The organism is Mesorhizobium calcicola (genome assembly GCF_042682105.1).
GTDB lineage: Bacteria > Pseudomonadota > Alphaproteobacteria > Rhizobiales > Rhizobiaceae > Mesorhizobium > Mesorhizobium calcicola.
This window is the reverse complement of record NZ_JBHUGY010000022.1, coordinates 53,991-108,892: the sequence shown is the minus strand read 5'-3', so window position 1 is coordinate 108,892 and position 54,902 is coordinate 53,991. Positions and strand designations below refer to the sequence as shown.

At 60.5% G+C, this 54,902-nt stretch carries 54 protein-coding genes and 7 pseudogenes (2 of these 61 cut by a window edge); 34 read left to right on the top strand and 27 right to left on the bottom strand.

Annotation, left to right across the window (positions count from 1 at the left end; genetic code table 11):
• From ACFSQT_RS14975 to ACFSQT_RS14960, 4 genes are all read left to right on the top strand, one after another.
• A protein-coding gene (locus tag ACFSQT_RS14975) for an ABC transporter substrate-binding protein (protein WP_379019813.1) crosses the window boundary here: on the top strand, positions 1–788 show its 3' portion. Its footprint begins 289 nt before the window's first position; 788 of the gene's 1,077 nt are visible here — the last part of the coding sequence; the start codon falls outside the window, past its left edge; the stop codon is at positions 786–788.
• A gap of 59 nt (positions 789–847) precedes the next feature.
• Positions 848–1,663 (top strand): ATP-binding cassette domain-containing protein, encoded by an 816-nt coding sequence (locus ACFSQT_RS14970; RefSeq protein ID WP_379019811.1) that lies wholly within the window; start codon positions 848–850, stop codon positions 1,661–1,663.
• Positions 1,664–1,696: 33 nt separating this feature from the next.
• Complete coding sequence (locus ACFSQT_RS14965) at positions 1,697–2,896, top strand: sugar ABC transporter permease (protein ID WP_379019809.1); 1,200 nt, start codon at positions 1,697–1,699, stop codon at positions 2,894–2,896.
• A 109-nt stretch (positions 2,897–3,005) separates the two neighbouring features.
• Positions 3,006–3,905 carry a MurR/RpiR family transcriptional regulator gene (locus tag ACFSQT_RS14960; RefSeq protein ID WP_379019807.1) on the top strand — a complete coding sequence of 300 codons (900 nt, stop codon included), beginning with the start codon at positions 3,006–3,008 and terminating at the stop codon, positions 3,903–3,905.
• Positions 3,906–4,802: 897 nt separating this feature from the next.
• Here ACFSQT_RS14960 and ACFSQT_RS14955 read toward each other — a convergent pair.
• The 6 genes and pseudogenes from ACFSQT_RS14955 to ACFSQT_RS14930 form a co-directional block, all read right to left on the bottom strand.
• The gene (locus tag ACFSQT_RS14955; RefSeq protein WP_379019805.1) at positions 4,803–6,038 is read right to left on the bottom strand and encodes an MFS transporter; all 1,236 of its coding nucleotides are present in this window, start codon (positions 6,036–6,038) and stop codon (positions 4,803–4,805) included.
• 177 nt (positions 6,039–6,215) lie between these two features.
• Complete coding sequence (locus ACFSQT_RS14950) at positions 6,216–7,043, bottom strand: LppY/LpqO family protein (RefSeq protein ID WP_379019803.1); 828 nt, start codon at positions 7,041–7,043, stop codon at positions 6,216–6,218.
• A complete protein-coding gene (locus tag ACFSQT_RS14945; protein ID WP_379019801.1) occupies positions 7,010–7,480 on the bottom strand; it encodes a chromate resistance protein ChrB domain-containing protein in 471 nt (156 codons plus the stop codon). The genes ACFSQT_RS14950 and ACFSQT_RS14945 overlap by 34 nt, the downstream gene beginning before the upstream one ends.
• 3 nt (positions 7,481–7,483) lie before the next feature.
• On the bottom strand, positions 7,484–7,957 hold the full coding sequence (locus tag ACFSQT_RS14940) for a rhodanese-like domain-containing protein (RefSeq protein ID WP_379019868.1): 474 nt from the start codon (positions 7,955–7,957) through the stop codon (positions 7,484–7,486).
• Positions 7,943–8,080, bottom strand: a pseudogene (locus tag ACFSQT_RS14935) (Fe-Mn family superoxide dismutase); the annotation flags it as partial. The gene ACFSQT_RS14940 and the pseudogene ACFSQT_RS14935, both read right to left, overlap by 15 nt.
• Positions 8,071–8,448, bottom strand: a complete 378-nt coding sequence (locus ACFSQT_RS14930) for a hypothetical protein (protein ID WP_379019799.1) — start codon at positions 8,446–8,448, stop codon at positions 8,071–8,073. The gene ACFSQT_RS14930 and the pseudogene ACFSQT_RS14935, both read right to left, overlap by 10 nt.
• Positions 8,449–8,557: 109 nt before the next feature.
• On the opposite strand from ACFSQT_RS14930, the gene ACFSQT_RS14925 reads away from it, so the two are divergent.
• Together ACFSQT_RS14925 and chrA are read left to right on the top strand one after the other, a co-directional pair.
• Positions 8,558–9,547 (top strand): chromate resistance protein ChrB domain-containing protein, encoded by a 990-nt coding sequence (locus tag ACFSQT_RS14925; RefSeq protein WP_379019797.1) that lies wholly within the window; start codon positions 8,558–8,560, stop codon positions 9,545–9,547.
• Positions 9,548–9,564: 17 nt separating this feature from the next.
• Positions 9,565–10,980 carry a chromate efflux transporter gene (chrA, locus tag ACFSQT_RS14920; RefSeq protein WP_379019795.1) on the top strand — a complete coding sequence of 472 codons (1,416 nt, stop codon included), beginning with the start codon at positions 9,565–9,567 and terminating at the stop codon, positions 10,978–10,980.
• 168 nt (positions 10,981–11,148) lie between these two features.
• Here chrA and ACFSQT_RS14915 read toward each other — a convergent pair whose 3' ends face one another.
• From ACFSQT_RS14915 to ACFSQT_RS14880, 8 genes are all read right to left on the bottom strand, one after another.
• Positions 11,149–11,841: an amino acid ABC transporter permease gene (locus tag ACFSQT_RS14915; RefSeq protein ID WP_379019792.1), complete on the bottom strand. Its 693-nt coding sequence runs from the start codon at positions 11,839–11,841 to the stop codon at positions 11,149–11,151.
• 17 nt (positions 11,842–11,858) lie between these two features.
• Positions 11,859–12,575, bottom strand: coding sequence for an amino acid ABC transporter permease (locus ACFSQT_RS14910; protein WP_379019790.1), 717 nt, complete (start codon positions 12,573–12,575; stop codon positions 11,859–11,861).
• Positions 12,576–12,642: 67 nt separating this feature from the next.
• Entirely contained in the window at positions 12,643–13,470 is an 828-nt protein-coding gene (locus tag ACFSQT_RS14905) for a transporter substrate-binding domain-containing protein (RefSeq protein WP_379019788.1), read from the bottom strand.
• Positions 13,471–13,494: 24 nt separating this feature from the next.
• On the bottom strand, positions 13,495–14,235 hold the full coding sequence (locus ACFSQT_RS14900) for an amino acid ABC transporter ATP-binding protein (protein WP_379019786.1): 741 nt from the start codon (positions 14,233–14,235) through the stop codon (positions 13,495–13,497).
• Positions 14,236–14,292: 57 nt separating this feature from the next.
• A complete protein-coding gene (locus ACFSQT_RS14895) occupies positions 14,293–14,856 on the bottom strand; it encodes a peroxidase-related enzyme (protein ID WP_379019784.1) in 564 nt (187 codons plus the stop codon).
• On the bottom strand, positions 14,853–15,335 hold the full coding sequence (locus tag ACFSQT_RS14890; RefSeq protein ID WP_379019782.1) for a CMD domain-containing protein: 483 nt from the start codon (positions 15,333–15,335) through the stop codon (positions 14,853–14,855). Before ACFSQT_RS14890 ends, ACFSQT_RS14895 begins: the two co-directional genes overlap by 4 nt.
• Positions 15,332–16,801: an NAD(P)-binding domain-containing protein gene (locus tag ACFSQT_RS14885; RefSeq protein WP_379019780.1), complete on the bottom strand. Its 1,470-nt coding sequence runs from the start codon at positions 16,799–16,801 to the stop codon at positions 15,332–15,334. Before ACFSQT_RS14885 ends, ACFSQT_RS14890 begins: the two co-directional genes overlap by 4 nt.
• Positions 16,798–17,700 (bottom strand): LysR family transcriptional regulator, encoded by a 903-nt coding sequence (locus ACFSQT_RS14880; RefSeq protein WP_379019778.1) that lies wholly within the window; start codon positions 17,698–17,700, stop codon positions 16,798–16,800. The genes ACFSQT_RS14885 and ACFSQT_RS14880 overlap by 4 nt, the downstream gene beginning before the upstream one ends.
• Here ACFSQT_RS14880 and ACFSQT_RS14875 point away from each other — a divergent pair.
• The 6 genes and pseudogenes from ACFSQT_RS14875 to ACFSQT_RS14850 all read left to right on the top strand — a co-directional run bounded on the left by ACFSQT_RS14875 (position 17,623) and on the right by ACFSQT_RS14850 (position 23,024).
• Complete coding sequence (locus tag ACFSQT_RS14875) at positions 17,623–17,904, top strand: hypothetical protein (RefSeq protein WP_379019876.1); 282 nt, start codon at positions 17,623–17,625, stop codon at positions 17,902–17,904. The two genes, ACFSQT_RS14880 and ACFSQT_RS14875, sit on opposite strands and share 78 nt — an antisense overlap.
• A 64-nt stretch (positions 17,905–17,968) precedes the next feature.
• Positions 17,969–19,039: an NAD/NADP octopine/nopaline dehydrogenase family protein gene (locus ACFSQT_RS14870; RefSeq protein ID WP_379019776.1), complete on the top strand. Its 1,071-nt coding sequence runs from the start codon at positions 17,969–17,971 to the stop codon at positions 19,037–19,039.
• Between the two features lie 548 nt (positions 19,040–19,587).
• Complete coding sequence (locus ACFSQT_RS14865) at positions 19,588–19,869, top strand: metal-sensing transcriptional repressor (protein WP_379019774.1); 282 nt, start codon at positions 19,588–19,590, stop codon at positions 19,867–19,869.
• A 10-nt stretch (positions 19,870–19,879) separates the two neighbouring features.
• A complete protein-coding gene (locus tag ACFSQT_RS14860; RefSeq protein WP_379019772.1) occupies positions 19,880–21,214 on the top strand; it encodes a cation diffusion facilitator family transporter in 1,335 nt (444 codons plus the stop codon).
• 41 nt (positions 21,215–21,255) lie between these two features.
• On the top strand, positions 21,256–22,578 hold the full coding sequence (locus ACFSQT_RS14855) for an MFS transporter (protein WP_379019770.1): 1,323 nt from the start codon (positions 21,256–21,258) through the stop codon (positions 22,576–22,578).
• Between the two features lie 9 nt (positions 22,579–22,587).
• Positions 22,588–23,024 (top strand): annotated as a pseudogene (locus ACFSQT_RS14850) (YqaA family protein).
• Positions 23,025–23,065: 41 nt separating this feature from the next.
• On the opposite strand, the gene ACFSQT_RS14845 reads toward ACFSQT_RS14850, so the two are convergent.
• Complete coding sequence (locus ACFSQT_RS14845; protein WP_379019768.1) at positions 23,066–23,653, bottom strand: TetR/AcrR family transcriptional regulator; 588 nt, start codon at positions 23,651–23,653, stop codon at positions 23,066–23,068.
• Positions 23,654–23,798: 145 nt separating this feature from the next.
• Between ACFSQT_RS14845 and ACFSQT_RS14840 the strand changes: the two genes are divergently transcribed.
• From ACFSQT_RS14840 to ACFSQT_RS14820, 5 genes and pseudogenes are all read left to right on the top strand, one after another.
• The gene (locus tag ACFSQT_RS14840) at positions 23,799–24,662 is read left to right on the top strand and encodes a class I SAM-dependent methyltransferase (protein ID WP_379019766.1); all 864 of its coding nucleotides are present in this window, start codon (positions 23,799–23,801) and stop codon (positions 24,660–24,662) included.
• Positions 24,663–24,765: 103 nt separating this feature from the next.
• Entirely contained in the window at positions 24,766–25,293 is a 528-nt protein-coding gene (locus ACFSQT_RS14835) for a hypothetical protein (protein WP_379019764.1), read from the top strand.
• A gap of 77 nt (positions 25,294–25,370) precedes the next feature.
• Positions 25,371–26,015, top strand: a complete 645-nt coding sequence (locus ACFSQT_RS14830) for a DUF1007 family protein (protein ID WP_379019762.1) — start codon at positions 25,371–25,373, stop codon at positions 26,013–26,015.
• Positions 26,015–26,743: a nickel/cobalt transporter gene (locus tag ACFSQT_RS14825; RefSeq protein WP_379019760.1), complete on the top strand. Its 729-nt coding sequence runs from the start codon at positions 26,015–26,017 to the stop codon at positions 26,741–26,743. Before ACFSQT_RS14830 ends, ACFSQT_RS14825 begins: the two co-directional genes overlap by 1 nt.
• A 771-nt stretch (positions 26,744–27,514) precedes the next feature.
• Positions 27,515–28,868, top strand: a pseudogene (locus ACFSQT_RS14820) (tyrosine-type recombinase/integrase).
• Positions 28,869–29,195: 327 nt separating this feature from the next.
• On the opposite strand, the gene ACFSQT_RS14815 reads toward ACFSQT_RS14820, so the two are convergent.
• The 4 genes from ACFSQT_RS14815 to ACFSQT_RS14800 form a co-directional block, all read right to left on the bottom strand.
• Positions 29,196–30,139, bottom strand: a protein-coding gene (locus ACFSQT_RS14815; RefSeq protein WP_379018015.1) for an IS630 family transposase whose coding sequence is annotated in 2 segments (ribosomal slippage) — positions 29,196–29,803 and positions 29,803–30,139 — 945 coding nt in all. Because the reading frame shifts where the segments join, the coding sequence is not laid out codon by codon here.
• Positions 30,140–30,381: 242 nt separating this feature from the next.
• Positions 30,382–31,116 (bottom strand): alpha/beta fold hydrolase, encoded by a 735-nt coding sequence (locus ACFSQT_RS14810; protein ID WP_379019866.1) that lies wholly within the window; start codon positions 31,114–31,116, stop codon positions 30,382–30,384.
• A gap of 5 nt (positions 31,117–31,121) precedes the next feature.
• On the bottom strand, positions 31,122–32,399 hold the full coding sequence (fabF, locus tag ACFSQT_RS14805) for a beta-ketoacyl-ACP synthase II (RefSeq protein ID WP_379019758.1): 1,278 nt from the start codon (positions 32,397–32,399) through the stop codon (positions 31,122–31,124).
• Positions 32,400–32,445: 46 nt separating this feature from the next.
• Entirely contained in the window at positions 32,446–33,024 is a 579-nt protein-coding gene (locus ACFSQT_RS14800; protein WP_379019756.1) for a TetR/AcrR family transcriptional regulator, read from the bottom strand.
• An 84-nt stretch (positions 33,025–33,108) separates the two neighbouring features.
• Between ACFSQT_RS14800 and ACFSQT_RS14795 the strand changes: the two genes are divergently transcribed.
• From ACFSQT_RS14795 to ACFSQT_RS14785, 3 genes are all read left to right on the top strand, one after another.
• Complete coding sequence (locus ACFSQT_RS14795; RefSeq protein ID WP_379019754.1) at positions 33,109–34,215, top strand: efflux RND transporter periplasmic adaptor subunit; 1,107 nt, start codon at positions 33,109–33,111, stop codon at positions 34,213–34,215.
• A complete protein-coding gene (locus ACFSQT_RS14790) occupies positions 34,215–37,325 on the top strand; it encodes an efflux RND transporter permease subunit (RefSeq protein WP_379019752.1) in 3,111 nt (1,036 codons plus the stop codon). The genes ACFSQT_RS14795 and ACFSQT_RS14790 overlap by 1 nt, the downstream gene beginning before the upstream one ends.
• A 145-nt stretch (positions 37,326–37,470) precedes the next feature.
• Positions 37,471–38,142 carry a TetR/AcrR family transcriptional regulator gene (locus ACFSQT_RS14785; protein WP_379019750.1) on the top strand — a complete coding sequence of 224 codons (672 nt, stop codon included), beginning with the start codon at positions 37,471–37,473 and terminating at the stop codon, positions 38,140–38,142.
• Between the two features lie 145 nt (positions 38,143–38,287).
• Here ACFSQT_RS14785 and ACFSQT_RS14780 read toward each other — a convergent pair whose 3' ends face one another.
• Both ACFSQT_RS14780 and ACFSQT_RS14775 read right to left on the bottom strand, forming a co-directional pair.
• Positions 38,288–38,443, bottom strand: coding sequence for a hypothetical protein (locus ACFSQT_RS14780; RefSeq protein WP_379019748.1), 156 nt, complete (start codon positions 38,441–38,443; stop codon positions 38,288–38,290).
• 71 nt (positions 38,444–38,514) lie between these two features.
• A pseudogene (locus ACFSQT_RS14775) lies at positions 38,515–39,026 on the bottom strand (transposase); the annotation flags it as partial.
• On the opposite strand from ACFSQT_RS14775, the gene ACFSQT_RS14770 reads away from it, so the two are divergent.
• Entirely contained in the window at positions 39,016–39,159 is a 144-nt protein-coding gene (locus tag ACFSQT_RS14770; RefSeq protein ID WP_379019874.1) for a hypothetical protein, read from the top strand. The pseudogene ACFSQT_RS14775 and the gene ACFSQT_RS14770 overlap by 11 nt on opposite strands.
• 206 nt (positions 39,160–39,365) lie before the next feature.
• Here ACFSQT_RS14770 and ACFSQT_RS14765 read toward each other — a convergent pair whose 3' ends face one another.
• On the bottom strand, positions 39,366–40,394 hold the full coding sequence (locus tag ACFSQT_RS14765) for a LacI family DNA-binding transcriptional regulator (protein WP_379019864.1): 1,029 nt from the start codon (positions 40,392–40,394) through the stop codon (positions 39,366–39,368).
• A 330-nt stretch (positions 40,395–40,724) separates the two neighbouring features.
• On the opposite strand from ACFSQT_RS14765, the gene ACFSQT_RS14760 reads away from it, so the two are divergent.
• The 8 genes and pseudogenes from ACFSQT_RS14760 (at position 40,725) to ACFSQT_RS14725 (ending at position 47,979) form a co-directional block, all read left to right on the top strand.
• Positions 40,725–41,690: a substrate-binding domain-containing protein gene (locus ACFSQT_RS14760; RefSeq protein WP_379019746.1), complete on the top strand. Its 966-nt coding sequence runs from the start codon at positions 40,725–40,727 to the stop codon at positions 41,688–41,690.
• A 69-nt stretch (positions 41,691–41,759) separates the two neighbouring features.
• Positions 41,760–42,815 carry an ABC transporter permease gene (locus ACFSQT_RS14755; RefSeq protein WP_379019744.1) on the top strand — a complete coding sequence of 352 codons (1,056 nt, stop codon included), beginning with the start codon at positions 41,760–41,762 and terminating at the stop codon, positions 42,813–42,815.
• Between the two features lie 8 nt (positions 42,816–42,823).
• Positions 42,824–43,627: an ATP-binding cassette domain-containing protein gene (locus ACFSQT_RS14750; protein WP_379019742.1), complete on the top strand. Its 804-nt coding sequence runs from the start codon at positions 42,824–42,826 to the stop codon at positions 43,625–43,627.
• Between the two features lie 192 nt (positions 43,628–43,819).
• Positions 43,820–44,824 (top strand): Gfo/Idh/MocA family oxidoreductase, encoded by a 1,005-nt coding sequence (locus tag ACFSQT_RS14745; RefSeq protein WP_379019862.1) that lies wholly within the window; start codon positions 43,820–43,822, stop codon positions 44,822–44,824.
• Entirely contained in the window at positions 44,821–45,780 is a 960-nt protein-coding gene (locus tag ACFSQT_RS14740; RefSeq protein WP_379019740.1) for a sugar phosphate isomerase/epimerase family protein, read from the top strand. Before ACFSQT_RS14745 ends, ACFSQT_RS14740 begins: the two co-directional genes overlap by 4 nt.
• Before the next feature lie 34 nt (positions 45,781–45,814).
• Positions 45,815–46,615, top strand: coding sequence for a TIM barrel protein (locus tag ACFSQT_RS14735; protein ID WP_379019738.1), 801 nt, complete (start codon positions 45,815–45,817; stop codon positions 46,613–46,615).
• A 38-nt stretch (positions 46,616–46,653) separates the two neighbouring features.
• Positions 46,654–47,675 (top strand): annotated as a pseudogene (locus tag ACFSQT_RS14730) (Gfo/Idh/MocA family oxidoreductase).
• Positions 47,676–47,697: 22 nt separating this feature from the next.
• A complete protein-coding gene (locus ACFSQT_RS14725; protein ID WP_379019736.1) occupies positions 47,698–47,979 on the top strand; it encodes a MurR/RpiR family transcriptional regulator in 282 nt (93 codons plus the stop codon).
• Between the two features lie 350 nt (positions 47,980–48,329).
• Here the strand turns inward: ACFSQT_RS14725 and ACFSQT_RS14720 are convergent, their stop codons facing one another.
• Positions 48,330–48,740 (bottom strand): winged helix-turn-helix transcriptional regulator, encoded by a 411-nt coding sequence (locus ACFSQT_RS14720; protein WP_379019734.1) that lies wholly within the window; start codon positions 48,738–48,740, stop codon positions 48,330–48,332.
• A 104-nt stretch (positions 48,741–48,844) separates the two neighbouring features.
• On the opposite strand from ACFSQT_RS14720, the gene ACFSQT_RS14715 reads away from it, so the two are divergent.
• Both ACFSQT_RS14715 and ACFSQT_RS14710 read left to right on the top strand, forming a co-directional pair.
• Positions 48,845–49,963: an NADH:flavin oxidoreductase gene (locus tag ACFSQT_RS14715; RefSeq protein ID WP_379019732.1), complete on the top strand. Its 1,119-nt coding sequence runs from the start codon at positions 48,845–48,847 to the stop codon at positions 49,961–49,963.
• A 44-nt stretch (positions 49,964–50,007) separates the two neighbouring features.
• Positions 50,008–50,331: pseudogene (locus ACFSQT_RS14710) on the top strand (aldehyde dehydrogenase family protein); the annotation flags it as partial.
• A gap of 127 nt (positions 50,332–50,458) precedes the next feature.
• Here the strand turns inward: ACFSQT_RS14710 and ACFSQT_RS14705 are convergent.
• Entirely contained in the window at positions 50,459–51,364 is a 906-nt protein-coding gene (locus ACFSQT_RS14705; protein WP_379019730.1) for an AraC family transcriptional regulator, read from the bottom strand.
• 169 nt (positions 51,365–51,533) lie between these two features.
• Between ACFSQT_RS14705 and ACFSQT_RS14700 the strand changes: the two genes are divergently transcribed.
• Together ACFSQT_RS14700 and ACFSQT_RS14695 are read left to right on the top strand one after the other, a co-directional pair.
• Positions 51,534–52,292 (top strand): SDR family NAD(P)-dependent oxidoreductase, encoded by a 759-nt coding sequence (locus ACFSQT_RS14700; protein ID WP_379019728.1) that lies wholly within the window; start codon positions 51,534–51,536, stop codon positions 52,290–52,292.
• Positions 52,293–52,338: 46 nt separating this feature from the next.
• The gene (locus ACFSQT_RS14695; RefSeq protein WP_379019726.1) at positions 52,339–53,049 is read left to right on the top strand and encodes a glutathione S-transferase family protein; all 711 of its coding nucleotides are present in this window, start codon (positions 52,339–52,341) and stop codon (positions 53,047–53,049) included.
• A 478-nt stretch (positions 53,050–53,527) separates the two neighbouring features.
• Here the strand turns inward: ACFSQT_RS14695 and ACFSQT_RS14690 are convergent, their stop codons facing one another.
• Both ACFSQT_RS14690 and ACFSQT_RS14685 read right to left on the bottom strand, forming a co-directional pair.
• On the bottom strand, positions 53,528–53,917 hold the full coding sequence (locus tag ACFSQT_RS14690) for an MAPEG family protein (protein ID WP_379019724.1): 390 nt from the start codon (positions 53,915–53,917) through the stop codon (positions 53,528–53,530).
• Positions 53,918–54,018: 101 nt separating this feature from the next.
• Positions 54,019–54,198 (bottom strand): annotated as a pseudogene (locus tag ACFSQT_RS14685) (IS630 family transposase); the annotation flags it as partial.
• On the opposite strand from ACFSQT_RS14685, the gene ACFSQT_RS14680 reads away from it, so the two are divergent.
• Positions 54,137–54,445 (top strand): hypothetical protein, encoded by a 309-nt coding sequence (locus tag ACFSQT_RS14680; protein ID WP_379019872.1) that lies wholly within the window; start codon positions 54,137–54,139, stop codon positions 54,443–54,445. The pseudogene ACFSQT_RS14685 and the gene ACFSQT_RS14680 overlap by 62 nt on opposite strands.
• A 135-nt stretch (positions 54,446–54,580) precedes the next feature.
• Here the strand turns inward: ACFSQT_RS14680 and ACFSQT_RS14675 are convergent, their stop codons facing one another.
• Positions 54,581–54,902, bottom strand: partial view of an IS701 family transposase gene (locus tag ACFSQT_RS14675; protein WP_379019609.1) — the final stretch only. The gene runs 893 nt beyond the window's last position; 322 of the gene's 1,215 nt are visible here — the last part of the coding sequence; its start codon lies off the right edge, out of view — the gene reads right to left on this strand; it ends in the stop codon at positions 54,581–54,583.

Below are 54,902 nucleotides of genomic sequence, written 5' to 3'. Positions count from 1 at the left end.
CCAATCTTGCCGCCGGCGAACTGGCGGCCGCCGCCAAGGCGAATGTGCCGGTCGTGCTCTACGATCACGATGCCGTCGGCGGGAAGGCCGAGGCTCACGTGGTGTTTGACTCGCTTGCGGTTGGCCGGGAGCAGGGCAAGCGCGCCGCCGAGCTGATCAAGGCTATGTCGAAAACCCCGGTAAAGGTCGCCCGGGTGAAGGGCAACCAGGGCGAATATGGCACCAAGCAGTATGAAGCCGGCCAGGATGAATTCCTTAAGCCGCTGATCGATTCCGGCAAGGTAACGGTCGTCTGTGAGCAGTACACGCAGAACTGGGATCCGACGATCGCTCAAAGCTTCGCCGAAGACTGCCTGACCAAGAATGGCGGCGACGTCGACGCTTTCATCGGCATGAACGACGGCACGACCGGCGGCTCGGTTGCGGCCCTCATTTCCCAGGGCTTCAAGCCAGGCGACAAGCTGGTGACTGGTGGACAGGACGCAACCGTCGAAGCCCTGCGCTACGTCGCGCAGGGCTGGCAGGACAACTCCGTGCTCAAGGATCTCAAGGTTCAGGCGAATTATGCGGCCGATGTGGTCGCATCGATCGTGGCTGGCAAAGGTGTTCCGCAGAACCTGATCAACGGCAAGGTCAACAACACCTTCATGGACGTGCCCGCCGTATTCCTTCCGGTCTCGAACATCACCAAGAACAACCTCGGCGATGTGGTGAAGGCCGGTGTCTGGACTTGGCCGGAAATCTGCAAGGGCATTGAAACGACTGATATCTGCAAGAAGAACCTGTAGAGCCACCAAAGGGGGGCCACCGAGGATGGCCCCCCACCAAGCCTGGGGAGGAGAACGAGATGACCGCACCAGCAGATGAGCCTTCCATGCGGAAGGCGCCGGCCACGAACTCGTCCGTGCCGCTCATTTCCCTCCGCAACATCCAGAAGTCCTTTGGGTCAGTCCACGCACTACGCGGCGCGTCCGTGGACGTTCACGCCGGCGAGATTGTTGCCCTTGTCGGTGACAATGGAGCCGGCAAGTCGACGCTGGTCAAAGTCATGGCAGGCGTTCATGCCGCTGACTCCGGCGAATACGAGATCGAGGGCAGGCCGGCGCTCGTTCGTACCCCGTCGGATGCCACCAAGCATGGCATCGCCACCGTCTACCAGGATCTCGCTCTGTGCAACAATCTGGATGCCGTGCAGAACCTGTTCTTGGGGCGCGAACTTACCGGCTCGCGCCTCTTCGGCAATCGCATAAGGCGGGCGGAGTGCGAAGTGCGGGCTCGCGAGGTCATGTCCCGTATGCGTCTGAGCAATCTGTCCCTAACCCGCCCTGTCGGTGCGATGTCAGGAGGGCAGCGCCAGAACATCGCGATCGCCCGGTCGGTGCTTTGGAAGCCCAAAGTGGTGATCCTGGATGAGCCCACCGCGGCTCTGAGCCACTCCGCCGCCCAGCAGGTCGCTGACCTCATTCGCAGCCTGGCCGACGATGGCCTTGGCGTGGTCGTTGTCAGCCATGACATCCACCACTTCGTGGTGAACTCGACAGACAGAATCGAGGTTATGCGCCTTGGCGCCAACGCCGCCAGTTTCCGATCAAAAGACGTGACCGGAGAGATGGTTGTGAACGCGATGGTGGGTGGCAACGAAGGTGTAAACCTGGCGGGCTGATAGCGGCCGAAAATTCGCTTAGGGAGGAAAGTTATGGTCTCGATCTCGGCAAGCGCGGCTCCGAAACGCCGCACGTTTGGAGAGTTGCTTGGGAGCGACCTTCGGGCGCTCCCGGTGATTATTGGGCTTGTGGTGCTTTGGGTCTTCTTCGCTCTTCAAAGCGACGTGTTCCTCACGCCTCGGAATCTTTCGAACTTGCTATTGCAGTCGACCGTCGTCGGCATCATGGCGCTTGGCCTGATGTTTGTACTGCTCGTACGCGAGATTGACCTCTCGATTGCGGCTATCCATGGCGTTACGGCAGTGGTGAGCGCCAAACTGATTGTCGAATATGGAGTCTCTCCGTTGCTTGCCCTGCCGCTGTCCGTCATCCTTGGAGCAGCGGTCGGTTCGGTCTCAGCGCGTTGGGTAAACTGGATCGGTGTTCCGTCCTTCGTGGTGACGCTCGGTCTAGGCCTCGCCTTGAACGGCATCCAACTTCTTTTATTGCCTGCCACAGCACGTTTCGGACTCATGGGGACCGGCGTCGAGTTGATTGCTCAAACGACCATCGACGGAGTTTACGCTTGGCTCGCCTGGGCAATCGGCATCGTTTTCCTGGCGCTTCTTATCCTTTCCAGCGTCCGGCGCAGACGGCGCGTTGGTTTAGAAGTCTCTATCATGCATTCGGTAGTCCTTCCGTTGGTCGTATCGGCGCTGATAGGCGCAATGGCGGTTGTGGTGCTCAATGCCAACCAGGGAATACCGCTGCCGGTGCTCATATTTGCCGTCCTGCTTGGGCTGGGCGGTTATGTTCTCAACGAAACCCAGTTTGGTCTCTACCTCTACGCGATCGGTAACAATGCCGAAGCGGCAAGGCGCGCGGGCATCAAGGTGCCGCGCATCCGGACCGCAGCGTTTGCCATTGCGGGAGGCGTCGCGGCAATTGCGGGCATCATTGCGTCATCACGAACGCTTGGTGTGGGTGTGTTTTCGGGTGGTGGCGTGGGTGGCGGCACACTCCTGCTGGAATCTATAGCAGCGGCGGTTATCGGGGGCGTCAGTCTGTTCGGTGGGCGCGGCGCTATTCATGCGGCTTTGCTAGGCGCCTTGGTCATCGGAACCGTGCAAAACGGTCTCAATCTAATGGGGGTCAAGAACGAAGTCAGGCTCATCGTCACCGGGTTGCTCCTCGTCCTAGCCGTCTCGATTGACAAGATCATCGAGAAGCTGACCGGTCAGCAGGCCTATTGAACTGATGGGAAATGGTTCGTACTGAAAGGTGCGGACCATTTCGCCAACCCCATTGGCAATTCCGATGAGTTCAGGGCACACTGCAACGAATTTTGCAGGAATCGTGGTCATGAATGTTGCTGAACCGCCGAAGAACTACGAAGAGCTCATTCGTCTCGTGCACGACCGTTTCGAGGGCATGAGCAAGTCGTATCAGGCAATCTCAGTCTACCTGACCCAGAACCCGAACGACGTCGCGGTTCTTTCGGTCAGTGCGATTGCCGAACGCTGTGGCATTCATGCGTCTAGTTTTGTTCGGTTCGCGCAGTCGCTCGGTTATGAGGGTTTCAAAGAGCTTCAGGGTCTATTTCAAAAGCGCCTTTCAACCGCCGCGCCCGGGTTCGAGGCAAGGATGCGCGCCCTAGAAGCTGAGCTTGGCACCCGTGAGGATCGAAGCGAACTTGGATTCCTGCGAGATCTTGTCGTGCGGGACATCGCATCGCTCCAAGATCTGCTCGCGGATGTCTCGGCTGACCAGATCGTCGAAGCCGTCGATTTGTTGCAGAAATGCGAGACGGTCTACCTTATAGGGCAGTTGCGCTCGGCCCCGGTGGTCGACCTGCTGCGCTACGTTCTAACAATGCTTGGCAAGCGTTGCGTCCTCTTGGATCCCAGCGGCGGCCTCGCAACCTACATGGCGCGCACGATTACTCAGCGCGACCTGTTGTTTGCGGTATCCTTCCGGTTCTACGCAACGGAAGTCGTCAATGTGGTTGAACAGGTAGCTGCGGCCAAGGTGCCAATCATCGCCATCTCCGACAGCACCTTGTCACCACTCGCGAAGTCAGCCACGGTACTCTTCGCTGTCCCGGAGCACGAATACACCTTCTCACGCTCGCTGGCAGCCCCGATGTGCCTCGCGCAAGCTCTCACGGTGGCATTGGCGAGCCGGCTCCAGCAGAGCCCGGATAGTCCTCGAATACCAACAGTTACCAGTCCTCACGGCCGGCAGCAGCAGCCTGCTTCCTGAAGTTGGCTTCGAAGTGATGAGCTAGCTGGCCGCGAGGCCAGTCCAACAATTGGTCGCATTTCGGAAAGGTGCAAGGCCCAAAGTCAGTTTGCACAAAAATGGTCGCGCACATTGGACGCTTCAGTCCGTTTTGTAACCCGGACGACCCTAAAACGGACAGTCCGTTTACGGCCCCAAACCAGCCGCGCTCATACCCTTATGGTCGCTCACCGAACCCCTTGTAGGAACGAGAAATGCCGTTGCATTGAAAAATTAGTCGTCCTACTGATCCTCAGGTTCGCCAGACCATGCGAGACGATACGAAGGATATGGGTTGGCTAACCATCCGGTAAACCATTGATTTTCTTTGAGAATCTCACACCCTCCGGGCCCACCAAATTATTACATATCAATAGTTTGCGCTTAATTCTTTGAAATTGAATTGAGCGCTATCGGATAAGCCACCGAGTTTGAAGGAAATGGTTTTGGGCCCGATTGTCAATTTTCTCCTTCTCTTTGACAACACCCGTCACACGTAGCTCAGGATCGCCGGTCTCGGAAGACCTTGCAACGATGCGTGCGGCAATCGGCGGCAACGACGTGCAATTAGGCGGGTTCTGACCCGTGGCGGACAGCCCTCGCGCGATAAGGAATGGCAGCATTGCGCCTAATGTCCGACATTTGAATAGCCCTGTCAGTCTACCAAAAGCGGACCTTAGTGGCGCCGAGCCCATAGGCGACCCGGCACAGGTACGGACATCTACCCCGATCGCAAGAAAGGGCATGCGCAAACCATCTGGCCCGATCTCAAAACCAACTCGGCCGCGCACGCCCGAAGCCAATGCGGCGTGATCGCGCTTGAGGGCAGCCTACCGAAGCGAACCCGCACATGTTCCGGCTTGCTCGCGGAACACTGTCTTACTGCTCCTCCGGCGGCTTGATGTGCCGAAGGCTCCAAAGCAGGGCAAAATCATAGATGATCTTCAGGACGCCGCAGATGATCCAAGGCCATGCTTCGTATCCTGCTTCGAACAGCGCACCGGCGATGGCTGGACTCGCGGCGGCCGCGAGACTTCTCGGAACTGAGGTCACGCTTGCAGCCGCGGGTCGTTCCGGTGGCGTGACGACAGCCATTACGTAGGAGGATCGCGTCGGCACATCCATTTGGGAGAGCGCGGCACGGATCAGCAGCAGCGCGAGCGCCAGCTGGAGATTTGGCACGATCGCCGCCAGGATCAGGCAAACGCTCGAAGGAGCATGCGTGAACACCATGGTGTTGACGAGGCCGAACCGCTCCGACAGCCGCGCTGCCGCCGGCAGTGAGAACGCGGAGAGCACCCCGGAACAGAAGAAGAAAAATCCCGCGGCCGATAGCGACAGGCCGAACTTGTTGAACAGCCAGAGAGCGACAAGCGACTGCACGGCAAATCCTCCGGCGAAAGCGTCGATGCTGAACAAGGCCGCCATCTTATAGACGATACCGCGAGACGGCCCGAGCGCAGCTATTGGCTTGCCTTCCACCTTCTTCGTTTCGACCGGAATGCGCAGATAAAGCACACCGCCGGCAACGCCGAGGAGCGCGTAAAATACGAACATCGCTCTGAGGGCCGTGAGGGGCGTCACGCCGAAATCGTTCAGGAGATCAGGACTTGCCGAAGCGAGTGCACCTGCCGCAGCCGCCAGCGCCCCGATGAGGCCGTAGCGCCCAAACATCCTTGTACGGTTTTTGTCCGACACGGAACTTGCAAGAACCGCGTGTTCGAGCGGCACGAAGATGCTGACGCTGCCTGCGGACGGGTTGATCGTTCCAACAAAGGCGACGAGCAGAACGACAGCCGTCGTGCTGGAAGATGCGAATGCGAAGCCGGTTGCGGTCATCAAGGCCGAAGCCCCGATCAACAACCGACGTAGATTGGTTCGGACACCAAGAAACCCGATCCCAAGGGTGATCAAGGCCGATCCAAGGAGCGCAAGCGTCGCGACCACACCGATCTCGAATGCGCCAAGCCCCAGCAGCGTCAGATAGACCGGCAGTAGCACGGCCACGAACCCGTCTCCGAAGTCGCGGAGCGCGCGCGCCGCATAAACGTAGACGGTCGGCGACCGCTCCCCGATTTTGCTCTGCTCGCTGGTTTCGTGAAGACCTGTGACCACTAATCATACCCCGCTAACCAGGCGATCCCTTCAGGGACAAGGAGCACCTGTCGTTGCTGTCCGCTGAGCAACGGCTCCACCAGCCGGGGACCCCGGCTGGTGCACAACGCTTGGTCAAATGACCATATGCAAGGTCGTCGCAGGATGACCCAAAGCGACTGTCGGCGCAAAAGACCTTCAACCCTTTCTAACGTCAACTTGGTCCAATGCGGCCCTAAGGCCTCGAGCAAGTTTCTCAGCGTCATTGTTGGCCCAGAAATGCATGAAGAACACTCGGGGCTCTTCATTCAGCATGTGGTTATGCAAGGCCGTGACCTCGATGCCGTTGTCCCGCATGGCCTTGATCACGGGATTGACCTCCTTTGCGGCCAGAAGAAAGTCGCCGGTTATCGCTGCCTTGCCATCGCCGGTCGGCTGGAAGTTGATGGCGATTGCGGAGCCCATGGCGGCAGGAATGTCCATGCCATCTTGCTTGATCGGTTCTGCACGCGGAATGCCGAATTGATAGACACCATTACTATCCTTGCCCTTGAAGCCGATGATCTTGTCGATGGCGGCGGTGTCGAGGCCAGTCGCCTGCGCTGCGGGTTGCGGCGTGGCCGCCGTGGCGTCCCCGAGAGGCGTCTTGCTGAGTGCCAGACCTGCATGCAGTGCCTTGGCAAGCGCGAGCGGATCGCCCTGTCCCGAAACATGCATGTAAAGTGTGGCTGGCTCGGCGCGGAGCAGATGGTTATGGAGCGCGGTGATTTCGAGTCCTTGTTGCGCGAACTCCTTCATTACTGGGCTGACTTCGTCCTGTGTCAGCACAAGGTCGCCCATGACCATGGCTTGCGCGCCCAAGGGAGCGATACGGTATTGCATTTGCGGACTCCTGAGAAAAAGGGACGGCTTCCAGTAGCTGCTCTTCGACCTCTCGGCCTTGCTCGGAGGGAGTTTCGTTTCGAGATCGCGATCGCAAACAGAAACTCGCGTCAGGCTGCCGTCGGCTTCATCACCGGCGGCCAATTGTGTGTCTCTGACTTGCGGCGTGAGGCCCAGGCGTAGAGCGCGTCATAGATGACGAAGCCGTGTCTCAACACCTCATGGTCGTCGGTCGACAGGTCCCGCAGGCCCATCGAGATCGCCAGCAGCCCCGCCGACTGCGGCGTGAGGTCATGTCGGTCGGTGTCGGCACCGCGCACGATCGCGGCGATCGTCACGATTGCGGAATCGCGATCGAGCCCGTATTTCGAGACGAACGTGTCGAAGCTGCAACCTTCACCCACATGCGTGAACTCGACACCTGGCACGTCGTATGGTGTCGCCCCGGTCTCTTTTGCAACTCGCATCACCTCGGTGGGCGGCACGAACAGGAATTCTGGTTCGTTGTCGATGAACCGCGCAATTAGCCAGGGACAGGCGATGCGGTCGATGACCGGACGTTCGCGTGTGACCCATTTCATGATCTATCTCCCTTCGGTCAGTGTCAGCGGGACAGTTGGCGCTCCGATGGCGTGCCAGGCGGCGATGCCGCCGGAGAGCGTATGTGCGTCCAGACCACGGTGACGAAGTTCAGCGACGGCATCGCCGCTGACCTGGAAGCCGTAGACGCAGTAGACGACGACCGGCTTGTTCTTAGGCAACTCGCCGGCCCAATCGGCAATCCTCTCCGGAGCGCGGATCAGCGCGCCAGGAAGCATGTCGCTGCGTTTCGCCAGATCCTCGGCGAGGCAGACATCGAGCACGACCATATCCTCATGGCGCTCGATGCGGCTGCGAAGGTCCTCTGGGGTGACACTGTGATCGTTTGCCGTGGGGATCGGGCTGGGCACGTCACCTGGCTGCCTCACCTCACGTCGGAAGCGCGCCCCGACGCGCTCCCAATGGATGTTCTTCATGAATGCGTCGACATAGGCGCCAGCCTTGGCACCGAAATCGATGTGATAGGCATGTTCGTACATGTCGAGCGCCAGGATCGGCTCGCCGCCTGCCAGGCAGTTGGTGTGATCCGCAGCCCATTGAATCATCAATCGTTGGTGACGCTCGGACCAGGTCAGCAGAGTCCAGCCCGAGCCGCCGGCCTGCGCTTTGGCGCAAGCCGTGAACTGCGCGCGCCAGCCGGCGAGCTGCCAAAGTCGCGCTCAAGCGTGACGGCGAGATCGCCGGCCGCATCACCCGAGCCGCCAAGGCCGTCGAAATAGATCTCGTGCAGGATTGCTGAATTGGCCGCGACCAGTTCCTCCCGCTTCAGGCCATTGATGTCGAAGACCGGCGCTGCTCCCCAGTCGAGTGTCTCAAGGCGGCGTTCGATCGCATTCAGGCGCCGGACTGCACCTCCGTAGTTATTCTCGTAGTGGCTTGCCAACAGCCGCTCGGAGAGACCATCGAGACGTGGCGGCTTGAACGGCAACGGCTTGATCTGGTGCAGCATGGGGTTCCTCATTCGGCAGCACAGAAGAACTGAGAGGCGGTGAACGCTACGCTCGAATCAAAAATGATACAAGTGTTGCTTTTTGAATTCTCAGTGATACGGTTAGTCCATGGGTGATGATGACGGGATATCGATGGAGCAGCGTTGGCTGCTCCTGATCCACCAGCTGCCAAGCAAGCCGGCTTACTTCCGGGTCAAGATCTGGCGGCGACTGCAAGGTATTGGCGCAGTGGCTGTGAAGAGCACTGTCTATGCGCTGCCTTCCAATGCCGAGACCCAGGAGGATTTCGAATGGCTCCTCAAGGAGATCGCCGAGGGGGGTGGCGAGGCCATGGTCTGCGAGGCGCGCCTGATCGATGGCCTCTCCGATGCCCAGGCGCGGGCGCTCTTCGATGCCGCTCGCGATGGAGACTACGAAGAGATCGCCAGGGATACGCGAGCCCTTGCCGTAAAGCTCGAAACGGCGATCGCACCGGAGGAACAGGCCGAAGCGCGTACGCAGATTGGCCGCCTGCGCAAAAGGCTCGCTGATGTCGTTGCCATCGATTTCTTCGGGGCCAACAGTCGCCTGCCGGTGGAGGGCCTGATTGCGGGATTGGAGGCCCAACTGACGAAGGACAAGAAAATGACCGAAGAGCCAGCCAAGACCGCTACCGAAACACTTGCCGCTCTCAAGGGGCGGACATGGGTCACCCGCAAGGGCGTCTATGTTGATCGCATCGCCTGTAGTTGGCTGATCCGTCGGTTTATCGATCCAGCGGCTGTGATCCGTTTCGTACCGGGCAAGGACTATGTGCCGGCCCCAGGGGAACTACGCTTCGACATGTTCCAAGGCGAGTTCACACATGAAGGGGATCGTTGCAGTTTCGAAGTGCTGCTGGGTCGGGTGGGCCTCACCGATCCTGCCCTGCAGGCGATCGGAGAGATCGTCCACGACATCGATCTGAAGGACGCCAAGTTCGCGCGCGATGAGGCAACAGGCATCGCCAGTCTGATCGCCGGCATCGCCATGGCCAATCAGGACGATGAGCAACGCGTCGTCCACGGCGCTCCCGTCTTCGACAACCTCTATCAATATTTCCGCAACAAGCGCGGTTAGCGAACAAGGACGAGCCGATGAATGAGGCCGAGAGTATCGACGTGACGCCCGCGAGACCTTCCGGCATGCCCGCTCATGGCATTTCGTTCGGTGAAGCCGTCCGCGTTTGGGCTCGGGTCGCGGCACTGAGTTTCGGCGGACCGGCGGGACAGATTGCGGTGATGCATCGCATCCTCGTCGAGGAGAAACGCTGGATCGGCGAGACGCGGTTTCTGCATGCGCTGAACTATTGCATGCTGCTGCCAGGCCCGGAGGCCCAGCAACTCGCGATCTATATCGGGTGGCTCCTGCACAAGACCAAAGGCGGGCTCGTCGCCGGTATCTTGTTCGTGCTGCCGGGCCTCGTCGCCATCATGGCGCTGAGCTGGATCTACGCCATCTTCGGCAATGTCGGCGCCGTCCAGGCTTTGTTCTTCGGATTAAAAGCCGCTGTGCTGGCCATCGTGCTTGAGGCTGTGGTCAGGGTCGGCAAACGGGCGCTCAGGAACAACGTCATGGTGGCGCTCGCCGCCGCCGCCTTTATCGCGATCTTCTTCTTCCACATACCGTTTCCGCTGATCATCCTGACCGCGGCGGTGATTGGCTTTATTGGCGGACGGTCGGGACTAGCGCCGTTCATGACCGGTAACGGACACGGCAAGGTCGGCGGCAAGCAGGTAGCCGATGCCGACACAGCGCTGGGCGAAGACATACCAGCTCATGCGAGGCCGACGGTCGGGTGGTCGCTCAAGATCGCCGCCATATTTCTCGCGCTTTGGTTCGCCCCCGTGCTCGGCCTGCTGGCGCTGTTCGGGCCTGGCAATGTCTTCACAGACATCGCTGTCTTCTTCTCGAAGATGGCGGTGGTGACCTTTGGCGGCGCCTATGCGGTGCTCGCCTATGTCGCTCAGCAGGCTGTCACGACCTACGGCTGGCTCAAACCCGGCGAGATGCTCGACGGCCTCGGTATGGCCGAAACCACGCCCGGCCCGCTGATCATGGTTACACAATTCGTCGGCTTCATGGGCGCGTTTCGCGCGCCTGGCACGCTTAATCCGCTGGTCGCGGGCACGCTGGGTGGCCTTTTGACGACCTGGGTCACCTTCACGCCATGCTTCCTCTGGATATTCCTCGGCGCTCCTTACATAGAGAAATTGCGAAGCAACAAAGCGCTGTCCGCTGCTCTCGCAACGATCACCGCGGCGGTCGTCGGCGTGATCCTGAACCTGGCGGTATGGTTTGCGCTCCACGTGCTGTTTCGCGAGTTGCATGAAAGGCACGGATTCGGGATGGCTGTCGATGTGCCGGTGCTGAGTTCAATCAACATCCCCTCGCTGATCCTGACGGTTGGCGCGCTGCTAGCCGTATTCCGCTTCAAGATCGGCATGCTGCCGGTGTTGGCTGTCTGCTCGGTCCTCGGTCTTCTCTATGGTCTCGCCATCGGAGCGGTTTAAGTGTCGGAATTTCAGCGACGATCCGCCTCCCAAGAGGTCACTCATTGCGCAAGCAGCATCAAGCGATCTCGGTGCCAGCGTCGATCACCGATCCCGCAGATCCCGGCTGCAAGCCAGAGCCGTCTGAAACGCCTAAACGTGCTCCAGTGAGTCGGCGCGCTTCTGCACTTATGTCCGTACCCTGAGAGCTTGCTCCAGCCTGTCGGCGATCTGTGTGACGATATAGGCAATCACCATGTAGATCACGACGGCAATCACGAAGGCTTCGAGGTAGTAGTAATTCAGCGCGGCGGTCAACTGGGACTGGGCAAAGATATCGACAACCTCGATGGCGAATCCGAGAGAAAGCGCCTTCATGATGACCATCATCGAGGTTGTAAGATCGGGAATTGCCGTGAGGACCACCTGGGGAAATAGAATCCGTCGGAACAGTTGGCCGTTTGTATAGCCCAGCGAATGGGCGGCGTCTGACTGACCGGTGTCGAAGGCGTTCAGGGCTCCCTTGATAATTTCCGATTGGAACGCAGCGATACAGCCTGTCACCGCAATAACAAGGATGACCCAGTTGGGTGTTTCGTGGGCGTTGAAGTTGATCCCGAGCAACGAGAGCAGGAACTGGAATGCCGGGGGCAGACCGAAATAGGCGAGGAAAATCACGATGACCATCGGAACGCCCTTGAAGACGATCTTGTAAGCCATGATGAGCTCTCGCAGCACCGGGACTCGTCTATATTCGACGAGAGCAAAAATGCTGCCGACTATCGTCGACAAGACGAAAATCGTGAGCGCCATTCCAAGCGTTACAGGTACGGCGCCCAGAATTTCCTGAGTGTCCTGCAGCAAAATATCGGTATCGAACATGGTTGAATACCCTTAGGTCAGACGCTGGCGATGGCCGCGTTCTTGATCTGAGCTGTTGTCGTCGCCTCAGGTGCCTGCATCGGCGAGCGAAGCTCAAAGAAGTGCACGATGAACCAAGCGATCAGGCACATCAGCGCATAGATGACGGCCAGCACGAGGTATGTTTCGAACTGGTACTGGTTATAGTCGCGCTCCATGATCAAGTGCGCGGTCGCCATCACGTCCGCCGCGCCGATGTACATGACCAGCGCAACGTTGTGGATCAGGTAGATGATGGAGTTTCCATAGCCCGGCAATGCGAAGTGCACCGCCTGAGGACCCACGACGCGAGTGATCTTCTGGCGAAAGGTATATCCTAGACTGTCGGCCGCATCATGCTGGCCGCGATCGACGGCCAGGTATGCGGGCCGCATGACTTCCGACAGATACCCGCCATGGTAAAAGCTCAGTCCGACCATCGCAGCGATCGTCGGCGAGAAGAAATCTTCAGCGCCCAACAGGGCCACCAATAAGGGAAGCCCGTAGAACGCCACAAACAACTGGAGGACGACGGGAACGCTGCGGGCATAGGACACGTAGAGGTCGGTCAGGTGGCTGACCACTGGTACCCTGCGAACCCGGAGCGTTGTCGCGATGAGCGCCAGGCAAAAGCCGACGAACATGGCCGTAAACGTGATGGCGAGCGTCAGCGGCAACGCCGAGAGCAACTCGGGAATCATAGCAGAAACATCCACTTTGAACCACTCCTTCTCGCGATTCAGACTTGCCGCTGACTAACAACTATCTACGCAGATCGTCGTCTTATTTAATATACTTGACGATGCCTTCGCCGAACCACTTCTGCGAGAGCTTTTCGATCGTGCCGTCGTCCTTTAGCTCCTTGAGAACTTTGTTCACATCATCGGCCAAAACCTTGTTTTCATCCGAGTTGTGAATAAGCATATAGGTGTTGTTGCTAAAGACCGGCTCAGACGCCACGATGTCGAGCTTCTTTTCATCGATGACGGTCTGCTCACCCAGATTTGAAGGCAGGACCAGCGCGTCGAATTTGCCATTCTGAACTTCGTCTAGTCGGTTCGGGTACGGAATACCGGCACTCGATGCCGTGACATCAAGCTTGTATTGCGGATTTTCTTTTTGCCAATTCATAATAAACTTGTAGGTACCGCCGCCGGCCGTGGTCGGAACGATCCTCTTGCCGACCAGGTCTTTCATTTCTTTGATGCCGCTGGCTTTTTTGCTGTAGATCTTCATCAGGCTGGCGCCCATGGGGTTTTCCGGAATGAAGAACTGTTTGGCGCGCTCGGGCGACTTGTAGTAGCCACCGACCGCGATGTCGTACTTGCCTGTGGCCAGGCCGGTTTCCTGCGCGATATCAGAGACACCTTCCATTTCGAACTTGTACTGCGGCAACTTCGCGTTAATCGCCCTCAGGAGATCGGGTTCATAGCCTTGCGGCTCGACGCCGAGCGCGCCCCATGCCAGCGGCTTGGATTCGGCAGAGGTCGCGATCTTGATTGTCCGAACGGTCTGACCATAACTGATCCCTGCTGTCGCAAGGGCAATTGCGATGCCGCCGACGACGGCCAGGGCATAACGACGAGAAAAACTGGATTTGATTGCAGACATTTCTTAGGTTCCCTTCTTGTTGAGTTATTGAAAAGCAAGTTCTGACTGTAGGAATTGAGCAAGTCGTGGACTGGAAGGCGCATCGAAGATCTCAGCCGGACTGCCGTCGGCGGCAACCACGCCACGATCCATGAAGACGATCCGGTTTGAGATGTTCTTTGCGAATTGCATCTCGTGGGTCACAAGCAGCGAAGTGATCCCGGACGACGTGACGTCTTTGATCACCTTCAGAACTTCACCGACCAGTTCAGGATCAAGCGATGATGTCGGTTCGTCGAAGAGCATCACATCCGGCCGAACCGCTAGCGCTCGAGCGATTCCAGTCCGCTGGAGCTGTCCGCCTGACAGCTGGGACGGATAGCTGTCCCGCTTGGCGGAGAGGCCAACTCGTTCAAGCTCCCTGAGCGCGATTTCACGCGCCTCGTCCGTGGATTTGCGCTGCACGACGACCAACGGATCCATGACGTTCTGAAGGACGGTCATATTCTTGAAGACATTGAATTGCTGAAAGACCATCGCTGTTCGGAGCCGGATCGCCTGGATAGCTGCCTTGTCGGCGCGCTGGTAATCCATCCGAATCTGATCGAACGCGATGGTTCCAGATGCCGGCTTAACCAGGTAGTTGATGCATTTCAGCAGGGTGGTCTTGCCGGTGCCGCTGGGACCGATGATCGACACGACGTCACCTCGCTTTACCGAGAGATTGACGCCGTTCAGGACCTGCGTGCTTCCGTAGGACAGCTTTACATCTTTGAGTTCAAGCATTTCTGGTTGGTGCCCTTCAGAGTGTGGGACGGAGTGCCTTGACCGCATGCAACATCATCACCCGCTCTCCGCATGGCCGAGAACGTGCATCAGCCGGTTTGCCCAGCCGAAGATCGATATGGCGTGGATCAGGTCGATGATCTCGCGGTCATCCATGCCGACTGATCGAAGCGCGGCGATATCGTCTGCCGTCGCTTGCGACGGTGCCACCGACAGGCGGCGGGCAAAGCTGTAGATTGCCGCATCGCGTGGGCCGAGCGCTTCAGGTTTGTCGAGATACAGCGCGGTGACCACTTCGTCGCTCTTGGTCAGCTCTGCATGCCTGCGGGCGTGAACAACGGCACAGAATTTGCAGCCATTGACGATCGAGGCCCCCAATGCACCAAGTTCGCGGTCAGGACGGGCAAGCCCGCCTTCGACATACATGATTGCGTTGAACAGGATGGTGCGGGCAAGATAGCTCTCTGGGTCATGCGCAAGGGTGCGCACATATTCCGAAACTTTCTTGGCCGATGGCGTGACCTTCATCGCTTCAAGCTGTTCCGGCGTGGCCTCGGATAGCTCGACCGGCGCGATGTATGGATGCCAATTCAATGGCTTCAGACGAACCGAGGAAATCATGTCGACCTCATCAGGCGCAAGCCGGCCGCCACCCGTGTCTGGAAGTTGACAAAGGCAATCAGCTCGGAGAGCGCGACGACCTGAGGATTGTTCAATCCAGCCTTGGCGAGGTCGGCGATATGGCTCGCTTCCGCCTTTTTCGGCGTCAGGGTGATCAGGTCAACATGACGGACGATGGTCGCCAGGGGTTCATTCAAATCCGTTTCGCCTCGTGCCAAGGCCAGTAGCTGCTCGGTCGGACCAAGCTGAGCCAGTTGCACATCATATTCGGCCATCAGGACCGGATCGGCATTCAGAGCGGCCATGCGACGGGCCAGGGCAACCCTCAAATTCGGGGCCAGCCCCTGGTCGTTTGCCGGTTCCAGGACGGAGAGGCGACATTCCTCCGCCCCTTGCACGAATTCGGGCCGAAACCGCCTTGCAGCGAAAAGGGCATCGCCCGGTGAAATACCGGCGGCCTTGTCCATTGCGTCGATCACAACGCGGCCTCCTTCTGCAGCAAGGGTGTTGAATCGACCCATTCGTCGCCCAGCAGTTCCGGGGTGTCGTAGGCAATGAGATTGGCGAAGTGGGTTTCGACGTCTTCGGCAAAAAGCGATGCGGTAATGCCGCGGACCAGACGGTCGGCGCCGGCACTGACGGCCGGGATGTCGCCGGAGACCTTGCCGTGGGTCAGCATGGCGGCGTCATTGAAGCAGTGGATATGCGCCAGCATCGGGCACGAGCCTGGAACCCGTTCCCGGAATTCAAAGGCAGGACCGAGATCCGGGGCATCCGACATGCCCGCACGTGTCGGTCCCATATCCGGCGTATATCGACCATCCGACCAGGTGCGGATGTATGGGGCGAGTGCTGTAAATTCCGGCCGGTCGCTGAAGTCGTTTGAAAAGCCGGTTGCAGCGATCAGGAAGTCGTAGCGCAAAGGCCCCTGCGTGGTTTCGACCAGCAGGCCTCCCGCATCTTCCTTTACAGCGACTATGCCGCAGTCGAGAAAGAACCGCGCATTCGAGTGGCGAGACACGCGGAGCGTCGATGAACGCGGCGGCGGCGTCTGGGTCGAGGCAGTGTAGTCGAAGAACTTCCATTTCCAGGTATCGGGCAGGTGGTGGGTGCCGAGTACAACACCCTGGCTGCCGATGCCGGTCAGCTTGTTGATGCGCGGCATTTCCTTGCGCCGGATCAACATGTCTACTGAACCGGCGCCCGCCTCGAGCGCGGTTGCGGCATTGTCCATGGAAGAGGCACCGGCGCCGATGACCGCCATATGCTTACCCTTCAGCGCGTCGAAATCGATGTCGTCGGCAGAATGGGCCCAATATTTGCGATCAATGCCCCTGAGGAAATCGGGCACGGCAAAGCCGCCCAGACCGGACCGACCCGTGGCCAGAACGAGATGACGGGTGAGAACCCGGCCCGTTTCCGCGCCCTCGATATCGATCGCAATCAGATCATCAAGTGGCGCGACACCTGTCATGCGCACGCCGTTGCGCACCGGCAGAGCAAGAACCTTACGATACCAGACCAGGTAATCCATCCACTGGCCCCTGGGTATTTTGTCCAGCGAGCGCCAGGCCTCGACGCCCCATTGCGCGGTAAACCAGGCGCGGAACGTTAGCTGCGGCAGTCCGAGCGAAGGGCCGTTGAGGGTCTTCGGCGACCGAAGCGTTTGCATGCGGGCAAACGTTACCCATGGTCCTTCGAGCCCGGCTGGAGCCGCATCATAGGCGACGACATTGGTTATCCCGGTAAGCAGCAGCTTTGCGGTAGCAGCAAGGCCGCACATGCCGGCTCCAATGACAACGACGTCACGGACCGGGGCGCCCTCATGCATGCGCTTGGGGATCCAGGGCTTGGCGGGCAGCTCAAGAAAGTCGAGATCTTGCGTAAGCTGTGCTTCCAGCGCGGCAATGCCCGTCGATGCTGCCGGGTTGGGAGTATGCTTCATATTCCAGTTCCGTTATTTGTACTCGAGGCGGGATCGGTCACCAATTGGCCGGCCGAAGCTGGATCGAGTTTCCTGAAACCGACGATCGACCGTTCGGCCACCGCTTCGACCGCATCCATCAACGCCTGCGCGACTGGACGAAGCGGACGGTTTTCGGCAGCTACGACGCCCCAATAAAATAGAACGGTTACGTCGATCGGACGAATGACGACACCCGGCAGGGCCACGCCATAGGCCGTGAGAGGATCGATGACCGCCGCAAGACCGGTTTGGCGCACGATCTGCAACGCGCCATAGGCAGTGTTGGTCCGGATCACTGGGCCGGTGTCGATGCCCTGGGCCGCCAATGCCTTGGCGACATGCAACTGAAAACGCAGTGGATTGAGCAGCGTGGCGACGCGGCGACCGGCAAAAGCCGACAGCGGAATGACATCAAGTTCAGCCAGCGGATCGTCCTCCCGCACGGCAGCAACGTCGGGCGCCGAATAGAGCCGCAGGACATCCAGACCGGGCGTATCGAGCGGCAGGCTTGAGAAACCGATCTCGGCACGTCCGCTGCGCACTTCCTGGGCGACGATCGAAGGAAGAAACTGCCCGAGATGCGTCTCGTGTGGAAGCTCGACACCTTTGAGCTCAGCCAAGGCCGTCGGGATCAAGCCGGTCCCGATCGCAGAGGTTGTGACGATCTGTAATATCCGACCCCTGCCGGCGGCGATCATCTTGGCCCGCGCTGCGAGTTCGGTGAAGGACATCAGCAAGCGCCGCGCTTCCTCCTCGAAGGCCACACCCTCTTCAGACAACTGCACTCGTCGACCGATCCGATGCAACAATTCGAAGCCAAGCTCGGCCTCGAGATCCTGGATGGTGCGCGTCACCGAGGGTTGGGAACGCCCAAGCATGTCAGCCGCCTTGGTGATGCTGCCGCTGGCAGCAACCGCAAGGAACGTCTGGAGGTCTCGAGTTTCCATCCTCAGCCTACATGCGAAATCTGTATGATTGACATCGTCTCATTCATTTTTGATATGTGTCAAGCGGAAACGAATATTCGCTGCGGCCTTTTGCATTTGCCGGCTTCAGAGCTGGAATCCTCTTCGGGGCGGTGATGACGGCAGACATGGTGACAGCAATGGTCCTCGAACCCGAGAAGCCTGCGACAGGAGGGATGTTATGCGCGTGAGTATTCTGGGCGCGGGAGCAATTGCTTATGGCCTTGCCGCCTATTTGGCAGAATCGGGACACTTGCCAACACTTTGGTCACCGTCGGGGCAGCGCACCCGGGCGTTGGCTGCCGGCGAATTGTTGAAAGCGACGGGGGATATCGAGGCAACGGTTCCGGTGCGCATTGCCAAGGATTGTAAGGATGCCGTCGCCAACGCGGACGTGGTAGTGATTGCACTCCCCGCTTACGGTCACAGGATGGTTATGGATGCAGCCGTCCCTCATCTAATTGATGGGGTCCCGGTCATCATCAGTTCGCATAGTTCCTTCGGGGCGCTGTATCTCTCCAAGCGGTTGGCGGAGCGCAAGGTCAAATTGCCGATCGTCGTTTGGGGCACAACGCTGTTGTCCGGCCGTCAACTCGGGCCAACCGAGATCCACGTTACCACCATTCGCCAAAAGCTTGATGTTGCGACTCTGCCGTTCGGTGCCCAGGATCAAGGATACGAACTTTGCACAACCTTGTTCGGCGATCGTTTCGTCAAGCGCGACGGCATGCTTGCGATCGCACTCAGCAACCTCAATCCGCAAAACCATCTAGGAATTGCCCTTCTTAATCTCACACGCATGGAAAAGGCTGAACAATGGAGCCAAGGGGGAAACGTCACCCCGGCCGTTGGCCGCTTTATCGAGGCTCTGGATGCTGAACGCTTGGCCATCGCTGCCCATTTTGGAATCGCCGTTCGAACCGTCAAAGAGCACTTTTCATTGTCGTTCCATGTTCCGATGGGAAGCGTTTCGGAGATGAACCAGGAGATGGACCGCCAAGGCCGCGGTGGCTTTGGTCCGACAACCATCGAGAGCCGCTATATTCTTGAGGATGTTCCGTTCGGGCTGCTGCCGACCGTACTATTGGGAAAGATCACCAGGAATCCGGCGATACTCCACGAGTCAGGAGTTTCAATACTGTCAGCGTCTTATGGTCGCGATCTCAAGGCGGATAATGATATTCTTCCTGCCCTCGGGATCGAAGGGTTGTCAGACGTGGACCTCGCGAATCTTTCGCGTAAGGGATTCTAACGAGTGACAGCGGAAATGCTGAGCCCAGTCAGGCGTGGTGCCGGCAAGAGGTCGAGGGCCCAGGGGTGGGGCAGGCGATGGTCGCCCGCGGCCTCGAGCCCCCACTGGTTGACTACAGGAAATTCAACGAGAAGTCCTTGGATATGAGGGTCTATTCAAGGAAGTCACGAGCAGAATATTAAGATAGCTCGCGTTTTCCCTAAATATCACTCGTATGCTAGACCAATTTCCTTGAAATAATCTGAGCATTTTAGTCGAGCCCCTGCCAGTTGATTCGGTGCTATAATTCCGACCAATTCTTGGTTCCTGCGCTAGAGCTTGGCGTTTTCAAATATTTGCTCGCGGACAGCAGATGCTCGCCGGACTTCTAGGATATCCAGTCCTGCGGTTATATCCGACTCCGACCGCGCTGGAAACCAACAATAGCCGTTGGCCTTGAGGAGGGCGCAGCAACATTGGCGGGCCGAACGCCAGGGATTGCGGAGGCGCCCAGCCCGACAGCGCCTCCATCGTTGACAAGATCCTCTCCAGGGGGATAGGAAATTCTCATGAACGAGCGCCCCCATGTCCACGAAACCCATCCCGAGATCGTCAAGCGGTTGAAGCGCGCCGATGGCCATCTGCGCAGCGTCATCGATATGATCGAAGCGGGCCGTCCCTGCCTCGACATCGCGCAGCAGCTTCATGCCGTCGAGAAGGCAATTTCCCAGGCCAAGAAGACACTCATCCAGGATCATCTCAACCACTGCCTCGAAGATGTTGTCGGGCCGCTCCCGCGCGAGCAACGGCGCTCGATCGACGAGTTCAAGGACATCACCAAATATCTATGAGGCCCGCGCAATGATGGACAGCGTACGCGACTGGTTCGGCTTTGGCCCGGCAACCCAGGGCTTCGGCGGACATGGTCACGGCCATGATCATGGGGAACGTGGACACGGCCATACACATGGCGTGGTCGATCCCACCATCGCCACCACGTCACGCGGCATCTGGGCAATCAAATGGTCCTTCGTCGTTTTGGCGATAACCTCGGCGCTGCAGTTGGTCATCGTCTTCCTGTCGGGCAGCGTGGCGCTGCTCGCCGATACCATCCACAATGTCGGCGACGCGGTCACCGCCATCCCGCTTTGGATCGCCTTCATGCTAGTGAGGCGCAAGCCGAACAAGACCTTCACCTATGGCCTCGGCCGGGTCGAGGACCTTGCCGGCATCGTCATCGTGCTGATCATCCTGTTCAGCGCCATCGTCGCCGGTTACGAGGCGATCGACAGGCTGATCCATCCGCAGCCCATCACCTTCCTCGGCTGGGTGGCGGCCGCCGGTCTCGTCGGCTTCCTAGGCAACGAGGCCGTCGCCGTGTTCCGCATCCGCGTCGGCCGCGAGATCAACAGCGCGGCGCTGATCGCCGACGGCTATCACGCCCGCACCGACGGCTTCACCAGCCTGGCGGTCGTTCTTGGCGCTATTGGCGTCTGGCTGGGCTTTCCGCTCGCAGATCCGATCATCGGCCTGCTGATTACGCTCGTCATCTTCGCCATCGTTTGGCAGTCCTCCAAGGCCGTGCTGACGCGCATGCTCGATGGCGTTGAGCCCGGCATCGTCGACGAAATCAACCACGCCGCGGAGCACGTGAAGGGCATCGAGCGGGTCGGCAAGGTGCAGGCTCGCTGGATCGGCCACCGGATGCACGCGGACATCGCCATCAAAGTTGCGGACAGCGCGACGGCGAAGGACGTGGTCGACATCACCGAAGCCCTGAGGGGAGAGCTGTTCGACCATTTGCCGGCGCTCTCGGAGGCAAACATCCGTCTAGAGGGCGATACCGGCCCCGTCGCCTCAGGTGCGGGGCACGGGCATCATGCGCCCGATCCGGTGAAGGTGGCCTGCGATCTTGCGACCGGGACACTGGAGATCGTCGATACATCCGCCGGCGAGCGGATGCGCCTGATCATCGACCGCCATGCTGACGATCTCGGAGCGACTGTGATCATCGATCGGCCGCAAGGACCCGAGACGCTCGCGCTTGCGCCGGTCGCGGGCGACCACCACCGTCTCGAAAGTTCCGTTGCGCCGGCCGAGCCGCACGAGTTCGAGGCGAGGCTGGTCCTGACCGCCGGCGCCAAGCAACAAGTGCTGCCGTTCAAGATGGTCGAGCCGGAAGGCCACCATCACTGACAATCGGCGGCCCGCCCGTCCCATCGCCGGAAGACTGACATATGCTTGATGTCATTGCCGACAGAACCTATCGGCATTTGTTCATGGCGCAGGTCATTGCGCTGGTCGGCACCGGCCTTGCAACCGTCGCGCTTGGCCTGCTCGCCTTCGACCTCGCCGGCAAAAACGCCGGTGCGGTGCTCGGCACGGCGCTCGCCATCAAGATGATCGCTTATGTCGGGGTCGCTCCGGTCGCGGCCGCCTTCGCCGAGCGGCTGCCAAGGCGCACCATGCTGGTCGCCCTCGATCTCGTGCGAGCAGGCATCGCGGTTTTCCTGCCTTTCGTCACCGAGGTCTGGCAGGTCTATGTCCTGATCTTCGTCCTGCAGTCGGCGTCCGCCGCCTTCACGCCGACCTTCCAGGCAACCATCCCGGACGTGCTTCCGGACGAGAAGGACTACACCAGGGCGCTTTCACTTTCGCGGCTGGCCTACGATCTCGAAAGCGTCGCCAGTCCGATGCTGGCGGCGGTGCTTCTTTCCGTGATTTCCTTCCACAGCCTGTTCGCGGGCACCGTCATCGGCTTCCTGGCCTCGGCGGTGCTGGTGGTGTCGGTCGTGCTGCCGAGCCCGAAACCCTCGCAGCCGCGCGGCATTTACGATCGCACCACGCGCGGCCTGCGCATCTATCTCGCGACGCCGCGCCTCCGCGGCCTGCTTGCCCTCAATCTCGCCGTAGGTGCTGCCGGCGCCATGGTGATCGTCAACACCGTCGTCCTCGTGCAGGGCCAGTTCGGCCTCACCCAGCAAGAAACCGCGCTGGCATTGGCGGCCTTTGGCGGCGGGTCGATGATCGCGGCGCTAGGGCTGCCGAGGCTTCTGGAGAGGATTCCCGACCGCACGGCGATGCTGTCGGGCGCGGCCATTCTCGTGGCCGGCATGTTCGTCGGACCGCTTGTCGGTCAATTTTCGCTGCAGCTGGCGCTCTGGTTTGTGCTCGGCATTGGCTATTCCGTCTCACAGACCCCTTCCGGCCGCCTGATCCGCCGGTCGGCCGATGCCGTCGACAGGCCCGCCCTGTTTGCTGCGCAGTTCGCGCTCTCGCATGCCTGTTGGCTGATCACCTATCCCATTGCCGGCCGTGTCGGCGCGGCGATGGGCCTGGCCTTCACCTATCTTCTGCTCGCCGTCATTGGGGCGGTCGCGTTGCTTGCCGCGCTGAGGCTTTGGCCAAGCCACGATCCAGACGTGCTTGCGCATGTACATGCGGACCTCCCAGATGACGACGATCATGTCGCCGACGCGGTATGGTCCGAGGCTGGCTACGAGCACTCGCATGGCTATGTCGTCGACGATCGGCATCCAAAATGGCCAAAGGCGAGCTGAAGGGGACGAATGCTTGGCGACTTCGCCGCCTTCGGCGGCCTGTTCCTGACTGCCTTTGCCGCCGCGACCATCCTGCCGCTGCAGTCGGAAGCGGAGCTTGCCGGTCTGTTGCTGGCGGGAAGCCGGTCCCCAGCCGCTCTGGTTTTGGTTGCGACGATCGGCAACGTGCTCGGCTCGGTGGTCAACTGGCTGCTCGGCTGTGGCATCGATCGCTTCCGCGACAGCAAATGGTTTCCGGCCAGCCCAGCCGCGCTCGAACGCGCCGCGGCGCGTTATCGCCGCTATGGCAGATGGAGCCTGCTGTTGAGCTGGATGCCCATCATAGGCGATCCGCTGACTGTGGTGGCCGGACTTTTGCGGAGCCGCTCTGGAGCTTCGTCGCCATCGTTACCATCGCCAAGGTCGGCCGCTATCTGATCCTGGCAGCTGCGATATTGGCGCTTTAGCTCATCTGGGCAAGCGCTCTCCTGCGCCGAAACCAATGCGCTCACGAACCATGAGCCAAGATGCTGTTTGCCGCCATGCGCTGGAAGAGCTCGTCGATCTGCAGCGGTGAAAGCTTCATGTCCGTCGCGATCCACCAGCCAAGCACGGCAAGGAACGCGCCGGCGATGAACTGGACGGCGAATTCGGCGGGGATGCCGTCGCCGATCCGCTTCTCGGCAAGTTCTGCCCGCACGGCTCGCCGGATCCGTTCGCGCAGTTCGTCGTGGATGGTATCGTCACTGCTCGCCAGCAGCGCGTGGTGGAGCGACCGGAACGCATGCGCGTGCTCGAACATCGGCAGGCTGAAGGCGAACAGCCGGCTTCCCGTCTCGCGGCACTCCGACATGCGGCTCATCGAACGCAGATGCGCTTCGAGCGTCGCGCTGCGCAGGGCGTCCTTGTCGGCATAGTGGGTGTAAAAGGTCGACCGGCCGACATTTGCCTTCTGGCAAATGTCGTCGACCGTGATCGCCGCGTAGCCGCGCTCCGGGATCAGGGCGATCAGCGCGTCCTGCAGCAGGGCGCGTGTGCGCGCCACGCGGCGATCAATCGTGCTGCGCTCCTCCATCCGCTCGATTTTCATGGTCATTCCCCCTCGCGGTGCACGGTTCCGGACATCGTGAGTGTCGGTGTCCACCAACAGAGTTTCCAGACATTCTGTCCAGTATGATACGCAAAGTCCAGGAGTTCGATGTGATTTGAGCTCGCTGCAAAGAAGCGGAAGGACACCAGACATGCACGCACCCAATCATCATGCCGGCAACGGCGCGCATCTCCGCAAGGGCGCCTTTGTGCTGCTTGCTAAACTGTTGCTGATCGCCGGCTTCCTCATGCTGGCCAAGCTGGGGATGGGATTTGTCGAAGCCGGTGCCTGGACGGCCGCGCTGCATGGCCTTGTCCTGCTCACCGTCGCCGTGGTGGCGCTGTGGAGCGGCTTGCACCACGCCGGCAGTGGCTCACACAGTGCGAGCGACAGGGGCATCGGCATCGTTCTGCACCGGGCGGCAGGCTACGATCTGCTCGCGCACGTGCTGACCTTCGGCCGCGAGAGTCAGTTTCGCGACTTCATGCTTCGTCTGGCTGAGCTCAAACCCGGCGAAGCGGTGCTCGATGTCGCCTGCGGAACGGGAACCCTTGCGATCGCCGCAAAACGGCAAGTCGGTCCGGGCGGCAGCGTCACTGGGGTCGATGCGTCGTCCGAGATGATCGAGCGGGCCCACGCCAAGGCCGTCCGCGCCGGTCTCGAAGCGACCTTCGTCAGCGGCACTGCGCAGGAACTTCCCTTCGACGATGCGCGGTTCGATATCGTGATCGGCACGCTGATGCTGCATCATTTGTCGAAGCCTGTGCGAGCGGCCTTCGCGCGTGAGGCGGCCCGCGTCCTGAAGCCCGGCGGCCGGTTGTTGCTCATCGATTTCGGCAGGCCTTTGCGCAAATCCAGATTGCTGCCCAGGCTTCACCGCCACGGTCATGTCGACATGGATCAGATCTGGGCACTGTTGACCGAGTACGGCTTTCAGATCGACGGCTGCGGCCCGGTCGGGACCAAGAACCTGAACTATATCGCCGCGACGACGAAGAGGGACAGGCAAGACTGATCAGCAAGGAAGCTCTTCAACTTGCCGACGCGTGCCGCCAGCCTATTTTGGTTTACGACAGTGAGGTCGCGAACAGCGTCGTCCCCGATCCAAGGCGTGTTTGATGTCCAGGTCTTTCTTCCTCCTGATGCTTGCGGCGACGTGCCTGTCATCGCAGCCCGTGCACGCCGGTGGCACCGACCGGGCTCTGGATGCCTTCCACAGGACATGCGTGGCGCAGGGCCCCGACTTCGAGCGCACGATGACGCTGGCGAAGACGCGCGGATGGGCGCCGCTTTCCGGCGACGCGGCGCTGGCGCCCGTCGACGAAATGACGGCTTTTCAAGCGTGGCAGACGGTGGGCGAGGACTTACCGGCCGGAGCCATGGTCGCCGTCGCCAAGGGCACCATGGACGGACGTGCCGTGCAGATATGCTCGGTCAAGCTGCTCGATGTCGACCGCGCCGAATTCGAAAAGCGATTCTTCGAGCGCACCGACGCCGAGAAGATTGGCGAGGCGCGGAAAGGCAAGCAGCTTTCCCGGCTCTACCTATTGATCGCCAGCAATCGCAGGCAGATGGTGCATTTGACCTCTTCCGCCGTCGAAGGCATACCGAACATCCTCATTGCAAGTTCCATCGTCGATAAGTGACGGGCGCCGTCCCATTTTTGCCGGCTTGGGCTGCCAGAGGTCCGGGCTTCTGAAGCGACAAGGAAGGACGGGTAAATATGCGGCCGACGGGAGCGATGGCAGGCGCGGTGTTGCTGCTGGCTTCGACCCTTGCGGCCGGCGCCCATCCGCACGTCTTCGCCGAGGCCAAACTGGACGTCGAGGTGGATGCGAACCGGACGGTGAAGACGCTGCGGCATCTTTGGCGGTTCGACGAGCTGTTCTCGAGCACGGTGCTGATGGAATTCGACAAGAACAGCGATCTCGTGCTCGACGCGAACGAACTCGACGCCGCCGCTCTCACCATCCACGCCTCGCTCGCCGAGTATAACTATTTTCAGATGGTCACCGCCGACGGCAAGGATGTGGCGATGAAGCCGCCCGCCAGGCTGGTCGCCAGCTTTGAGAACAATCAGCTCGTCATGCAGTTCGAGACGCAGCCTGCAGCGACGCTCCCGCTCGCGGGCAAAGTCAGCATCGGCGTCTACGACCCGACCTTCTACACGGCGATCGAGTTCACCGACGACGACAAGATGGCGGCGGCCGGCTTGCCGGCAAGCTGTTCGCGCGTCGTGGTGCGCCCGGATCCCGATGTGGCGATCGCCCAGAACCAGAAGAGATTGACCGACGCCTTCTTCACCGATCCAACCGGAACCAATCTCGCCAAGATCTTCGCGACGCGCCTCGAGTTGACCTGCGCCTGATGCAACCGCTATTCCAGACCCTCGTCGAGTTTCAGCGCACGATCTATCTGGCGCTTGGTGAGCAGATCAAGCTCTTTGCAGCCGGCGGTGACTGGCGTGCATTTGCTGCCTTCCTCCCGATGGGAGTGGTGTTCGGCGCAGCACATGCGCTTACTCCAGGCCACAGCAAGTCGATACTGGCAACCTATCTGACAGGGTCAGAATTTGGATTGGTGCGGGGGCTCGGCGTCTCGCTGGTTCTTTCTTTCACGCATGTCACGATCGCAGTGCTGATTGCGGTGCTTTCGCTGCCCCTTGTCTCGATCGCTCTCGGGAGCGTTGGCCAGGCGCCTATGCTGGAGGATCTCAGCCGGGGACTGCTGGGGCTTATCGGTCTGTGGATGCTTTGGCGTGCGTTCAGCCGCCATGGGCACAGCCACTACGGCCGTGAGGGGGAAGCCGTCGGCATCATGGCCGGTCTCATTCCCTGCCCTTTGACCCTTTTTGTCATGACGTTCGCAATCTCGCGGGGAGTGCCGGAGGCAGGTTTGGCTTTTGCGGTGACGATGATGATTGGCGTCGCGCTTACTCTGTCGGCGGTTGCTCTGCTGGCGATCTTTTTCCGTCAGCAGCTTCTCAATCTGCTGCAGTCGCATCCCAAGGCCTTGGCGCTAGTCACCCGCTCGATCGGAGGGATCGCCGGGGCGGTCCTGGCCGTCATCGCGATCCACGAAATATTCATGCGTTGATCCGGTGATCGTTACACGCGGTGTTGGCGGGACTAGGTCGGCTCTCCCCGTGGAGGGATAGATGCCCCGAGTCAGATGGCACGGGCGAACGGCCTGCGTCGAAGTTGCCGAAGGGTTTGTGCTCCTTGTCTCGCTTGGGCAAACCAACAGACGACTGGTCAGCCAAGCGCTTTTTAGAAAACGCCGGAGCGAACTCGGGCGAATGTGTCCGCTTTCCGAATGCTACAGCCGAAACCGGACAGGCAGGAAGCGGCCCCATTCCGGCCGTCTCCGATGATGAGCACCTCTAACGACTACGTGTCCAAATCCACGACGTACCGCACAACTTGACTGCTGCCTTTGTGGGCAGCAGTCAGTAGTCTACCGGTTGTTTGATGCCGGCTTTCGCAAGAAAATGGGCTACTTTTGCGGTATTCCGCACGATCTCGCATCGTTTGGCGCCAGTACTGTGAGTGGAAAAAAGGGCTTTGCCGCTTACGTGCAAATTACCCGACGTCGAACTGCGAGACCCATACCAACCCTAACTATTTGTAAAATATATAGAAACTGGCGCATCCGACAGGATTCGAACCTGTGACCTCTGCCTTCGGAGAATGGATAGTGGCTTCCGCCGAACCTATCCGTTTCCATCCGATTGCGCGCTATGTCACTGAAATCACAAAACAAATTTGAACTCGATCAGCGCCAACGGTACGACGGAGCGGCTCAAACCCCTCCCTGCCGTGCTTACGCAACGCTTACGCGGGGATTTCATGAAGGAACCTCCCGCGAATGGCGAAGCTGACCAAACGAACCGTCGATGCCACCGAAATCAGGTCCTCGGATTATGTCTTCTGGGACGACGACCTCCCAGGGTTCGGACTACGTGTCTTCAAATCGGGGAAGCGAAGCTATGTGGTGCAGTATCGCGCCGCCGGCCGTTCGCGTCGCGTCACGATCGGCCTGCACGGAGTATGGACTCCTGAAGAAGCCAGGCGTGAGGCGAAAGTCCTGCTCGGCCAGGTCGCAAGAGGCGGCAACCCCGCTGAGGAACGCAAGCTCCACCGCGAGGCAATCACCGTCAAGGAACTCCTGCAGCCGCTATCTCGAAGATCTGAGGAACGGACTTGTGCTCGGCAAGCGAGGCCGTCCGAAGAAGGCCACTACGATTTCTACCGATTTGGGTCGCATCGAGCAGCACATCGTTCCCCTGCTCGGTAACCGACGGGTGCGGGATTTGGCCAAGTCCGACATCACTCAGGCGATGAAGGACATCATGGCGGGTAAGACCCGCGCGAACGTCAAGACGGATAAACTGCGAGGGCGCGCCATCGTGCGCGGCGGCGCTGGCACAGCATCCCGAACGATCGGTCTCTTCGGCGGCATTCTCACCTATGCGGTTGAACTCGCCATCATCGAGCAGAATCCCGTGCATGGCGTTCGTAAGCCGAAGGACCTGGTCAACGCTCGCCGGCTCAGCGAGCAGGAATATCGCACGCTCGGCGACATTCTCCGAAAGGCGGTCGAGGACGGACAGTACGAGACCACCGCAGAAATCATCCGGATAATCGCCCTGACCGGCTGCCGACGCAGCGAGGTCATCGGTCTGCGTTGCGGTGAGATCGATGTCATGGGCAGTTGCCTGCGCTTGGCCGACAGCAAGGAGGGAGCATCAGTGCGTCCGATCGGCCTGCCGGTCCTCGAATACCTCGAGGGTTGCCGTGACGAGGAGCAGAGTACGGAAGACTATGTCTTTCCCGGCTGGGAGGATGGCGCGCCATTCGGGAGCTTCCCCAGGCAGTGGACGAAGCTACTCGAGGCGACCGACCTGGCCGGCATCACGCCGCACCTCCTGCGGCACAGCTTCGCCAGCATCGGCAATGACCTCGGGTTCACCGAAGCCACGATTGCCGCCTTGGTCGGTCATTCGCGAGGGACGGTGACCAGCCGCTACATCCACACCGTCGACACCGCGCTCATCATGGCGGCCGACAGCATCGCCGGTTACATCCAAGGCCTGCTGGATGGCGTCGCCTTCAACCACACCGCCTACGCGCTCGATCGGGATTCTCGGAAATCGGCGCTTGCACACTTCCTGGGGCAGACGAAGGGGACAGAGATCAAGGCAGACCGCGCTGCTACCTGATCAGGCCACTCTGACAATGGCCGCTTTGCGCCGGTGAGTTCAACTGGTCATAGCAACACCTTCTGTAGCCTATCGGCCGGCGTTTCGAAGTCCAGGATTTTTCGGGGGCGCTGATTGAGCCGAGAGCGACGGCGTTGAGTTGGACCGCCGGCGTGGCAGCGAAGGTCGCCGCGACGGTCCAGACATGACAACGGAGGACTCGAATTTTCTTGCATCTCATGATGCAGCAAAGCTCCTGTACGCGCCGCGTCCGCTGCTGGGCCAGCCCAGGGGTCGCCATCTCCCGTCATGAGGCTGTTGAGGTTCGGCAGCTAGAGCACGTCCGGTTTAATCTGGGTCATAACCTGCGGCCTTGAAGTAGTTCTGGCATTCGGCTGGGGTGAAGAGGTCGACGAGCGATCCGACGGCGGTCCACAGGGCTGTGATTGTCCTCTCGGCTTTGGCCCGCATAAGAGCCTTGAGTTTTGAGAAGGCGTTTTCGATCGGATTGAAGTCGGGGCTGTAGGGCGGCAGGAACATGAGCCTCGCGCCGGTCGTCTCGATTGCATCGCGAACGCCGGCGGCCTTGTGGGCGGGAAGGTTGTCCATCACGACGATGTCGCCCTCCGACAGGGTCGGGACCAGCACCTGCTCGACATAGGCCAGGAATACGTTGCCGTTCATGGCGCCGTCATAGACGAACGGGGCGGTCATGCCCGTCAGCCGCAGTGCGCCGGTGAAGGTGGTGGTTTTCCAATGGCCGTGCGGCACGCCCGCCCGGCAACGCTCACCGCATGGCGCACGGCCCCGCAGCCGGGCCATCTTGGTCGATAGTCCAGTTTCATCGATGAACACCAGCTTTGCCGGATCGAGATCGAGTTGGCCGTCGAACCACGCACGACGGCGCTTCAGGATGTCGGGACGATCCTGCTCCAGTGCATGTGCGGACTTTTTTTGAACGTCCAGCCGTGCCGGCCAAGCCAGGCGCTTAAGGCGCTGCGACTGATCCGAGCCGATCGCTCGACCGCCAGCCGCTCTACCATCTCGTTCAGCGTGATGTCCTTGCGCTCATCGATCAACCCCACGATGAAGGCTTTATGCGCATCGAGGCTGGACGCGCGTCGACGGCCTTGCGGCCGCGGCGTCCGCTCGCCGATCTTCGCCCGTGCGATCCACCGGATTGCACTCGATATGCCGACGCCGAACCGCGCCGCCGCCTGCCGGGCAGACATGCCCGCGTCCGAAGCCTTCAAGACCCGCGATCGAAGATCGTCGCTCAGTGCTCTTCCCATCATCCACCTCATCAAAGTGGATGTTGAATCACCCGCGAAGCCCGACGTCACATCACAATCGATTCATTGATCGCGGGACGTGCTCTAGCTCCCCAGTATGATGCGTGCCAGTCCCAATGGATTCTCCACCGCTGAAAAGTGTCCGGTATCCTTGAGCGTGAACATGCGCGCGTCAGGGAGCAGTGCCCTGGTCCGCTCCCTTTCGTTGGGGCGCGACCAGTCGCTGTCGCCATAGATGAGCGTTACGGGCGGTGAGACGAGCCGATACCGGTCCCGCGCCTCGCTCCAGGATCGCCAACCTGCCAGCACTTTGCGCGCGATGCGCTTATATCCAGGTCGTTGCGCCACCCGGCCGAACTCGGCCAGAAGCTCGGAAGGCAGTTTACGGGATCGTGATATCCGCCACCCATGATCTTGCCGAGTACCATCTGGTTTTCCATCCACGCATTGAACGGGCCAAGAATTGGGATCTGCAAACTTCCGATGATGAGGTTCGCGAGCCAGTTGCCACGTCGCAGGCCATCGCCATAACGGGTTTCGTAGTCGTAAGGATTGCTGGCGAACACGCGCTCGACCCGCCGCGGAATGGCGGCAGCGACCGTGAGAGCCAACGCACCCCCGATAGATTCGCCAACAAGCGTGACGCCGGTGAGGTTGAGCTTCTCGATGAAGCCGATGACGCTCTGCCTGAAATACGGCTCATCGAAGGACGCGAGCCGGTCGATCGGCGAATGGCCGTGTCCAGGCAGATCGATGGCATAAACCGTATACGACTTGGCGAGGAGGGGCGCCAAGCCGCGAAAATATTCCAGCTGTGTGCGGATCGTATGCATAAGGATCAATGGCGGCCCATTGCCGCTCTTTTCATAACGCAGACTGAGCGCGTCCGATATTTGCAAGAGGCTTGGCTGGGATTTGGTGGACGTTAGCATTTCATATCTCTTCTTTGTTTGTGACGGCAAATAAGGAAAGGGCATCTCAATCAACCGGCGCGCCAATCCCACCGTCGGAACAGCGCGCTGGCGTTGACGCCTCCGAAGCCGAAGCCATTGCAGATCGCGTAATCCATCTCCATTGGCCGGGCCCGGTTCGCGACGAAGTCGATCCCTTCACCCGCTGGATCAGGGGTGTTCAAATTCAGGGTAGGCGGTGCCACCTGATCCCTGAGCGCCAGGATCGCGAAGATCGCGCCAAGCCCGCCGGCGGCTCCAAGCAGGTGTCCGGTGGCCGCCTTCGTGCCGCTGACCGCTATGCCGTAATCTTCCCCGAAGACGCTTTTGATCGCGGCGATTTCCCCCAGGTCGCCGACTGGCGTGGAAGTCGCGTGCGCATTGAGGTGGCTGATCTCGCGCGCCGAAATGCCGGCTTGGGTAATCGCGATCTCCATAGCTCGACGCGCGCCATCGCCGTCCTCGGGACCGGAAGTGACGTGATGGGCGTCCGCCGTCGTGCCATAGCCGACCAGTTCGGCGAGCGGTTTGGCGCCGCGCGCAAGCGCGTGGCTCAATTCTTCGATGACCAGGATGCCGGCGCCTTCGCCCATGACGAAGCCGTCGCGCGACATGTCGAACGGGCGGGAGGCCTCCTCAGGACGATGATTGAAGGACGTAGAAAGAGAGCGTGCCGCGGCAAACCCACCGAGACTGACCGTATTCATGCAGGCTTCCGTTCCGCCGCACACTGCGATGTCAGCTTCATTGGCGCGGATAAGACGAGCCGCGTCGCCGATCGCTTGAATGCCGGCCGCGCACGCCGTCACCGGCGCTCCGAGCGGACCTTTGAAGCCGTGACGGATCGAAATCTGTCCTGCCGCCAGGTTGACGAGGAAGGATGGCACCGTGAACGGTGAAAGACGTCGAACACCGCGCTGATCGACCGTTCGCACCGCTTCGGTTATCGCGGGGAAGCCCCCGACGCCCGAAGCGATGATCGTCGCGGTGCGGACCCTGTCATTTTCCGAGACCGGCTTCCAGTTCGCCCGGACAATCGCCTCTTCCGCAGCCGCCAGTGCGAAGAGAATGAAGCGATCCACCTTGCGCTGGTCCTTCGGCGCTAGGACGGTATTGGGATCGAAGCCGGCTTCGGGATACTCTTCCAGGGAAGGAACCGTGCCGCCGATCTTCGCCGGCAGGTCTCCCACGACATCGTCCGGCAGACTGCGGATGCCCGAGCGACCGGCAAGCAGACGCGACCAGGACGCTTCCACATGTGCGGCAAGGGGCGTGACCGCTCCCATGCCCGTAACAACGATCCGTCGCATCTATTCTCCTATCACTTGGGTGCGTCGCCAGCGCTGCGTGCGGCTTTCAAGCCGCGAGTGCTTCGCGAACTTGATCGGACGCTGCACCCAGAAAAGCCTTCGCGAGGTCGGGATCATTAACAGCGCGCGAGAGGACGACCGCACCGACCATTGTCGAGAGAACGGCCATGGCCTTACCGCCGGCCTCCTCGCCGCCGGCTTTGCCAACCCATGAGCCCAGCATCTCGAGGTATTCTCGGATGCCGGCCTCAAATGATGCCTTCACCTCGGCGCCTTGCCTGGCAGCATCCGAGCCAAGCGCAACCACCGGGCAGCCGTCCGTCTTTTCCTCGCGATGCCCCGTGCTGAGATAGAAGTCGATCACGGCGCCAAGCGGATCCTTAGGGCTCGCCGCGGCCGCCGTCGACCATCGGTTCGCGGCGCTCTCCAATGCCCGTCTGGACGCCTGCGCGACCAAGTCGTCCTTGGACGCGAACTGCTTGTAGAACCCGCCTTGGGTCAGCCCGGCGCCCTCCATCAAATCCTTGACGCCGATGCCATCGAATCCGCGCTCCCGAAAAAGCCGGCTCGCTACATCGATCACGGTTTGCCGGTTCTGCTCGGCTTGGCTGCGAGTCACACGCATCGTCCGTCTCCTTTTTGATTGCGTTCATAATCTATATCAGTTATAGAGTACGAATGCAATCTATTTTCACAGAAGGCGATGGGCATGAAAAAGCGACTTGTTATTGGACTGGGGAGCATCTTGGTCGTGGGGCTAGGGGTGGCCGCATTCATTACGCTTCGCACGCAGACGGCCACTGCCGCGGCTGACCCGAGGCAGGAACCTCCGATGGTCAGACTGGTGACGGCAGCGGGGGTCACCGGATCTGACCGCAGCTTCACGGGCACAATTGCGGCGAGGGTGCAGAGCAATCTTGGGTTTCGCGTCCCCGGCAAGATCATCGAGCGACTTGTGAACGTCGGCGAACAGGTCAAGGCAGGCCAACCGCTGCTGCGGATCGATGACACCGATCTCGTTCTTGCGCTCACCGCGAAGCGCAACGCTGTCGCTGTGGCACGCGCTGTCCTGGTTCAGACGAGCGCCGACGAAAAGCGCTATGCCGTCCTGGTCCAGAAGGAATTGGCTGCAACTCCGCAGCGTTACGAGCAGGCGAAGGCAGCACTTGATACCGCGACCGCACAGCTCGCGGCCGCGGAAGCGGAAGCGAAGGTCGCGCAGAACGAGGCGGCCTATTCCATTCTGGACGCGAACGCAGATGGAACGGTTGTTGAAACGCTTGGCGAGCCGGGACAGGTTGTCACCGCGGGACAGACCGTGGTTCGGATCGCGAACGCCGGTCCCCGCGAAGCGGTTGTCGCGCTTCCCGAAACGATCCGGCCGGCGATAGGCTCGGTAGCCGAGGCGGGGATGTACGGGGCCGATGGGCAGCATTATACGGCGCATCTCCGACAGTTGTCGGACGCCGCCGATCCCCAGACCCGCACCTATGAGGCCCGCTATGTGCTCGACGGTGAGGCCGCGGCAGCACCGCTTGGCGCGACGGTAACCATTCGGCTTGCAAGCCAGGCGAGTGAAACGGAGGTCCAGGTTCCGCTGGGAGCCGTGCTGGATGATGGCCAGAAGACCGGCGTTTGGATTCTGGACGGCGCAACCTCGACCGTACATTTTCGGCCCGTCAAGCTTGTTCGTTTGACGAGCGAAACCGCCGTGATCTCCGGGCTGAGTTCCGGTGATTCGATTGTTGCGCTCGGCGCTCATCTTCTGCGGGAGGGCACCCGCGTCAGGACTGCTTCTGGAAGCGGGAGCAACTGATGAACCTCAATTTCTCCGCGATCGCCGTTCGCGAGCGAGCCGTAACCCTCTTCTTCATCATTCTGCTGGTCGCCGCCGGCGCCTATGCCTTCCTCATGCTTGGACGGGCGGAGGATCCTTCCTTCACGATCAAGACGCTGACGGTCACGACGGTATGGCCGGGCGCGACGGCGCGCGAGATGCAGGACCTCGTCGCCGAACCGTTGGAGAAGCGGCTTCAGGAATTGACCTGGTACGACCGTGTTGAGACGACGACACGGCCAGGCTATGCCTATTTGACGGTTACGCTGAAGGACAGCACACCGCGATCCAGCGTGCAGGAGGAGTTCTACCAGGCCCGCAAGAAGCTCGGGGATGAAGCCCGCAACCTGCCACCCGGTGTGCTCGGTCCCTTCGTCAACGATGAATATTCGGACGTGAGCTTCGCCCTTTATGCATTGAAGGCCCAAGGCATGCCGATGCGAGAACTCGCGAGGCAGGCCGAGACCATTCGCCAGGACCTTCTGCACGTGCCTGGCGTTAAGAAGATCAACATCCTCGGCGAACGTCCCGAGCAGATATTCGTCGAGTTTTCCTATGCCAAGCTGGCGACCCTTGGCGTGTCGGCACAAGACATCATTGCCGCCTTGCAGCGGCAGAACACCGTCACGCCGGCGGGCTCGATCGACACAGAGGGGCCGCAGGTCTTCATCCGGGTCGACGGCGCCTATGACAGTGTCCAGGCGATCGCCGACACGCCGATTGTCGCCGCGGGACGGACGCTGAAGCTGTCCGACGTCGCCGAGGTCCGGCGCGGCTACGAGGATCCTCCCACCTACGTCATCCGGCACCAGGGCGAGCCGACCATCATGCTCGCGGCGGTGATGCAGGAGGGCTGGAATGGTCTTGATCTCGGCAAGGCGCTGGAGGAGAGGTCCGCTTCCATCGCACAGACGCTGCCGCTCGGAATGACGCTGGCCAAAGTGAGCGATCAGGCCGTCAACATCGGCTCGTCGGTCAACGAGTTCATGCTCAAATTCGCGATGGCGCTTGGCGTGGTGCTGCTGGTGAGCCTGCTCAGCCTCGGCTGGCGCGTCGGCATCGTCGTGGCGGCCGCCGTCCCGCTGACGCTCGCCGTCGTGTTTCTCATCATGCTGGAAACCGGCCGGTTCTTCGACCGCATCACGCTCGGCGCCCTCATCCTGGCGCTTGGCCTCCTCGTCGACGACGCCATCATCGCCATCGAGGTGATGGTGGTGAAAATGGAAGAGGGCATGGACCGCATCAAGGCGGCGGCCTATGCGTGGAGCCACACCGCGGCGCCGATGCTCTCAGGCACGCTGGTGACGATCGCCGGGTTCCTGCCGGTGGGCTTCGCGCGCTCGACGGCCGGAGAATACGCCGGCAACATCTTCTGGGTCGTGGGGTTCGCCCTTATCGTCTCCTGGATCGTCGCTGTGATCTTCACCCCTTATATGGGCGTCAAGATGCTGCCCGCGATTAAACCGGTCGAAGGCGGCGTTCACGCCATATACAACACACCGAACTATCGGCGCCTTCGCCGGCTCATCACCTTTGCCGTGCGCCACAAGTTCGTGACCTGCGCTGCCGTCGGCATCGTCTTCGCGCTTTCGGTTGTCGGCATGAGCGGTCTCAAGCAGCAGTTCTTCCCGACATCCGATCGCCCTGAAGTGCTGGTCGAAGTTCGCCTGCCGGAAGGCACCAGCATCGAGACGATGACCGCCACGGTAGAGAAGCTGGAGCATTGGCTTGGCGACCAACCCGAGGCCAAGATCGTGACGAGCTATGTCGGTCAGGGCGCACCGCGCTTCTTCTTCGCGATGGCGCCGGAACTGCCTGATCCCGCCTTCGCAAAGATCGTCGTGCTGACACCGGACGCGGAGGCACGCGAGGTGTTGAAGCACCGGCTCCAGCAAGCGGTGGCGCAGGGGTTAGCGCCCGAGGCCTATATCCGCGTGACGCAACTCGTGTTCGGCCCCTACACGCCGTTCCCGGTCGAGTTCCGGGTCAAGGGACCCGATCCGGCGGAACTATACGCCATCTCCGAGAAGGCCCTCGACGTCATGCGAGGCGTCCCAGACGTGCGCCAGGCCAATCGCGACTGGGGCAATCGCACGCCAGTACTGCGCTTCATCCCGGATCAGGATCGGCTGAACCTCATCGGCCTTTCGCCGACGGAGGTGGCCCAGCAACTCCAGTTCCTCCTCACCGGCATCCCCGTCACGCAAGTGCGCGAGGACATTCGCAATGTCCCCATCGTGGCGCGCAGCGCCGGCGGCGAGCGGCTGGATCCATCGCGTCTGGCGGATTTCTCGCTGATGAGCCGGGATGGCCGCCAGATCCCGCTCGACCAGATCGGCCATTCGGAAGTCCGCCTGGAAGAGCCGATCATGAAGCGCCGCGATCGCACGCCGGTCATCACGATCCGCTCGGACATCAACGAGGCGACCCAGCCTCCGGAGGTTTCCAAGCAGATCATGACGGCCCTTCAGCCGCTGATCGCATCCCTTCCGGCCGGCTATCGCATCGAATTGGGCGGATCTATCGAGGAGGCGACCAAGGCCAACACCGCGCTGGGTAAAGTCTTCCCAGTCATGATAGCCGCCATGCTGATCGTCATCATGCTGCAGGTGCGATCCTTCTCGACGATGGCGATGGTCGTGCTGACCGCACCGTTAGGCTTGGTTGGCGTCGTGCCGATGCTGCTCGCCTTCAACCAGCCGTTCGGATTCAACGCCATTCTGGGCCTGATAGGATTGGCCGGCATCCTGATGCGCAACACGCTGATCCTGACGGAACAGATCAAGGAGAACCGTGCGGCCGGCCTTGACGACTATCACGCCGTCATCGAGGCCACGGTGCAACGCACGAGGCCGGTGATCCTGACCGCACTTGCCGCCGTGCTGGCCTTCATCCCCCTCACGCACTCCGTCTTCTGGGGATCGATGGCCTATACGCTAATCGGCGGCACGGCGGCGGGCACGATACTGATCCTGCTGTTCCTTCCAGCGCTCTATGTCGCGTGGTTCCGGATCAAGCCGACCGCGGATGAGGTCAAGGAGGTTTCGACGCAGGAACCGCAAGTGACAGCAGCAATGGCGGCTGAGTAGGAGCCGGTTATCGCAGGACACGGTTCAAGTTCCCGCCGTTGGCTTTACCCGACCAAGGCAAGGCCAACGGCTCGAACTTGCCACTTACTGGTGATCGTCCACGCCAGTCCGGCAGGTTCGTGCTTCATCAATTCTGGAGATATCCATGAATCGTCCGGTCCGAACGCGAACTGATCCCGACGAGGTGCGTACACGCATCCTGGAGGTGGCGGAGGCACACTTTCGCCGCATCGGCTACCATAAGACATCGGTGGCCGACATTGCTTCCGAACTCGGCATGAGCACGGCAAACGTCTACCGCTTTTTCCCCTCCAAGGGTGCGATCAAAGAGTCCATCTGCGGGCTGGTCGTGAACGAGGTCGCCGAGATCGCCTCTACTATCGCGCAATCGAGCGCGCCAGCCTCGGAGAAGCTTATCCGTCTTCTGACCGCGGTCCACCACCACGGCAAGGCGATCCTGGTCAAGGAACAGCGCATGCACGACCTCATTGTCGCCGCCATGCAGGAGAACTGGGCGATCACCAAGGCGCATATCGAGCGTATGGTCACGATCCTTGAGGCGATCATCCGCGAGGGCATCGACGCGGGCGAATTCAAGGTAGAAGATCCCGCGGAGGCGGCGCGTGCCGTCCATACCGCGTTCACGGCGTTCTTCCATCCAATTCTGATCGAGCACTGCCTCGAACACGGAGAGGAGACCGAAGCGGGCCTGCGCGCGCAGATTCGCTTTAGCCTGAAAGCTCTCGGCAAGCCTAACATGCCATCGCAGACTTTTGCTTCGCTAATGAATGCTGGAATCGAAAACAGGTCTGCCTGATCGGCGTCAAGACGGAAGGCACCAGCGAATGGCGTCTTTCTCACTGCTTCGTTCCAGAACCGACCGTCTGCTTGCGTGAAGAGTTTCGGGCGCCGGCAGGCGTACGAAAGTCCCGAGGAAGGAACCCGCGGGCCACAATCGATGGCTATGGGGATTTCGATTTGCGGTTGATGTCGGCGATGGCGTGTCTGCCGTAGGGAAGCAGCGCGATGGATGCGGGCGGACCGCTTCGCCTTCCGGCCACGCGGCGTTGTCGGCTCGTCGCGCGGCCGGATGCGTCCCCTGCGGCGTCGATGATCATCGCGAGCGCGTGTGGATCCGTTGCCGGAGGCTGAGCGCCTGCGGCTGGAGGCTGGATCATGTCATGCCGGGTCACCGGACGGTCCCCCGGTTCGTCGTGGTTGCGTCCGGCGGTCCGCGCGGCTGCCTCCACCGTTCGATCGTCTCGATGACGATCATGCGTCCGCCGCAGCAGGGGCATGGCGGCCGGACATCAGCCGGCTCTTCCGAGGTATCGTTATCGGATGGCGCAGCGACGTTCAGTAGTTCGCGGGCGCGTACGAGGCTGCCCTTGCGGGAGCTGCCAGCAAGCAGGCCGTAATGCCGGATGCGATGGAAGCCGTGCGGCAGGACATGGAGCAGGAAGCGGCGGATGAACTCATCAATCGCGAGCACCATGACCTGCTGACGGTCGGCGTGCGCGACAGATAGGCGAGCACCGCTTCCGGCCCGGCGAAGGGCGCCTTGGCGTAGACCACCCAGCGCTTCTTCCGGACGGGAGCAAGGTGGCGCAGGAAGGCCCGGCGATCTGCCAGGTGCGCCATTGTTCCGAAGAAGGCTAACCGCCCGGCGTCGTGCAGCGCGATCAGCCTGTTGACTGAAAGTACTGCCGTCCATCTCGACGCTTGCGCCAATAAGATCGCTGCCTTCATTGCCGCGGCGACATCGGGCAAGAAGGCCGTGTCGAGTGGAGCGGATGGCCTCGTCGCGCTGAAGCCGGCCGGTGCGGCGCTATAGTCGGCGACATCTGGCAAGACCCGTCTGCCCCAACTAGCTCGTTTGATTTCAAGCAGGCCGGGCGGGCAAGCGAATGTGCTCCCGTCGGCGATCAACGCTTGCGCTGACAGTGGGCTGCTACATCCTGATGCCGTCCATTATGCTACAGAACATCCCCAAGGTATTGAGAGCGACCATTTCGGGTGAAGAGAATATGCCGAATATCTTCAAACGCTCTCTGGACTGTACATATCGAACCCGAAGGTTACCCGGAATACGCCAGCGTCGCGACCGGCGTTTTTCGCCTTCATAAGAGTTGCGATTGTCTCGAACGCGAAGCGGTCGATGGGATGCGATATGATCAGGGAGATCGTGCCATCGATTAATGCGGCACGCGTATCTTCAAAGAGTTCATAACCCACAACGACAAAGTCGTCTCGCTTGGGGGTGGCACGAAGTGCAGCGATGGCGCCGGTAACACCTCCGCCGGAAATAAACAGTCCACACATGTCCGGATGGTCTGTCAGTAGCTTTTCCACGTGCTCTCTCGCAACCACTGCAGATTCGTAAGTCGGCAGCGGTTCAAGCAACGTGAAGCCAGAATTGTGCTCGCGGAAGTAGGAACGAAACCCGCTTTCGTTCATCTCTTGGTTGCGCAGCCGATGGCTTCCGACGAGTATGCCGATCTTTCCGGGAAACCGCACCATCCGGTCGAAAGCCCACGCCGCAGCACGTCCCACCTTCCAGTTATCGAGGCCAACGAAACTGATATTCCCTTTTGCTGTCAGTGGGCCGATGAGGGAGACAACCGGAACTCCCTTCTCCAGAACGCTGTCGATGGCATCGGCGACAACCGGGTGCTGTGGCGCAACGATCGCAAGGGATTCGCACCGTTCACCCAAAGATATGATATGCGATGCGACCTTTTCAGGGGTTAAGTCTTCAAGAAACTCCAGCCTCAAGTCGATACGGCCCCCTGAATAAGCCTCAGCGGCTTGGGTGATCGCATCGCCCAAGATTCGATAGAAAGTGCGCTCCTTGCGCTGCAGGAGAACGCCGAACCGGTGCGTAATTTGCGGCGCTTTAACAGCATGTTTGATCGTACCCAGCCCGTAGAACCCGATCTCTTCGGCAGCTGCCGACACGCGCGCCCGAGTATGGCTCCGGACTGACCCAGGCTGATAGAGAACGCGGTTTACTGTCGACACAGACACGCTTGCAGCCTTCGCAAGGTCTGGAATTGTCGGCCTCTTCATATCAATTAATTCCATTTTAGGCGGAGGAGCCATCAAATCATTTCATGAGCTGAATGTTGCGAAGTGATTTGAGACGAATTTTTGAAGTTATTATGATCTGCGTTGACCTGAAAGATGTCAACAATGCATGCAAGTGTGGTTGACAGCGCTCGACGATCTCAAGCCGTCAACGCTTTGGGGGAGGCCCATCGCAAAAACTGAAGGATGTAATCCAGCGCCTGTGCGCCGGGATTGCGGAAGTGTGAGTGCCTGCACGCCTAAACGGCCGATCGGCAAAAACCATATCTCGAGCCGCAATGATGTGGCTTTAACCTGAGGGAGGATTTCGACATGAATTTCACCAAAAAGATCGCGGCAGCGGTTATGGCAGCAATGCTCGCTTCCAGCGCCTATGCCGGAGACAAGGATATCGCTGTCATCGTGGGCTCGGCCCAGGACGGCTTCTGGAACATGGTCAAGAAGGGGGTCGATGACGCGAAGCTTATGGTTGAAGCGAACGGTGGCACCGTCAACTTCATGCAGACACAGAATTACGACAACTTTGGCCCGGACCTGGCCTCGCTGATCGAGCAGGCCGTGGCCCAGGGCGCGAAGGGAATTGCTATCCCGAACTGGCTGCCGGAATCGGAAACTCCGGCTCTTAAGGCTGCCCGAGACAAAGGCGTCGTCATCGTGTCCTTTAACGCTGGTCAAAGCGAAATGGGCAACTATGGCGCACTGAACTATTTCGGTTCGGACGAGTATCTCGCCGGTGTCGAAGGCGGCAAGTACCTTGCCTCACACGGTGCCAAGAAGATCCTTTGCCATATTCAGAACCCAGGCGCCGTGAATTTGGAAACCCGCTGCAAGGGCGTTCAGGACGGTGCCAAGGCAGCTGGGGCCGACACCTTCATCCTGCGCGTTCCTGCAAACCTCGATCAGGACATGAACGGCACCTCGGAAGCCATCAAGTCCGAGTTGATCGCGGATACCTCGATCGACGCGGTCATTACCCTGGCTGCTTGGGCGGCTGACGCTGCGGCCAATTCCATCGAACAGCAGGGCCAGGGCCGCAAGATCCAGCTCGGAACTTTCGACATGTCGGCCTCGGTTCTGGATCGCATCTCGAAGGGTACCCAGACCTTCGCTATCGACCAGCAGCCCTACCTGCAAGGCTTCCTTGCAACCTCCATGCTGTTCGCCAATCTCAAGTTTGGTACGGCGATTGCGACGAAGCCGGTTCTGACCGGTCCCGCTATCGTCGATGCTTCCAATGTAGCTTCGGCCATCGAGGGCGTGAAGCTCGGCGCACGCTGAGCCTGCTTGTAAGGACCCGGCCGCGCGGTTGGTCGGGTCTATTCAAAGCAACATGAGGATTGAGGCCCAATGACCGAACCAAACTCAAACAATGATCCCGTCAACACCACAAGCGCTGAAGGCTCATCAGCCGGTTCTTCATTCAAGGCCTTTTTCCGCAGTCCTGCTGCCGGTGCTCTCATGGGATTTGTGGCTGTTTTCATCCTCTTTTCCATCTTCGGCTACAGCCGCAATTTCCTATCCGTCGCAGGGATTACGACCTGGGTGAACTTTGCGTCTCTTATCGGCATGATCGCCATCCCGGTCGGATTTCTGATGATCGCCGGCGAGCTTGATATCTCGACCGGAGCGGTCCTGCCTGCCGCGACGATGACGGTAGCCATCGTTTGTGAACACTATCAGATGCCTGAGGTAATCGGTGTGGCTGCGGCCTTGGCCATTGGGGCGCTCATAGGCTTCATTAACGGCTTTATCGTCACGCGTACCCGGGTACCGTCGTTCATCGTGACGTTGGCTACGCTCTTTGCCGTCGCCGGTTTGACTCTTTTTCTGTCTATTTTCTTTATCAACAACACGAATTCTTTCCACCATCCTCCGGAGTGGGCGAAATCGCTCTTTGGCGGCAAGGTCTATGGCTTCAATTCCTCAGTGTTTTGGTGGGCAGGCCTCATCGCCGCCTTCGCATTCTTCCTGCATTATTCGCCCAAGGGCAGCTGGGTTTTCGCATTGGGCGGTGATCAGGAAAGTGCACGGAATGCTGGCATTCCGGTCGCGCGGCTGAAGATTGCGCTCTTTATGGTGTGCTCGACCTCGGCCGCCTTTGCTGGTGTCTTGCAGGTCATGACCTTCAGTTCGGCCACGTCACAGGCAAACTTCGGGCTGATCTTCAACACAATCATCTCTGTCGTCGTGGGCGGCGTTTTGCTGACTGGAGGCTTCGGAACGGTGATGGGCATCGTCTTCGGCGTGCTGACCCTGTCAATCGTCACTCAAGCAATCGGCTTTACCGAGATCGACCGGAACCTGTCCTTCCTCATTATCGGCGTCATGCTTCTGATCGCGGTTCTGCTGAACGACACTTTCCGTCATCTGGCGACCAGCTGGTCCGGGACCAAGAAGAAGTGAGAACGACAATGTCCGATAAGAAACCCGTTCTCGAACTGCGCAATGTCGACAAGTCCTTCGGTCCGATTGACGTTCTCAACGATATTAGTCTGAAAGTGGGTGAAGGCGAAGTGCTGTGCCTTCTCGGCGATAACGGCGCCGGTAAGTCGACCCTTATCAAGACGCTGTCTGGTGTCTGTCAGCCCACGCGCGGCGAAATCCTGATGGATGGCGAGACAACAGTCTTCTCCCGCCCGCGCGAGGCGCAAGAGCGCGGCATCGCGACGGTTCACCAGTTTGGCGGCACGTACCCCCTGATGTCCATCGGGCGGAACTTCTTCATGGGCGCCGAGCCGACGAAGGGTTTCGGCCCATTCAGGGTGTTCGACCGCAAAAGAGCCAACCGCGTCGCCGTTGAGGAAGTCCAGAAGATGGGAATTACACGGATCACCGACGGTGATCGCCTGGTCGGCGGGCTTTCCGGTGGTGAACGGCAGTCCCTGGCTATCGCAAGGGCAGTCTATTTCGGGGCCCGCGTGCTGATCCTTGACGAGCCAACGGCAGCCCTCGGTGTCAAGCAGGCGGCGCATGTGCTTCGCATAGTCAACGAGGCCAAGCGCCGCGGCCTGGCCGTTGTCTTCATTACCCATCAGGTCATGCATGCCATGGCTGTCGGGGATCATTTCGCTGTCCTTATCCGTGGCGCCATCGCCGCTGACTTCCGCAAGGGCGAGAAGACGCGGGAGCACATTGCCGACCTCATGGCGGGTGGCGAATCCATGGCGGATCTTGAAGCAAGTATCGAAGGAAATATGGAAACCCAAGGTGGTTAACCGCCGCCAACTCATGGGCCGGCGGGAACACTCCGCCAGTTGCCGGGCCTGAGCTCCCGCAGGGGGTATTTTGCAAAGCCCACCTGCAACGCAGGACGGGAGATTCTCCACACTCCCCCGCAGCAAAGCGACCGGGTCGCAAGCAACGGTCCGTTCGCAAATTCTCTCAAACCCGGTTTCAGGGCGAATAGCATGACAACGAGAATAGCCGTCATCGGCGCAGGATTGATGGGAGCCGATCACGCGAAGATCGTCGCCGAGGAACTTCCCGGCGCCAGCCTACAGGTGGTCTGCGACATGGATGGGGCCCGTGCCCGGAAGGTTGCTGATGCCTATGGCGCGGAGGATGTTGCCAGCGATCCGGAAGGCGTGATTGCCCGCAGCGATGTGGATGCCGTCATCGTAGCAAGCCCCGATTTTACCCATGCGCCCCTGTCGCTCGCCTGCATCCGGGCCGGCAAGAAGGTGCTCTGCGAAAAGCCCCTTGCGCAATCGTCCGCCGAATGCCTCGCGGTCATGCAGGCCGAGCAGAAAGCCGGCCAGCGCTTCGTGCAGGTTGGTTTCATGCGGCGCTTCGACCAGTCCTATATCGAGATGCGGCGCGCCATTGCCGATGGCACGCTGGGCCGCCCGCTGATGATGCATAATTTCCACCGCAATGTGGAAACGCCTGCCGCCGATTTCACCGGCGCCATGGCGATTTCCAATTCCGCTCCCCACGAATTCGATGTGGTGCGACACGTGCTGGGCACGGAATATGCCGCAATCTCGGCCTTCCAGGCGAAGCGCTCTGATGGGCTGGTCGCCCCGGTCGTCATGGTTCTGGAAACGACCGATGGCCAGATCGTCAATATCGAGATCAACAATAACGCCGCTTATGGCTATGACGTGCGCGCTGAACTTGTCGGTGAGAAGGCCAGCATCGCGATGAACCATGTGGCCTATACCCGGCTGGACCGTGCGCTCGGCACCCATGCGGCTTACGACGCAGACTGGCGCGGCCGCTATTTTGAAGCCTATCGCCGCCAGAACCGCGCCTTCCTGCGCTTTGTCGAGACGGGTGAATTCCCCGCCATCGCGTCGAGCGGCTGGGAAGGCTATGTCGCCGCCGTGGTGGCTGAAGCGGGCGTCAGAGCCCTCATCGAAGGGCGCAGGCAGCTCGTTTCCATGATTGAAAAACCGGAGTTCTACGCATGAAACTGGGTTTCGTATCCGACAGCCTCGGCGGACTCCCCTTCCACGAACTGCTCGACCATGCGGTGCGCTTGGGCGTCTCCGGCGTCGAGGTCAATACCTGTGGCTGGTCGACCGCTCCACATTTCGATCTCAAGTCCATGCTTGGCAACAAGGCCGCCCAGCGCGATTTTCTGAAGGCCTTTTCGGATCGCGGGCTGCAGGTGATCAGCCTCAATGCGAATGGCAATACGCTGCACCCGACCGACCCGGCACAGGGCGAGGGTTTGAAGGACACCATTCGCGTGGCGGGTGAGCTGGGTATCGGGACCGTCTGTACCATGTCGGGTCTTCCCGCTGGAAACGCTACCGATACCATGCCGAACTGGGTCGTCTCCTCCTGGCCGCCGGAAACGCAAGCCATCCTGAAATACCAGTGGGAAGAGAAGCTCTTTCCCTTCTGGACCGAGATTGTCGCGCTGGCCAGGGAAAACGGCGTCGAGAAGATCGCGCTGGAGCTGCATGGCAACCAGTGCGTCTACAATGTCCCATCGCTCTTCAAGCTACGGAGCGAAGTGGGCACGATCATCGGTGCAAACCTCGATCCCTCGCATCTTTTCTGGATGGGGGCCGATCCGCTGATTGCGGTGGAGGCACTAGGGAATGCCATCTATCACGTCCACGCCAAGGATACGTTCCTCAACGCTCCCAAGCAGGCGGTTGCCAGCCTGCTCGAAAACGGCAGCCTGATGGATATTCCCGCCCGTTCCTGGTCCTACATCACGCTCGGCTTCGGCCATGGCGAGGAATGGTGGCGGCAGTTCTGCTACCGGCTGAGAATGGCCGGTTACGACGGCTGGCTCTCCATCGAGCACGAGGACGTGGTCCTCAACTCGCTGGAAGGGCTCGAAAAATCCGTCGCGCTGCTCAAGGGTGTCATGCCTGCCGCTCCGGCCGACTACAAACCACAAGATATTTGAGGCCAACAATCTACCTCGAACCAGGATACTGATGATGACAACGGCCCCTGAAACCTCGGGACCTTTTACGCTCGCGGTTTGCGCGGAAATGGTGTTCCGCTCGCTGCCCGTGCTCGACCGTCTCAAGCGGATCACCGAACTCGGCTTCGTCGCCGAAATCTGGGACTGGACGAAGCACGACATCGCGGCACTGGCCAAGTCCGGCGCCTCGTTTTCTTCGATGACCGGCTATGTTACGGGGACGCTTGCCGATGACGCGGGCGCGGACGAGCTGATCAGGACGGCGAAACTCTCAATCCCAGTCGCCAAGCAACTGAACTGCCCGCGACTCAACCTGCACGGCACCGGGCTGGACGGCCAGGGCCTTCCGGTCGTCAGATCCGAAGTCGTGACCGGTGCGATGTGGCTCAAGGCCCGCGATACGCTCGAGCGTATCGCCGACCTCGGCGAACACGAGGGCGTGACCTTCGTGCTCGAAAACCTTAACGAGGCCGTCGACCACCCGAAAACGCCATTTGCCAAAGCCGCCGACACGATCGCGCTGGTGTCGTCCGTCAACCGGCCGTCGCTCAAACTCAATCTCGATCTCTACCATGCGCAGATCGGCGAAGGGAATCTGATCGAACTCTGCCGCCTGGCGCTTCCACACATTGGCGAGATCCAGGTGGCCGATGTTCCCGGGCGCACCGAGCCCGGCACCGGCGAAATCAACTATCCGGCCATCGCACGTGCCCTCGACGCGATGGGCTATCGCGGCGTCATCGGCATGGAGGCATGGCCGTCGGGCGACGACGAACTGGCGCTCAGCCGCTTCCGCCAGGCTTTCACCGTTTAAGTCCGCCACTTTCTCAACGTCGAAATTCGGAGCATCAAATGCCTGCCCAACGTCCCGTGAACGTCGCCCTGATCGGGGCCGGCCGCATCGGTTCCTTTCACGCCGAATCCGTTGCGCGCCGGCTTGTCGACGCAAACCTGGTCGCGATCGCCGACCGGCCCAGGGCGCGGCGCAAGCGCTCGCCCGAAAGTTGGATGTATCCAACGCCGTAACCGATGTCTCGGCGGTGCTCTCCGACCCGGCGGTTGAAGCCGTCATCATTGCATCGCCGGCGCGCTTCCACGCCGGCCTTGCCGTTCAGGCGGCCGAAGCCGGCAAGGCCGTGTTTTGCGAAAAGCCCATGGCGCTGACCCTCGAAGAGGCCGATCGCGTCATCGCCGCCGCGTCCAGCGCCGGGGTGCCGCTGCAGGTCGGCTTCAACCGGCGCTGGGACCAGGCTTTCGCCGAAGGGCGCGCGGCGATCGATGCGGGCAAGGTCGGAACGCCGCAGTTGATCCGGTCGCTGACGCGCGATCCCGGCCCCTACGGCGGCAGTCCGGAAAGGACGCCACGCTGGACGATCTTCTACGAAACCTTGATCCACGACTTCGACACGCTTGTCTGGCTCAATCCCGAAGCCCGGCCCGTCGAGGTGACGGCAATAGCGGATGCGCTCGTGCGTCCCGACTTCAAGGACAAGGGCTTCCACGATACGGCTGTCGTCACCATCCGTTTCGAGAATGGTTCGATCGCCGTAGCCGAAGCCAATTTCTCCGCCATGTATGGCTACGACATCCGCGGCGAAGTCTTGGGTTCGGGCGGCATGATCACCATGGGCGACGTGCGCCGTTCGAGCATGACCCTCTACGACAGCAACGGCGTGTCCAGCGACACCTGGCGGCGTGACACCGATCATTTCGTGCATGCCTATACCGCGCAGTTGGCTTCGTTCGTCAACGCGGTTCGCAGCGGCGTAGTGACCGGGCCCACCGGCCAGGATGCACGCACCGCGCTTTCGATCGCCCTTGCATGCATCAAATCGGTGGAAGAGAGGCGCACCGTGTCAATGAGCGAAATCTGACGGATGGGGCGAAGGTGGGGACATGGCCGTTTCGGAAGATGGCACCAACCGGGCGGCGAGTTTTGCAGACCTGAAAAGATGGGTCGCTGGTCGCGAGATCGTTTTCCCGCCGCAAGTCAAGAAATTGGCGGCGGCCGCCTTCGCGCATCCTGAGCTCCTGGCCTTTGAGAGTGCGAACAAAATCGCTGCGCAGGCAGGCGTCTCGAAGACGACAGTCGCTCGATTCGCCAAGCTCCTCGGCAATCGAAACCTTAAAGAGGCCAGGCGCATCTTTCGAGACGAACTGCGGCGGCGCAATAGATAGGCGTCTGGCGAGAGAGCGGGTTAGGTTTTGCGCAAAATTGATCTCTTGAATGGTCGTGCGCGGTGCACAGCGGATGTATCGCGTCCTACGTCCCTCTGGCGCCCTGGGCGGCCGTTGGCAGCCATAAGCATGGAACCGGTAGCGGCCAGGCTGGATCCGCGCCAGGAACGTTGGTCCGATCAATGTCGTGTCGAATTGGCGCACAGGGACTTATAGGAGCGTTGGTAAGGCAAAGTATACTGGACACCCTGGACGGTAGCAGGCGGCATTATCGGGTCTGGAGAATCATCGCCCAGAATACAACGCCACTGCATGCGTCGCTCCGCCAGCGCTGTCGGTCAGCGTTGCGTTCATGCGAATGACTGGAGCAGCGACCTGTCCGCGACTGTCGTTCCGCTACCCGTGGCGTCGAACGTCTGTCGCGCCGCGGTTACGTCCGGCAGTTTCACAAGCGTCCAATTGTGCAGTTCCCGAAGCGGCTCCCGCAACGTGCGTCCCAGCGGCGTGACCTGATACTGCACCGCGACCGGCGAAAGCGAAATCACCTCTCGGGCTATCAGGCCGTTGCGCTCCAGCCGGCGGAGGCACTGGGTGAGCGCCTTCTGGCTCACGCCTTGCAGCCGGCGACGGATGGCGTTGAAGCGCTGCGGACCGTCATCAAGCACGGCCAGCACCATCATCGACCATTTATCAGCTATCTGATCGAACAGGGCCCGGCTGGGGCAGTCCGACGAGAAGCAAAGCGGTTCGAGGTCAAGCATTGCCGGTTTCCTTCGATATACGTAGGCGACTTGAGGTGCCTAATTGACGCTAGGTCTACATGATATACCTGTAAGGCCCATCGAACACAACGGAGTTCCTATTCATGCCTCGTCCCGATACCAGTAGCTTGTTTCGTCCCCTCACCATCCGGTCGCTTGAACTGAAAAACCGCATCGTAATGGCGCCGATGACGCGCCTCTTCGCGCCTGAAGGCGTGCCGGGCCCGGCGAGTGCCGCCTACTACCGGCGGCGGGCCGAAGGCAGTGTCGGGCTTATATTGTCTGAGGGCACTGTGGTCGATCGCCCCGCCTCGCGCAATGATGCCGGGATCCCATTCTTTCACGGTGACCAAGCACTGGCAGGGTGGAGGAACGTGATCGATGCGGTTCACGGTGCTGGCGGCCGCATGGGACCACAAATCTGGCACACCGGAGCCGCCCGCTACATCAACGGCTGGGAGCCCGATGCGCCGGTAGAAAGCCCGTCCGGCCTCGATGCCCCGAGTGATTCCCGCGGCGTCGCCATGACCGAGGAAGACGTTGCCGATACGGTCGCAGCCTTTGCCAAAGCGGCGGCGGATGCCAAGCGGCTCGGCTTCGACACCGTCGAGATTCACGGCGCGCACGGCTACCTTATCGATCAGTTCTTTTGGGCGGGAACAAATTTGCGTACCGACCGCTACGGCGGCCCGACAATCAAGGACCGCTCCCGCTTTGCTGCTGAGATCGTCAGCGCGGTGCGCGAAGCGGTTGGTCCCGATTTTGCGATCATCATGCGCGTCAGCCAGTGGAAGCAGCAGGACTACAGCGTTCGCGTCGCGGACACGCCCGCACAGATGGAGAACTGGCTGCTGCCGTTGGTCGAGGCGGGCGTCGATGTCCTGCACGTTTCACAGCGTCGCTTCTGGGAGCCCGAGTTCCCCGAGGTCGACGGCGAGAACGGTCTCAACGGCGCAGGCTGGGCCAAGAAAGTGACCGGAGCGGCGACGATCAGTGTCGGGTCGGTCGGCCTCGACAACGACGTCACCAACGCCTTTGCCGGTAAGGGATCAACCTCAGCCAGCCTGCACCGCCTCATCGAGCGAATGGAGCGGGATGAGTTCGACCTGATTGCTGTGGGCCGGGCTCTGCTCAGCGACCCCAACTGGGCCGCCAAGGTCGAAAACGGCGATCATGTGGCCTTGAAGGGCTTCGACGCCGCTGCCTTGGCTGAACTGGTCTGATGTGGGCGGGACGGCTGGACAATAACTTCTTGCCGTCCTCCAATTATCAGGAACTGGGCGGCAAATCGCCAAACATTATCCTGCGTAGCGCCGATCTCGCATCTGCTGTCGAAGGCGGTGTGGCGCAGATGATGCTGAACAGCGGACAGTCCTGCAGCGCGCCATCACGGATGCTGGTTCACGTCGATCAGGTCGCCGAAGCGATCGGCTATGCCCGCACGGCCGCCGAAGCCTGGTCGGTCGGACATCCTTCATCCAATGCGAAGATGGGGCCGGTGGCCTCCGAGGCGCAGTGGAACAAGATCCAGCGTCTCATCCAGGCCGGGCTCGATGAAGGGGCCACGTTGGTAACCGGCGGGCTTGGCCGCCGGCGGACGAAGCTCCGCCTCGCGGGCGTGGGCGGCTTCGGCTGTGCCGCCGGTGGTGGGCCGGGAAGGAAGAACCTGCCTCGTGAGCGACGAACAAGTGCGGACAGGCAAATCAGGCTACAATCAATTACATTTGCGCCATCTCTGGCGCATCATTCGCCTGCCTGATCTGGCGAACGTCTCGCGCCGGCGGTGCGCCGAATTGGCGGAGATATTCCCGGCTGAATTGCGAAGCACTTTCATAGCCAACCGAAAACGCGACGTCGGATGCGCTGTGATTGCCGGCAAGCAGCAATTGCCGTGCTTCCTGTAGCCGGAGTTGTTTTTGATACTGGAGCGGGCTGAGGCCAGTGATCGCCAGGAAATGGCGATGTAGACTGGCGCGGCTCATGCCGCTTGCGTCGCATAGCGCCTCGATCCGCAGTCGCGCGTCATGATGGTCCCTGATCCAGGCGACGGCGCGCCGAATGCGGCCCAGCGCACCCTCAGGTCGTGCGATCTGGCGCAACAGGCGCCCCTGCGGACCTTGCAGGAGACGATAGAGCAATTCACGTTCCACCATGGGGGCGAGAACGGGGATGTCGCCCGGGGTGTCGAGCAACGACAGCAGGCGCAACAAGGTGTCGCGCAGCGGCGCCGTCATCGGATTGATGTCTAAGCCGATACCTTGGCGATCAGTGTCGCGCACTTGCGGCATGGTCGACGCAACATCTGCCAGAATGGCAGGGTCGAGAACCAGCGACACCGCGACATAAGGTTGGCCGTCATCAGCATCCCGTATCTGACCGATCAGCGGCAAATCGACGGCGCTGATAAGGTAATGCGCCAGATCGTAGCTCAGGAGATCGTCGTTGATCGCCACATCCTTCGACCCCTGCAGGATGAAGCAGATCATTGAGCGGTACAGGCAGGGTGCCCTGCCGGTGGTCGCCTGTCCGACGCTGATCTCCAGCCGAGGGATCGGCGTGACGGTTAACCCTGACGGTGCGTGACGCAACGCGATGTCGAGATGCGGGATGAGGTTTTCAGTCATCGTCTGGATATGCCACCGTCACTCTGCCAAGTAAAGCGAATGAGACAATCAGGCAAAAGCTTGAGCGTATCGGGCGGGTTCGTCGGGCCGACGTCGCCTATATCGGGGACATCAGGAGGGTGCCTTGGCGGCGCCGCTTCGCAGCATAAACGTCCCAAGAAGGTAGGTCATGACCAAACAAATCGCACTCATCACCGGCGTCAGCCGCGGTCTCGGCCGCAACATGGCGCTTCATCTTGGCAAACGCGGTGTCCACATCATCGGCACCTACCGCAGCGGTGTGGCGGAAGCCGACACGCTGCGCCAAGAGATCGAGGCGCTGGGCGGCACGGCTGCCATGCTGGCGCTCGACGTCACCGACACGGCGAGCTTCCCGACATTCGCCGAGAAGGTAGCCGATACTCTGAAGACCAATTTCGGCCGCGAGCGGTTCGACTTTCTCGTCAACAATGCCGGTAATGGCCTCTTTGCCAATTTCGCCGAGGCGACCGAAGAGCAGTTTGAGTCGTTGGTCACCACGCATCTGCGCGGACCAATCTTCCTGACTCAAAAGCTCCTGCCCCTCATCGAGGATGGCGGGCGCATCCTGAACGTCTCGTCCGGATTCGTGCGATTCACGCTGCCGGGCTACAGCCTCTATGCATCGATGAAGGCTGCGGTCGAGGTCCTGACCCGTTTTATGGCGGTCGAACTGGGCGCGCGGCGAATCCGGGTGAACGCGATCGCACCCGGCGCGATCGCGACCGACTTCGGCGGTGGCGCCGTGCGCGACAATGACGATGTGAACGCATACGTGGCGCAGGGCATCGCTCTGGGGCGTGTCGGCCTGCCGGACGACATCGGGGCCGCGGTTGCCGCCATCCTGTCCGACGACATGGGTTGGGCGAACGGAACGACCTTCGACGTATCGGGCGGACAGCTGCTCTAGCCGGGAGCAGCATTCAGGTCAGCTCCCCCGACATCGAGAGACAATCATGCCCGACGGCAAGCTCACACTCATTAGCCATCCGCCGTGCCCGTTCGTTCAGCGAGCGGCGATCGTTCTTCTGGAAAAAGGTGTTCCTTTCGAAAGAATCGACATCGATCTCGCTGCGAAGCCGGAATGGTTCCTCGCGCTTTCGCCGACGGGCAAGGTGCCTTTGTTGACGGTGCGCCAGGCAGATGGAACCGATGCAATCCTGTTCGAAAGCATGGTGATCTGCGAGTATATCGAAGAAGCCGAAGAAGGGGCGAGCCTCTATTTTCCGAATGCACTATCCCGTGCGCAACAGCGGGCATGGGTTGAATTCGGAACGGCGGCCCTCTCCGAAGCCTGGCAGTGGCTTAACCACGATGATTCCCGGACAGCCGATGCCAAAAGGGTGGTTCTCCAGGACAGGTTTCGGCGGATCGAAGCCGTACTAGAACAAGGCCCGTACTTCTCCGGATCGATGTTCAGCATGGTCGATGCGGTGTTCGCACCTGTTTTCCGCTATTTCGATTGCATCGATCCGGCTGTCTCGGAGGCGATCTTCAACGACCTGCCCCGCGTTTCTGCATGGCGACATGCCTTGGCATCGCGGCAAAGCGTTATCTCGGCCGTTCGAGAGGATTACGCCGACCTGTTCCAGCAGCACCTTCTCCAGCATGGGGCGGCGCTTGCAAGCTCCCGGACATCGCGGCCTTTCGCTCACTCCAAAAGATAGAGGAAGCAGTGACCTGGGACCCATTCTTGCTCCAGTTCAATGGAGAGTCCGGGGTTTCATTGCTGGCCTGCCGAAATGACGTCCTTGGTCCATGCCTCGCAGGATGTGCTCATGCGGGAGACGAGAGAAGCCATCAAATCGGGCTGTCGCAGAAAGGGATAGCAAGGCGTGCTATTCGGAAATCCGCCCACTCGATCGGTTGCTCTCGTTCAACCTCTCAGGAAAGAAACCCGCAGGTTCAAATCACGGCACGCAAGAGCATGAGGTTCAAAATAAGGAGCCAAGAACCCGCCGTACCGTTGGCCGGGATCGAGCCATTCACCAAGCTCGATTTGTAGCACAATAGGTATCGCAATATGTAGCACAGTCACGGCGACTGTCACGGACGCCCCCTAGTCTAGTGGTTAGAATCTGGCGGATGGTCCCCATCCGGAGCGGACCTCCGGGCGACCGAGACGGGAGGAAAGCCGACGTGTGCTCACACGAACAGGTCAGCCAAGATCAGGAAGATTCCCACCTGTGCGACGAGCCAGCAGATGGGGCGCACGCCTGGCGGCGCGAAGGCATATGCGGGAACATAAGCCAGCCGGCCGACGACGAACATCCAAGCTCCGACGACGGACAGTGGTCCAGCGGCATGAGTTGCATGCACGAGAAACAGCGCAGCGACGAACTGCGGAAATATCTCAAGCAGGTTGCGATGAGCCCGAACGAAGCGGCCGCTCAGTCCAGTCACCTCAGCCGGTTCGTCACGCGGCCCTGCGACCCAAGCCCCTCCGAGCTGACGAAGCGTCACAACGCTTGATATGGTGAGTTGCACCGAAGCTAGGAGCAGGGCTGCGAATAAGGCCCAGAGATCGCTCGTCATCACTGTCCCATCCGCCCCTTCAGCCTTTCATCAACGCACGCCGGATCTCGATCCGCAACGGGTCGAAGATAGCCGTCACCTTGAGGCCGTGAAGCGAACTCCTAGCGGATTGAAGCCAATATATGGTGGCCTCGGCTTGCAGCGGCAATGATTTTATCTGGGTCAGCGGTCCAAATGAAGGGCCGTGGCTCTTGGTTATGATCGGCGACGAAGCGGTTGATGGCGGCCTCGAGATCGACGACGCCCTTGAAGACGCCGCGCTTGAACCTGCGCTCGGTCAGGACGGCCACGCAGAACCGGCGAGACGTTGGTGCGCTGCAGGCCGGTCGCGGCGGCAATCCGGCTCGGCGTGGCGGAGGCCTCGCCCGTCAGAAACCGCATCACCATGCCTTCGGACTGCGACAGCGACAGTGCGCGTTCGTCGCTGTAGCCGCGGAACTGGATTTCGCGGGCAACGATCAGAATGAGATCGGCCAGGTCGGCCCAACGCTGCTCGGCGCTGGACCTAGCATTACAGTTGCATTCTAGATTTTAGGTGAGCTCGTCGAGCGGCCGCCTGATGGGCGCGCCTCCAGCATGACCATGCGATGACGTAGGCGGGGTTTATGCGACGCTGGGCGAGTCTGATGGCGATGCGCCGGACTTCCTGGATAGACCAGCGGATCAAATCCTGATGGTCGGCATCCGCGGTCTTTTTTGGGGCGTCGCGTCATTGGCGCGGTATCGGATCACCGCCATCATGGCGAAGGCGAGCATGACGAGGGAGGCGTGGCGATGCCAGCCATGCCATGACCGGGTTTCGTTGTGATCGAGTCCGAGCTCGTTCTTGGCGGTCTCGAAGCTGTCTTCGATCGCCCAGCGATGGCCTTCCACGGAAACGAGCGTCTGGATGCCCGTCCCGGCCGGGCACCATGTGGTGAAGAATGCGAGATCGCCGTCGCTGATATTGCGCCGGATCAGGAGGCCACGGGTCCAAAGCCCCGAT

What these genes read in the sequence shown, in the direction of transcription:
- ACFSQT_RS14970 (WP_379019811.1), top strand. Translation starts at nt 848, where the DNA reads ATGACCGCACCAGCAGATGAGCCTTCCATGCGGAAGGCGCCGGCCACG.
- ACFSQT_RS14965 (WP_379019809.1), top strand. Translation starts at nt 1,697, where the DNA reads ATGGTCTCGATCTCGGCAAGCGCGGCTCCGAAACGCCGCACGTTTGGA.
- ACFSQT_RS14960 (WP_379019807.1), top strand. Translation starts at nt 3,006, where the DNA reads ATGAATGTTGCTGAACCGCCGAAGAACTACGAAGAGCTCATTCGTCTC.
- ACFSQT_RS14945 (WP_379019801.1), bottom strand. Translation starts at nt 7,480, where the DNA reads ATGAAATGGGTCACACGCGAACGTCCGGTCATCGACCGCATCGCCTGT.
- ACFSQT_RS14930 (WP_379019799.1), bottom strand. Translation starts at nt 8,448, where the DNA reads ATGCTGCACCAGATCAAGCCGTTGCCGTTCAAGCCGCCACGTCTCGAT.
- ACFSQT_RS14925 (WP_379019797.1), top strand. Translation starts at nt 8,558, where the DNA reads ATGGGTGATGATGACGGGATATCGATGGAGCAGCGTTGGCTGCTCCTG.
- chrA (WP_379019795.1), top strand. Translation starts at nt 9,565, where the DNA reads ATGAATGAGGCCGAGAGTATCGACGTGACGCCCGCGAGACCTTCCGGC.
- ACFSQT_RS14915 (WP_379019792.1), bottom strand. Translation starts at nt 11,841, where the DNA reads ATGTTCGATACCGATATTTTGCTGCAGGACACTCAGGAAATTCTGGGC.
- ACFSQT_RS14905 (WP_379019788.1), bottom strand. Translation starts at nt 13,470, where the DNA reads ATGTCTGCAATCAAATCCAGTTTTTCTCGTCGTTATGCCCTGGCCGTC.
- ACFSQT_RS14900 (WP_379019786.1), bottom strand. Translation starts at nt 14,235, where the DNA reads ATGCTTGAACTCAAAGATGTAAAGCTGTCCTACGGAAGCACGCAGGTC.
- ACFSQT_RS14895 (WP_379019784.1), bottom strand. Translation starts at nt 14,856, where the DNA reads ATGATTTCCTCGGTTCGTCTGAAGCCATTGAATTGGCATCCATACATC.
- ACFSQT_RS14885 (WP_379019780.1), bottom strand. Translation starts at nt 16,801, where the DNA reads ATGAAGCATACTCCCAACCCGGCAGCATCGACGGGCATTGCCGCGCTG.
- ACFSQT_RS14875 (WP_379019876.1), top strand. Translation starts at nt 17,623, where the DNA reads ATGCAACAATTCGAAGCCAAGCTCGGCCTCGAGATCCTGGATGGTGCG.
- ACFSQT_RS14880 (WP_379019778.1), bottom strand. Translation starts at nt 17,700, where the DNA reads ATGCTTGGGCGTTCCCAACCCTCGGTGACGCGCACCATCCAGGATCTC.
- ACFSQT_RS14870 (WP_379019776.1), top strand. Translation starts at nt 17,969, where the DNA reads ATGCGCGTGAGTATTCTGGGCGCGGGAGCAATTGCTTATGGCCTTGCC.
- ACFSQT_RS14865 (WP_379019774.1), top strand. Translation starts at nt 19,588, where the DNA reads ATGAACGAGCGCCCCCATGTCCACGAAACCCATCCCGAGATCGTCAAG.
- ACFSQT_RS14860 (WP_379019772.1), top strand. Translation starts at nt 19,880, where the DNA reads ATGATGGACAGCGTACGCGACTGGTTCGGCTTTGGCCCGGCAACCCAG.
- ACFSQT_RS14855 (WP_379019770.1), top strand. Translation starts at nt 21,256, where the DNA reads ATGCTTGATGTCATTGCCGACAGAACCTATCGGCATTTGTTCATGGCG.
- ACFSQT_RS14845 (WP_379019768.1), bottom strand. Translation starts at nt 23,653, where the DNA reads ATGACCATGAAAATCGAGCGGATGGAGGAGCGCAGCACGATTGATCGC.
- ACFSQT_RS14840 (WP_379019766.1), top strand. Translation starts at nt 23,799, where the DNA reads ATGCACGCACCCAATCATCATGCCGGCAACGGCGCGCATCTCCGCAAG.
- ACFSQT_RS14835 (WP_379019764.1), top strand. Translation starts at nt 24,766, where the DNA reads ATGTCCAGGTCTTTCTTCCTCCTGATGCTTGCGGCGACGTGCCTGTCA.
- ACFSQT_RS14830 (WP_379019762.1), top strand. Translation starts at nt 25,371, where the DNA reads ATGCGGCCGACGGGAGCGATGGCAGGCGCGGTGTTGCTGCTGGCTTCG.
- ACFSQT_RS14825 (WP_379019760.1), top strand. Translation starts at nt 26,015, where the DNA reads ATGCAACCGCTATTCCAGACCCTCGTCGAGTTTCAGCGCACGATCTAT.
- ACFSQT_RS14810 (WP_379019866.1), bottom strand. Translation starts at nt 31,116, where the DNA reads ATGCCCTTTCCTTATTTGCCGTCACAAACAAAGAAGAGATATGAAATG.
- fabF (WP_379019758.1), bottom strand. Translation starts at nt 32,399, where the DNA reads ATGCGACGGATCGTTGTTACGGGCATGGGAGCGGTCACGCCCCTTGCC.
- ACFSQT_RS14800 (WP_379019756.1), bottom strand. Translation starts at nt 33,024, where the DNA reads ATGCGTGTGACTCGCAGCCAAGCCGAGCAGAACCGGCAAACCGTGATC.
- ACFSQT_RS14795 (WP_379019754.1), top strand. Translation starts at nt 33,109, where the DNA reads ATGAAAAAGCGACTTGTTATTGGACTGGGGAGCATCTTGGTCGTGGGG.
- ACFSQT_RS14790 (WP_379019752.1), top strand. Translation starts at nt 34,215, where the DNA reads ATGAACCTCAATTTCTCCGCGATCGCCGTTCGCGAGCGAGCCGTAACC.
- ACFSQT_RS14785 (WP_379019750.1), top strand. Translation starts at nt 37,471, where the DNA reads ATGAATCGTCCGGTCCGAACGCGAACTGATCCCGACGAGGTGCGTACA.
- ACFSQT_RS14780 (WP_379019748.1), bottom strand. Translation starts at nt 38,443, where the DNA reads ATGATCATCGACGCCGCAGGGGACGCATCCGGCCGCGCGACGAGCCGA.
- ACFSQT_RS14765 (WP_379019864.1), bottom strand. Translation starts at nt 40,394, where the DNA reads ATGAAGAGGCCGACAATTCCAGACCTTGCGAAGGCTGCAAGCGTGTCT.
- ACFSQT_RS14760 (WP_379019746.1), top strand. Translation starts at nt 40,725, where the DNA reads ATGAATTTCACCAAAAAGATCGCGGCAGCGGTTATGGCAGCAATGCTC.
- ACFSQT_RS14755 (WP_379019744.1), top strand. Translation starts at nt 41,760, where the DNA reads ATGACCGAACCAAACTCAAACAATGATCCCGTCAACACCACAAGCGCT.
- ACFSQT_RS14750 (WP_379019742.1), top strand. Translation starts at nt 42,824, where the DNA reads ATGTCCGATAAGAAACCCGTTCTCGAACTGCGCAATGTCGACAAGTCC.
- ACFSQT_RS14745 (WP_379019862.1), top strand. Translation starts at nt 43,820, where the DNA reads ATGACAACGAGAATAGCCGTCATCGGCGCAGGATTGATGGGAGCCGAT.
- ACFSQT_RS14740 (WP_379019740.1), top strand. Translation starts at nt 44,821, where the DNA reads ATGAAACTGGGTTTCGTATCCGACAGCCTCGGCGGACTCCCCTTCCAC.
- ACFSQT_RS14735 (WP_379019738.1), top strand. Translation starts at nt 45,815, where the DNA reads ATGACAACGGCCCCTGAAACCTCGGGACCTTTTACGCTCGCGGTTTGC.
- ACFSQT_RS14725 (WP_379019736.1), top strand. Translation starts at nt 47,698, where the DNA reads ATGGCCGTTTCGGAAGATGGCACCAACCGGGCGGCGAGTTTTGCAGAC.
- ACFSQT_RS14720 (WP_379019734.1), bottom strand. Translation starts at nt 48,740, where the DNA reads ATGCTTGACCTCGAACCGCTTTGCTTCTCGTCGGACTGCCCCAGCCGG.
- ACFSQT_RS14715 (WP_379019732.1), top strand. Translation starts at nt 48,845, where the DNA reads ATGCCTCGTCCCGATACCAGTAGCTTGTTTCGTCCCCTCACCATCCGG.
- ACFSQT_RS14705 (WP_379019730.1), bottom strand. Translation starts at nt 51,364, where the DNA reads ATGACTGAAAACCTCATCCCGCATCTCGACATCGCGTTGCGTCACGCA.
- ACFSQT_RS14700 (WP_379019728.1), top strand. Translation starts at nt 51,534, where the DNA reads ATGACCAAACAAATCGCACTCATCACCGGCGTCAGCCGCGGTCTCGGC.
- ACFSQT_RS14695 (WP_379019726.1), top strand. Translation starts at nt 52,339, where the DNA reads ATGCCCGACGGCAAGCTCACACTCATTAGCCATCCGCCGTGCCCGTTC.
- ACFSQT_RS14690 (WP_379019724.1), bottom strand. Translation starts at nt 53,917, where the DNA reads ATGACGAGCGATCTCTGGGCCTTATTCGCAGCCCTGCTCCTAGCTTCG.
- ACFSQT_RS14680 (WP_379019872.1), top strand. Translation starts at nt 54,137, where the DNA reads ATGGCGGCCTCGAGATCGACGACGCCCTTGAAGACGCCGCGCTTGAAC.